The organism is Kitasatospora sp. NPDC051914 (genome assembly GCF_040680995.1).
Classification (GTDB): domain Bacteria; phylum Actinomycetota; class Actinomycetes; order Streptomycetales; family Streptomycetaceae; genus Kitasatospora.
Map to the genome: position 1 here is coordinate 1 of NZ_JBFAXX010000032.1, position 57,671 is coordinate 57,671.

At 73.1% G+C, this 57,671-nt stretch carries 39 protein-coding genes and 3 tRNA genes (1 of these 42 running past the window's edge); 36 read left to right on the forward strand and 6 right to left on the reverse strand.

Annotated elements, in window-relative coordinates:
• The first annotated feature begins 117 nt into the window (after positions 1-117).
• On the forward strand, positions 118-660 hold the full coding sequence (locus tag AB0M03_RS21400) for an aegerolysin family protein (protein WP_363493199.1): 543 nt from the start codon (positions 118-120) through the stop codon (positions 658-660).
• A gap of 92 nt (positions 661-752) precedes the next feature.
• Here AB0M03_RS21400 and AB0M03_RS21405 read toward each other — a convergent pair whose 3' ends face one another.
• On the reverse strand, positions 753-2,021 hold the full coding sequence (locus AB0M03_RS21405) for a hydrolase (RefSeq protein ID WP_363493201.1): 1,269 nt from the start codon (positions 2,019-2,021) through the stop codon (positions 753-755).
• Between the two features lie 246 nt (positions 2,022-2,267).
• Between AB0M03_RS21405 and AB0M03_RS21410 the strand changes: the two genes are divergently transcribed.
• The 17 genes from AB0M03_RS21410 (at position 2,268) to AB0M03_RS21490 (ending at position 29,134) form a co-directional block, all read left to right on the forward strand.
• Positions 2,268-2,340 (forward strand) — tRNA-Thr (locus tag AB0M03_RS21410).
• A 42-nt stretch (positions 2,341-2,382) separates the two neighbouring features.
• Positions 2,383-2,455 (forward strand) — tRNA-Met (locus AB0M03_RS21415).
• 84 nt (positions 2,456-2,539) lie between these two features.
• Positions 2,540-2,704, forward strand: a complete 165-nt coding sequence (gene rpmG, locus AB0M03_RS21420) for a 50S ribosomal protein L33 (protein ID WP_004571794.1) — start codon at positions 2,540-2,542, stop codon at positions 2,702-2,704.
• 92 nt (positions 2,705-2,796) lie between these two features.
• Positions 2,797-3,255, forward strand: a complete 459-nt coding sequence (locus tag AB0M03_RS21425; protein WP_363493203.1) for a MaoC family dehydratase N-terminal domain-containing protein — start codon at positions 2,797-2,799, stop codon at positions 3,253-3,255.
• Positions 3,256-3,260: 5 nt separating this feature from the next.
• Positions 3,261-3,683 (forward strand): MaoC family dehydratase, encoded by a 423-nt coding sequence (locus tag AB0M03_RS21430; protein WP_363493205.1) that lies wholly within the window; start codon positions 3,261-3,263, stop codon positions 3,681-3,683.
• Between the two features lie 718 nt (positions 3,684-4,401).
• Entirely contained in the window at positions 4,402-4,674 is a 273-nt protein-coding gene (locus AB0M03_RS21435; protein ID WP_363493206.1) for an acyl carrier protein, read from the forward strand.
• Positions 4,658-5,554, forward strand: a complete 897-nt coding sequence (locus AB0M03_RS21440; protein ID WP_363493208.1) for a thioesterase domain-containing protein — start codon at positions 4,658-4,660, stop codon at positions 5,552-5,554. Before AB0M03_RS21435 ends, AB0M03_RS21440 begins: the two co-directional genes overlap by 17 nt.
• 78 nt (positions 5,555-5,632) lie before the next feature.
• Positions 5,633-12,139, forward strand: coding sequence for an SDR family NAD(P)-dependent oxidoreductase (locus AB0M03_RS21445; RefSeq protein WP_363493210.1), 6,507 nt, complete (start codon positions 5,633-5,635; stop codon positions 12,137-12,139).
• 82 nt (positions 12,140-12,221) lie between these two features.
• The gene (locus AB0M03_RS21450) at positions 12,222-19,529 is read left to right on the forward strand and encodes a beta-ketoacyl synthase N-terminal-like domain-containing protein (protein ID WP_363493212.1); all 7,308 of its coding nucleotides are present in this window, start codon (positions 12,222-12,224) and stop codon (positions 19,527-19,529) included.
• A gap of 28 nt (positions 19,530-19,557) precedes the next feature.
• Entirely contained in the window at positions 19,558-21,186 is a 1,629-nt protein-coding gene (locus AB0M03_RS21455) for a PfaD family polyunsaturated fatty acid/polyketide biosynthesis protein (RefSeq protein WP_363493214.1), read from the forward strand.
• The gene (locus AB0M03_RS21460; protein WP_363493215.1) at positions 21,183-22,892 is read left to right on the forward strand and encodes an acyl-CoA dehydrogenase; all 1,710 of its coding nucleotides are present in this window, start codon (positions 21,183-21,185) and stop codon (positions 22,890-22,892) included. Before AB0M03_RS21455 ends, AB0M03_RS21460 begins: the two co-directional genes overlap by 4 nt.
• Before the next feature lie 34 nt (positions 22,893-22,926).
• Complete coding sequence (locus AB0M03_RS21465; protein WP_363493216.1) at positions 22,927-24,717, forward strand: acyl-CoA dehydrogenase; 1,791 nt, start codon at positions 22,927-22,929, stop codon at positions 24,715-24,717.
• Between the two features lie 41 nt (positions 24,718-24,758).
• Positions 24,759-24,977 (forward strand): hypothetical protein, encoded by a 219-nt coding sequence (locus AB0M03_RS21470; protein ID WP_363493218.1) that lies wholly within the window; start codon positions 24,759-24,761, stop codon positions 24,975-24,977.
• On the forward strand, positions 24,964-25,668 hold the full coding sequence (locus AB0M03_RS21475) for a 4'-phosphopantetheinyl transferase superfamily protein (RefSeq protein WP_363493220.1): 705 nt from the start codon (positions 24,964-24,966) through the stop codon (positions 25,666-25,668). The genes AB0M03_RS21470 and AB0M03_RS21475 overlap by 14 nt, the downstream gene beginning before the upstream one ends.
• 17 nt (positions 25,669-25,685) lie before the next feature.
• Positions 25,686-26,981 (forward strand): FAD-dependent oxidoreductase, encoded by a 1,296-nt coding sequence (locus AB0M03_RS21480; RefSeq protein ID WP_363493222.1) that lies wholly within the window; start codon positions 25,686-25,688, stop codon positions 26,979-26,981.
• A gap of 155 nt (positions 26,982-27,136) precedes the next feature.
• Entirely contained in the window at positions 27,137-27,565 is a 429-nt protein-coding gene (locus AB0M03_RS21485; RefSeq protein ID WP_363493223.1) for a DUF3291 domain-containing protein, read from the forward strand.
• Between the two features lie 93 nt (positions 27,566-27,658).
• Entirely contained in the window at positions 27,659-29,134 is a 1,476-nt protein-coding gene (locus AB0M03_RS21490) for an MFS transporter (RefSeq protein WP_363493225.1), read from the forward strand.
• A gap of 94 nt (positions 29,135-29,228) precedes the next feature.
• Here the strand turns inward: AB0M03_RS21490 and AB0M03_RS21495 are convergent, their stop codons facing one another.
• Positions 29,229-29,864 carry a MerR family transcriptional regulator gene (locus tag AB0M03_RS21495; protein WP_363493227.1) on the reverse strand — a complete coding sequence of 212 codons (636 nt, stop codon included), beginning with the start codon at positions 29,862-29,864 and terminating at the stop codon, positions 29,229-29,231.
• A gap of 143 nt (positions 29,865-30,007) precedes the next feature.
• Between AB0M03_RS21495 and AB0M03_RS21500 the strand changes: the two genes are divergently transcribed.
• Complete coding sequence (locus tag AB0M03_RS21500) at positions 30,008-31,048, forward strand: UDP-N-acetylmuramate dehydrogenase (protein WP_363493229.1); 1,041 nt, start codon at positions 30,008-30,010, stop codon at positions 31,046-31,048.
• Here AB0M03_RS21500 and AB0M03_RS21505 read toward each other — a convergent pair.
• The gene (locus AB0M03_RS21505; RefSeq protein WP_363493231.1) at positions 30,962-32,092 is read right to left on the reverse strand and encodes an adenosine deaminase; all 1,131 of its coding nucleotides are present in this window, start codon (positions 32,090-32,092) and stop codon (positions 30,962-30,964) included. The genes AB0M03_RS21500 and AB0M03_RS21505 overlap by 87 nt on opposite strands.
• A 111-nt stretch (positions 32,093-32,203) precedes the next feature.
• Positions 32,204-33,442: a pyridoxal phosphate-dependent aminotransferase gene (locus tag AB0M03_RS21510; protein WP_363493233.1), complete on the reverse strand. Its 1,239-nt coding sequence runs from the start codon at positions 33,440-33,442 to the stop codon at positions 32,204-32,206.
• Positions 33,443-33,708: 266 nt separating this feature from the next.
• Here AB0M03_RS21510 and AB0M03_RS21515 point away from each other — a divergent pair.
• From AB0M03_RS21515 to AB0M03_RS21585, 15 genes are all read left to right on the forward strand, one after another.
• A tRNA-Trp gene (locus AB0M03_RS21515) sits at positions 33,709-33,781 on the forward strand.
• A gap of 144 nt (positions 33,782-33,925) precedes the next feature.
• Positions 33,926-34,273 (forward strand): preprotein translocase subunit SecE, encoded by a 348-nt coding sequence (secE, locus tag AB0M03_RS21520; protein WP_363493234.1) that lies wholly within the window; start codon positions 33,926-33,928, stop codon positions 34,271-34,273.
• A gap of 232 nt (positions 34,274-34,505) precedes the next feature.
• The gene (gene nusG, locus AB0M03_RS21525) at positions 34,506-35,348 is read left to right on the forward strand and encodes a transcription termination/antitermination protein NusG (RefSeq protein WP_363493236.1); all 843 of its coding nucleotides are present in this window, start codon (positions 34,506-34,508) and stop codon (positions 35,346-35,348) included.
• A 163-nt stretch (positions 35,349-35,511) separates the two neighbouring features.
• Positions 35,512-35,946: a 50S ribosomal protein L11 gene (gene rplK / locus AB0M03_RS21530; protein WP_363493238.1), complete on the forward strand. Its 435-nt coding sequence runs from the start codon at positions 35,512-35,514 to the stop codon at positions 35,944-35,946.
• 107 nt (positions 35,947-36,053) lie between these two features.
• Entirely contained in the window at positions 36,054-36,776 is a 723-nt protein-coding gene (gene rplA / locus AB0M03_RS21535; RefSeq protein ID WP_363493240.1) for a 50S ribosomal protein L1, read from the forward strand.
• A 212-nt stretch (positions 36,777-36,988) separates the two neighbouring features.
• Positions 36,989-37,816: a hypothetical protein gene (locus AB0M03_RS21540; RefSeq protein ID WP_363493241.1), complete on the forward strand. Its 828-nt coding sequence runs from the start codon at positions 36,989-36,991 to the stop codon at positions 37,814-37,816.
• A 364-nt stretch (positions 37,817-38,180) separates the two neighbouring features.
• Positions 38,181-38,738 (forward strand): 50S ribosomal protein L10, encoded by a 558-nt coding sequence (rplJ, locus tag AB0M03_RS21545; protein WP_363493243.1) that lies wholly within the window; start codon positions 38,181-38,183, stop codon positions 38,736-38,738.
• An 84-nt stretch (positions 38,739-38,822) separates the two neighbouring features.
• Positions 38,823-39,206, forward strand: a complete 384-nt coding sequence (gene rplL, locus AB0M03_RS21550) for a 50S ribosomal protein L7/L12 (RefSeq protein ID WP_363493244.1) — start codon at positions 38,823-38,825, stop codon at positions 39,204-39,206.
• 766 nt (positions 39,207-39,972) lie between these two features.
• Positions 39,973-43,449, forward strand: coding sequence for a DNA-directed RNA polymerase subunit beta (gene rpoB, locus AB0M03_RS21555; RefSeq protein ID WP_363493246.1), 3,477 nt, complete (start codon positions 39,973-39,975; stop codon positions 43,447-43,449).
• Positions 43,450-43,552: 103 nt separating this feature from the next.
• Positions 43,553-47,458 (forward strand): DNA-directed RNA polymerase subunit beta', encoded by a 3,906-nt coding sequence (locus AB0M03_RS21560; RefSeq protein WP_363493248.1) that lies wholly within the window; start codon positions 43,553-43,555, stop codon positions 47,456-47,458.
• 310 nt (positions 47,459-47,768) lie between these two features.
• On the forward strand, positions 47,769-49,172 hold the full coding sequence (locus tag AB0M03_RS21565) for a hypothetical protein (RefSeq protein ID WP_363493250.1): 1,404 nt from the start codon (positions 47,769-47,771) through the stop codon (positions 49,170-49,172).
• Positions 49,169-49,675 carry a hypothetical protein gene (locus tag AB0M03_RS21570; protein ID WP_363493252.1) on the forward strand — a complete coding sequence of 169 codons (507 nt, stop codon included), beginning with the start codon at positions 49,169-49,171 and terminating at the stop codon, positions 49,673-49,675. Before AB0M03_RS21565 ends, AB0M03_RS21570 begins: the two co-directional genes overlap by 4 nt.
• A gap of 45 nt (positions 49,676-49,720) precedes the next feature.
• The gene (locus AB0M03_RS21575) at positions 49,721-50,377 is read left to right on the forward strand and encodes a VWA domain-containing protein (protein WP_363493254.1); all 657 of its coding nucleotides are present in this window, start codon (positions 49,721-49,723) and stop codon (positions 50,375-50,377) included.
• Between the two features lie 14 nt (positions 50,378-50,391).
• Positions 50,392-51,636, forward strand: coding sequence for a protein phosphatase 2C domain-containing protein (locus AB0M03_RS21580; protein ID WP_363493256.1), 1,245 nt, complete (start codon positions 50,392-50,394; stop codon positions 51,634-51,636).
• Entirely contained in the window at positions 51,633-52,607 is a 975-nt protein-coding gene (locus tag AB0M03_RS21585; protein ID WP_363493258.1) for a hypothetical protein, read from the forward strand. Before AB0M03_RS21580 ends, AB0M03_RS21585 begins: the two co-directional genes overlap by 4 nt.
• 192 nt (positions 52,608-52,799) lie before the next feature.
• Here the strand turns inward: AB0M03_RS21585 and AB0M03_RS21590 are convergent, their stop codons facing one another.
• Together AB0M03_RS21590 and AB0M03_RS21595 are read right to left on the reverse strand one after the other, a co-directional pair.
• The gene (locus AB0M03_RS21590) at positions 52,800-54,611 is read right to left on the reverse strand and encodes a hypothetical protein (RefSeq protein ID WP_363493260.1); all 1,812 of its coding nucleotides are present in this window, start codon (positions 54,609-54,611) and stop codon (positions 52,800-52,802) included.
• On the reverse strand, positions 54,608-55,672 hold the full coding sequence (locus tag AB0M03_RS21595; protein ID WP_363493261.1) for a MoxR family ATPase: 1,065 nt from the start codon (positions 55,670-55,672) through the stop codon (positions 54,608-54,610). The genes AB0M03_RS21590 and AB0M03_RS21595 overlap by 4 nt, the downstream gene beginning before the upstream one ends.
• A 109-nt stretch (positions 55,673-55,781) precedes the next feature.
• Between AB0M03_RS21595 and AB0M03_RS21600 the strand changes: the two genes are divergently transcribed.
• Together AB0M03_RS21600 and AB0M03_RS21605 are read left to right on the forward strand one after the other, a co-directional pair.
• A complete protein-coding gene (locus tag AB0M03_RS21600; RefSeq protein ID WP_363493263.1) occupies positions 55,782-56,525 on the forward strand; it encodes an NAD-dependent deacylase in 744 nt (247 codons plus the stop codon).
• Between the two features lie 84 nt (positions 56,526-56,609).
• On the forward strand, positions 56,610-57,671 hold the 5' portion of the coding sequence (locus AB0M03_RS21605; protein WP_363493264.1) for a cytochrome P450. Its footprint extends 150 nt past the window's final position; the window shows 1,062 of its 1,212 coding nt (coding positions 1-1,062); its start codon is at positions 56,610-56,612; its stop codon lies off the right edge, out of view.

The following is a 57,671-nucleotide window of genomic DNA, read 5'->3' on the forward strand; positions in this document are numbered from 1 at the left end:
TTTTTTGTTTTTGTTTTCGGGTTGTGTGGGGGTCGACCCCCCTCCCGCCCGCGGCCGCCCCGCTGGGGGGGCGCCGCCGCGCCCCCCCCCCCCCCCCACAACCAGGGGGAATGAACGATGGGTGCCGCACGCAGAATCGGGACGGCTGCGATCGCTCTGGCCGTGGCCGGGGCGCTGTCGGTGGGCGTTGCCGGAACGGCCTCCGCCGTCGAGCCGACGAAGGCCGCCGAGCCGGCGAAGGCCGCGGAGGGGGCGAAGGGCGGGCAGCCTGCGGCCGCACCCGCGCTGACCTCGGCCGCCCGCAGCGTGTCCGTGAAGTTCAACAACTGGACGGGCTGCACCCTCACCCGTGAGGAGTGGGGCCTCAACCACGGCATCTGGGCCCAGGAGCCGCCGGTCCGGATCTACGACCAGGGCCAGGGCTCCTGGGCGTCGGAGTCGAACGGCTTCGCCACCGGCACCGAGGGCTGGGCCCGGTTCTTCTCGGAGAACTGCGCCGACCCGGTGCTCAACGGCCGCCTGCTGCGGGTGCACTGGAACAACCCGTACGTCGGTTCCAACTCCTACGACTCCACCGGGACGGACCTGAAGTTCTACGTCTCGAAGAGCGGCGGGTCCGGCAACAACGCCTCGGTGCAGTTCTCGGCCTGGGGCCGCTGACCTTCGGCCGTCCGCCGTACGGGGGTCGGCGGACGGCCGAGGGCCGAGGAGCCCGAGAGGGCCGGTCGGGGGCAGGCCGCAGCGGGCCCGGCTCAGCTGTCGGGGGCGGCCTGCCGGGGCAGCGCCAGCACCACGGTGTCGGCGAACTCCCGTACCGCGCTGGTGCGGGAGACCACCCGACCGCCGTGCACCACCAGCCGGCTGTGGCCGCCGGCCAGGGCGCCGGGCAGGCTGTCGCCGCGCACCGCCAACAACTCCGCCGGGAAGCCGGCGTCCACCCGGACGGCGGGCAGGCCGAGCCCGATCCGCGCCTGGTTGGACACGGCGTCGTACGCCTCCTCCGGGGTGAGCACGCCGGAGGAGGCCAGCAGGTAGGCGGCCTCCATCAGGTCGGCCCGCGCGACCGGGGCGCAGAGATCGCGCAGACCGCCGCTGCCCGCCGCCAGCGGCACCCGTGCGTGGGTCAACTCCCGCACGACGGAAGGATGCAGGCCGCCGGTCGGGCGCTCGGCACCGGCGCAGCCGCCGTGCTGCGGCAGGCAGACCACCCGGACACCGGCACTGGCCAGCACGGTGGAGCCGCCGGGCGCCAGTGCATCGCACGGGCCGATCGTCACCCTAGGCCGCAGCGGCGCCAACGCGCCCATCATCCGCGCGAGTTGGGCAGGGTCGGCGGCCGAGCAGTGCAGGTCGACCGGGCAGTCGGCCTCGCGGGCCGCCTCCAGCAGCACCTGGACGTAGCCGAGCGGGTCGGGGTCGAGCTCCGGGCAGCCGCCGGCCGCTGCGGCTCCGAGGTCCAGGGCGTCGCGCAGCTGCGCCCGGCCGTCCGCGCCGGACCGGCCGGTGAGCAGCCGGGGCATGGCCACCGCCTGGAGCTCGGCCAGGCCGCGCAGCGCCTGCCCGGCGGTGAGGACCGCCTCCAGGCGGCCCAGCCCGTGCACGTCGCCGATCCTGACGTGGGTGCGCTGGGCGGTGGCGCCGTAGGCGAGCGAGGTGAGGGCGGCCTCGGTGACCCGGCGGACGAGTTCGGCCGTGCCGCTCGGCGGCGGCCCGGGCAGGGAGGCGGAGAAGGCGGTGTCGTGGTGGGCGTGCGCCTCGGCCGGGGCGGGCAGCAGCAGGTAGCCGGTGAGGTCGATGCGGGCCCCGGTGGTGACGGTGGGCGTGCCCGGCATGGCCTGCAGCGGGCCGAGGCTGCCCGGGGTGCCGACGGCCTGGATGCGGTCGCCGCTGATCCGGACGTCGACGACCCGCCCGTCGGCGAGCCGTGCGCCGGCGAGCAGCAGGACGGGGCCGTGGGCGAGCGGGTCGTCGCCGGACGGGCCGGAGTCCGGTCCGTCGGAGGGTGCGCTGTCCCCGGTCATCGGCCGCTCCTCCACGTCGCGCTGCCCCGCGGGCCCGGCAAGATCCGTGAGGCACACCCTAGGCCGAGGTCGGGCGGGGAGCGCGCAGGCGGGGGAAAGTCGTATCGGCGGGGGCCGCAGGGGCGCGGACGCCCTCGAACGGCCGTACCGGGGCCGAGCACCTGCGCGGCCCGCCCGACCTGCGATCTTCCGGGTCGGATACGGATTTCACCTCTGGCCCGGAACCGTGTAATCTCTTCCTCGTTCGCCCCTATAGCTCAGTCGGTAGAGCGTCTCCATGGTAAGGAGAAGGTCTGCGGTTCGATTCCGCATGGGGGCTCTGGTGAAAGACCCTCCGCCTCGGCGGGGAGTCGGTCATCAAAGCGGTGTAGCTCAGTTGGTAGAGCAAGCGGCTCATAATCGCTGTGTCACCGGTTCAAGTCCGGTCACCGCTACCCCGCGTAGTCGATCGGGGGGTCAAACTCCCGATCGGCTACACTTGTCTGTGTTCTTATTCGTTGTCCCAGGAAGGCACTCCCGTGGCTGCCACCGACGTCCGCCCGAAGATCACGCTGGCCTGCGTGGAGTGCAAGGAGCGGAACTACATCACCAAGAAGAACCGGCGCAACGACCCGGACCGTCTTGAGATGAAGAAGCACTGCCCGCGCTGCAACGCCCACACGGCGCACCGCGAGACCCGCTGACTTTGCCTCGACTCCAGGCCGCTCCCCCGTGCGGGGCGCGGCCTGGAGTCGTTTTCGCATGCCTTCATGACGGTCGACCAGAGGAGTTGCCCATGCCGCTCGACCCCTCCTTCATCGGGCGGACCTATCCGCCCACCGCGCCGTACGAGGTCGGCCGGGAGAAGATCCGCGAGTTCGCCGTGGCGATCGGTGACGCCAATCCCGCGTACACCGACCCGGAGGCCGCCAAGGCGTTCGGCCATTCGGATGTCATCGCGCCGCCGACCTTCCCGTTCGTGATCACGTACGCGGCTGCCGCGCAGGTCGTGACCGACCCCGAACTGGGTCTGGACTACAGCCGGGTGGTGCACGGCGACCAGAAGTTCGCGTACACCCGCCCGGTGCGGGCCGGCGACCGGCTGACCGTCACCGTGACCATCGACTCGATCAAGTCGCTGGCCGGCAACGACGTGCTGTCGGTGCGCGGCGAGGTGAACGACGAGTCCGGCGAGCACGTGGTGACGTCGGTCATGACCCTGGTCGCGCGCGCGGCCGACGAGGCGGGGGAGTGAACCCGATGGCGATCAGCTTCGACGAGGTCGAGGTCGGCACCGAGCTGCCGGCGCAGTCCTTTCCCGTGACGCGCGCCACTCTGGTGCAGTACGCAGGCGCCTCCGGCGACTTCAACCCGATCCACTGGAACGAGAAGTTCGCCCTGGAGGTCGGCCTGCCGGACGTCATCGCGCACGGCATGTTCACCATGGCCGAGGCGGTCCGCGTGGTGACCGACTGGGTCGGCGACCCGGCCGCAGTGGTCGAGTACGGCGTCCGCTTCACCAAGCCGGTGCCGGTGCCGAACGACGGCGTCGGCGCGGTGATCGAGGTGTCCGGGAAGGTCGCGGCGCTGCTGGACGACCGCCGGGTGCGGGTCGACCTGCTGGCGACCAGCGGCGGCCAGAAGGTGCTGGGCATGTCCCGGGCCGTGGTGCAGCTGGGCTGAGCATTCGAGGTGAGGGGCGGGTCCGCCGGCGGCGGGCCCGCCCCTTCGTCTTCCGTGGTGCCGGTCCCCGGACATGCGTCCTGGCTCCCCCTCGTTGCGGGCAGGCGGTCGGCGAGCGGTCCACGGGTCGGCCGCGGCGCTCTGACGTGACCATAACCAGCTCGCCGAGCGGGCGGCAAGGCGTCGTTGAACGCTTGACGACGCGTCCGCCGGCGTCCGGGGGCCGCCGCAGCTGCCGCATGCTCAGTCGCGGCAAGGCGCGTGCGTATTCGAAGCACGGTCGGACGGTCCGTCATTTTTTATTTATTCGGCCGGAGTTCAAGAACAATGTTCCTTCCGGTCAGTACATTTCCTGTGCGTTGCAGGGGCGTTGATTTACGCGGAATTGGTTGCACGCTCGAACGGCGCTCGCGTACGGTCCTGACCCGGGACGAGGCGGAGTGTTCGCCACCGCTCCCGCCGTCACCGTTCACCCATCGACCGAGACGCCGCAGTGCCGGATTTCTCGCAGGTCAGGCCTGCTTGTGCCCGGATGCGGCCCCGTCGCGCCATCGTGTGAGAAGCCCTGAATCCGCGTCTGCTGCGCATCGCGAGCGTGTGATTCCCGGCTGCCCTCCCGCTGCTTCGGCTTTGCCGCCGATTTACCTGCGGGAGTTCCCGGAAATGTTCCGCCCGGACGAAATCACCGTACCCTGGGGAAGGACCGACCGTGCCTGTCGTGACCGCCGTTGAGGCCCAGCAGTGGCTGATCGAGAAGATCGCCCACCGGCTCGGAGTGCCGTCGGAGGACGTCCCGCCGGAGCAGTACTTCGACGAGCTCGACCTCGACTCCACCGAGGCGCTCATCCTCGCCGGGGAGATGGAGAACTGGCTCGGCTTCGAGCTCGGGACGACCACCCTCTGGTACCACCCGAGCATCAAGGACCTGGCCGAGTACATCGCGGAGGAGTCCGCCGCACGAGCCGGGGAGAACCATGCGGCCTCGGCGTGACGCCGGCCCCGCCGTCGTCCACCGGCTCGCCGAACCGGCGGACGGCGGGGGCACGGTGTACCTCGTCCACCCCGGGGCCCTCGCCGCGACCGTCCACCGGACCCTCGCCGCGGCGCTGCCCCCGGGCACCGGCCTGACCGTCCTCGACCTGTCCGCCCTGCCGGCCTACTGGGAGGCCGCCCTCACCGGCGGCCGGGCCGACACCAGCATCGAGGAACTCGCCGACCGCATCGGCGAGGAGCTGGCCGCACTGCACGACGGCGGCCCGTACGCCCTGGCCGGCTGGTCCTTCGGCGGCGTCGTCGCCCAGGCGCTGGTCGGGCGGATGCCCGCCGGCCGGCGCCCCGAGCGGCTCGTCCTGCTGGACAGCATCGCGCCCACCCCGGAGTACCAGCAGCCCGACGACGCCCTCGAACCACCGCTGCTGCTCGGCTGGTTCGCGATGTACCTGGGCGCCAAGCGCGGCCGCCCGGTGACCGTCGACGAGGGCCGGCTCGCCGGCTGCAGCACCGAGGACGGCCTGCGGCTCGTGCTCGCGGCCGCCGCCGGGAGCGGCGCGCTGCCCGCGGACACCCCGCCGGCCGGCCTGCGCAAGCTCTACGACACCTACGTGGACGGCCTGTTGCGCAACAACCGGCTCACCGCGCCGTACACCGCGCGCGCCTGCGGCGTGCCGCTCGTCCTGGTGACCGCCGAACGCAGCCTCCTGCCGGGCGACCGCACGCTCGGCTGGGAAGCGCTCGCCCCGCACGGGCTGGACGTCCACCACTGCCCCGGCGACCACTACACCATGCTCGACCGACCGGACGCCGCCGCCGTGATCGCGCGCCTGCTCCGCCCCGCCGCCCCCGCGCGGCGCACACCCGTACCGAAGGTCTGACGCAGGCCGTTCCGTACGGGCCCCGGCCGACCGAACCCCGGCCGGTGCCCGGCCCTCCGAGACCGAGAGAGCCTTGCCGTGAACACCTCGAAGCCCACCAACCCCCTGCCCGACGCGGAGCTCGGCCGCCGGCTCGCGGACGAGCCGGTCGCCATCGTCGGCCTCTCCGCGCTCTTCCCCAAGTCCCGCGACCTGCGCGAGTTCTGGGGCAACGTGATGTCCGCCGCCGACTGCATCGAGGACGTGCCGAGCACCCACTGGGACGTCGCCGAGCACTACGACCCCGACCCGGCCGCACCCGACAAGACCTACGCCAGACGCGGCGGCTTCATGCCCACCGTCCCGTTCAACCCGATGGAGTTCGGCCTGCCGCCGACCACCCTGGAGGTCACCGACGTCCTCCAGCTGCTCAGCCTGGTCGTCGCCCGCGACGTGCTGCGCGACGCCGGCGCCGACCGGCCCTGGTACCGGCCCGAGCGCACCGGCGTCGTCCTCGGCGTCACCGGCGCCAACCAGCTCACCCAGCCGCTCTCCGCCCGGCTGCAGACCCCCGTGCTCAAGGAGGTCGTCCGCAGCTGCGGCCTCAGCGAGCGCGACGCCGAGGAGATCGCCGAGAAGTTCAGACTCGCCTTCGCCCCCTGGGAGGAGAACTCCTTCCCCGGCATGCTCGGCAACGTCGTCGCCGGCCGGATCGCCAACCGGCTCGACCTCGGCGGCACCAACATGACGATCGACGCCGCCTGCGCCAGCTCGCTCGCCGCCACCAAGGCGGCCGTCAGCGAACTGCTGGAGCACCGCGCCGACACCATGATCGCCGGCGGCTGCGACGCCGAGAACACGATCTTCATGTACCTCTGCTTCAGCAAGACCCCCGCCTTCTCCAAGGCAGGCCGCATCCGCCCCTTCGACAAGGACGCCGACGGCACCCTGATCGGCGAGGGCATCGGCATGTTCGCCCTGCGCCGCCTCGCCGACGCCGAACGCGACGGCAACGAGATCTACGCCGTCGTCCGCGGCATCGGCTCCTCCAGCGACGGCCGCTTCAAGTCCATCTACGCCCCCCGCAAGGAGGGCCAGATGGTCGCCCTGCGCCGCGCGTACGAGGACGCCCGCTGCACCCCCGACAGCGTCGAACTCTTCGAGGCGCACGGCACCGGCACCGCCGTCGGCGATGCCACCGAACTCTCCGCCCTCGCCGCCGTCGTCGCCGACACCACCGCGGAGCGGCAGTACGCCGCCGTCGGCAGCGTGAAGTCCCAGATCGGCCACACCAAGGCCGCCGCCGGCGCGGCCGGCGTGATCAAGCTGGCGCTCGCCCTGCACCACAAGGTGCTGCCGCCCACCATCAACGTCGACGAACCCAACCCCGCCATCGACTTCACCGGCGGCCCGTTCTACGTCAACACCGAGAGCCGCCCCTGGATCAAGGACCCGCAGCGCGCCGAACGCCGCGCCGCCATATCCTCGTTCGGCTTCGGTGGCACCAACTTCCACTTCGTCCTGGAGGAGCACGGCGACGGCGGCGACCTGCAGGTGATGTTCCCCGTCGCCAAGGCCCACCTCTGGCACGCGCCCGACCCCGCCGCTCTCGCCGCCCTCCTCGCCGACGGCGCCCCCGCCGCCACCGGACCGGCCCCCGCCGACCACGCCCGGATCGCCCTCGCCGCCCGCGACGCCGCCGAACTCGCCGAACTCCGCACCCTCGCCGCCGAGGAACTGCGCGTCGCACCGGACGCCGTCGACTGGGCCCACCCCCGCGGCATCTGGTACCGCCGCCGGGCCGCCGACCCCGGCAAGGTCGGCGCCCTCTTCGCCGGCCAGGGCAGCCAGTACACCAACCCCGGCCACCGCGCCGTCCTCGCCCTGCCCCCGCTGCGCGCCGCCTTCGACCGCGCCAACCGCGAGTTCGCCGGCACCGAACTGCTCTCCCGGGTCGCCTTCCCGCCGCCCGCCTTCTCCGCCGCGGCCCGCAAGGCCCAGGAGGAGTCGCTGCGCCGCACCGAGTACGCCCAGCCCGCGATCGGTGCGCTCTCCGCCGGCCAGTACCGCTACCTCGGCGAACTCGGCTTCACCGCCGACGGCCACCTCGGCCACAGCTTCGGCGAGCTCACCGCCCTCTGGGCCGCCGGATCGCTCACCGACGACGCGTACTTCGCGCTCGCCCGGGCCCGCGGTGCCGCCATGGCCCCGCCCGCCGACCCGGACTTCGATGCCGGCGCGATGGCCGCCGTGAGCGCCGGCGACGCCGAGGTCGCCGAACTGCTCGCCGACCACCCCGACCTGGTGGTGTGCAACCGCAACGCCGCCGACCAGATCGTGGTCGGCGGGCCGACCGCCGCCGTGGAGCGGCTGGTCGCCTCGGCCGGCGCGGCCGGGGTACGGATCTCCAGACTGCCGGTCTCCGCCGCCTTCCACACGCCGTTCGTCGGCCACGCCGTCGAGGCCTTCCGCTCCGCCGTCGACCGGGTGGAGGTCCGCCCGCCGGGGCAGCCCGTGTACGCCAACACCCCCGGCGGCCGGTACGGCGAGGACACCGCCGCCAACGCGCAGCTGCTCGCCGAACAGCTCCTCAACCCCGTGCACTTCGCCGACCGGGTCGAGGAGATGTACGCGGCCGGGTTCCGCACCTTCGTCGAGTTCGGCCCCAAGGGCGTCCTCACCCAGCTGGTCGACCGCATCCTCGGCGACCGCCCGCACCACACCGTCCGGCTGGACGGCGGCCCCGGCGCCGACGCCGACCTCGCACTCAAGCGGGCCGTCGCCCAACTGGCCGTCCTGGGACTGCCGCTGGAGCTCGCCGACCGCTATGTCGCAGCCGCCCCGGAGGCGGTGCCGGCCAAGGGCATGACGGTGCCGCTGAACGGCATCAACCACGTCTCCGACAGCCGCCGGGCGGCCTACCGCGACGCGCTGGAGAACGGCTACCGGATCACCCCGCAGGCCGCGCCGTCGGCGGTCGTCGAGAAGGCCGCCGCTGTCCCGGTGGACGCCCCTGCCCCTGCACCTGTGCCCGCACCTGCACCCGTCCCTGTTCCTGTTCCCGCCCCCGTGGCGCCCGTCGTCCAGGAGAACGAGCCCGTGGACCACGACCACGCCGCTGCGGCGTCGTCCGACCGACTGCCCGAACTGATCGCCGACCACCTGGCGCTGCACGACGACTACCTCAACGGCCAGCTCCAGAGCGCCCAGCGGCTCGCCGGGCTGCTGGAGAACGCGGCCGGACAGGGCAGGGTCGACGAGGTCCTGGCGGGCGTCACCGCCGTCAAGGAGCACGGCCTCGCCATCGGCCGCACCCACCTGCGGGCCAACGAGATCCTGCGCGACCTCGCCGCCCTGGAACTCGGCGCACCCGGCACCGCCCCGGTGGCGCCTCCGGCCCCCGCCACGGTCCCGGTCCCGGCGGCGGTCCCCGCGCCCGCCCCGGCGACCGCGCCCGCTCTGCCTGCGGCTGCTCCGGTGGCGGAGTACGTGCCGGTGGCCCCGGAACCACTGCCCGCTCCGGCGGAGCTCCCCGCGGCGCCGGTCGCCTCGGTCGCCGTTCCGGTGGCGTCTGTGAGTGGGGACGAGGTGGCTGCTGCGCTGTTGGAGGTGGTGGCGCAGAAGACGGGTTATCCGGCGGAGATGCTCGAGTTGGGCATGGATGTCGAGGCTGACCTGGGGATCGATTCGATCAAGCGGGTCGAGATCCTGGGTGTGCTGTCGGAGCGGTTCCCGAGTGAGGTGCCGGTCGGTCCGGAGCAGTTGGGTGAGCTGCGGACGCTCGGGCAGATCGTGGAGTTCATGGTGGGGGTGGCGGGTGCTGCCCCGGCTGCGGTCCCCGCGTTCGGTGCCTCCGAGGTGGCTGCTGCGCTGTTGGAGGTGGTGGCGCAGAAGACGGGTTATCCGGCGGAGATGCTCGAGTTGGGCATGGATGTCGAGGCTGACCTGGGGATCGATTCGATCAAGCGGGTCGAGATCCTGGGTATGCTGTCGGAGCGGTTCCCGAGCGAGGTGCCGGTCGGTCCGGAGCAGCTCGGCGAGCTGCGGACGCTCGGACAGATCGTCGACTTCATGACCGGCACGCTCGGCGGCACTGCCGCTCAGGCCGCCGCTGCGCCGGCCCCTGTCCAGTCGGCCCCCGTCCAGTCGGTGCCCGCTCCGGCGGTCCGTACGGAGCCGTCCGGGCCGGCCGGTGCGATCGGCCGGGCGCAGGCCGCCCTGCTCGAACTGCCCGCCCCGGACGTCCTGGTGGGTGCCTACCCGGAGGGGGCGGCAGTCCTGCTGGTCGACGACGGCGGGGAGTTGGTGCCGCCGGTCGCTGAGCGACTGCTCGCGCAGGGCCGGCAGGTCCGGGTATTGCGGCTGCCGTCGGTGGACCGCCGGATCGACGGCGCCGAGGACCACCCGCTGACCGGCTGGGGAGTCACCGAACTGGCCGAGCGCACCGAGAAGTTGCTGGACCGGCCGGTTGCGCTGGCGGTCGTCTTCGCCACCCGTCGGGACACCGACTGGGCGGACGGCGTCCGGCGGCTCTCGCACGGGCTGCTGGTCGCCAAGCACCTGGTGGAGCCGCTGACCCGGGCCGCGTCCGCCGGGCGGGCCGGGTTCGTCACGGTGACCCGGCTGGACGGTGCCTTCGGCCTGACCGGTGTCGCTGAGGAGCTCGTTCCCGCCGGCGGCTACGGCGGCCTGGTCAAGACGCTGGCGGTGGAGGCGCCCGAGCTGTTCTGCCGGGCCGTCGACCTGGCGCCCGGGCTCGCCGACCGCACCGCCGCCGACCTGGTGCTCGCGGAGATCAACGACGCCTCCGCCGAGCACGTGCAGGTGGGTCTGGACGGCCGCCGCCGGGTCGCCCTGACGCTGGCGGAGCGGCCCACCGGCCTTGCTGCGGCGCCCGGTTCGTCCACCGCGGCCGCGGTGGGCCCGGAGGACCTGCTGGTGGTCACCGGCGGCGGGCGCGGCATCACCGCCCGCTGCGTGGCCGACCTGGCCCGGGCGCACCGTCCCGGCCTGCTGCTGCTCGGCCGTACCGCGCTCGGCGAGGAGCCGGCCTGGGCGGCCGGGGTGACCGGCACCGCGGAGCTCAAGGCGGCGGCCGTGGCCCGGCTGAAGGCCGAGGGCGAGAAGCCCACCCCGAAGCGGGTGGAGCAGCTGTACCGCGCGGTGGTCGGCGAGCGGGAGGTCCGGGAGACGCTGGCGGAGCTGAAGGCCGCCGGGTCGCAGGCCGAGTACCTGGCGGTGGACATCACCGATGCCGCGGCGACCGCCGCCGCGCTGGCGCCGTACGCGGGCCGGGTGACCGGTCTGGTGCACGGGGCGGGGGTGCTGGCCGACCAGCTGATAGCCAACAAGCGGGCCTCGGAGGTCGAGCGGGTCTTCGCGCCGAAGCTCGGCGGGCTGCGCGCGGTGGTGGAGGCGCTGCCGGCCGAACGGCTGCGGCACGTGCTGCTGTTCTCCTCGGTGGCGGGCTTCTTCGGCAACCAGGGCCAGTCCGACTACGCGATGGCCAACGAGGTGCTGAACGCCTGGGCGAGTTCGTTCCGGCGCCGGCACCCCGGGGCCCGGGTCACCGCGCTGAACTGGGGCGCGTGGGACAGCGGCATGGTGTCGCCGCAGATCAAGGCGGTGTTCCAGGAACGCGGCATCACACTGATCCCGGTGGGGACCGGAACGTCCCTGTTCACCGGCCAGTTCGCGGCGGAGCGCGCCGACGACACGGTCACCGTGCTCGGCCCGACCACCCCGCTGTCGGTGCGCGGAGACGCCGCGCCGACCACTGCCGCGGTGCTGGAGCGCCCGGCGGCGGCGCTGGCCGCCGAACCGATCGTCGCCGACCACGTGATCGGCGGGGTACCGGTGCTGCCGGCCGCGCTGGCGCTCGGCTGGGCGGTCGGCGCGGTGGAGCGGCTCGGCGGCGGGACGGTACGCCAGGTGCGCGACTTCGCGGTGCACAAGGGTGTGGTGTTCGACGGGTCCCTGCCGGAGCGGCTGCAGCTGGCCGCGACCCCGGCGGGCGACCGGGCCAGCACCGAGGTGGTGATCCGCTCGGTCGGTGCCGACGGGGCGGTCCGTCCGCACTACGCGGCGACCGTGGTGCTGGGCAACGACCCCGCCGACGAGCTCAACCACCCGACGCTGGCCGGGCTGCCGGCCGCGGGCGGCGGACGCGACGCGGCCGGCCTCTACGCGGACGGCACGCTCTTCCACGGTGCCGCGCTGCAGGGCATCCGCCGGGTGCTGGCCGAGGACGAGTCCCGGCTGGTGCTGGAGTGCGCGCTGCCCGAACCGCCCGCCGCCCAGGGGGCGTTCGCCGGGAAGCTGTACCGGCCGGGCGCGACCGACCTGCTGCTGCAGGCGGGCCTGGTCTGGATGCGGCTGTTCCGCGCCACGGCGAGCCTGCCGCTCTCGGTGGCCCGCGCCGAACTGCACCGGGCCCCGGAGGACGGCGAGACCTTCCTCGCCGTCGTCGAGCCGGCCTCGGTGAACGGCACCTCGGCGAGCCTGACGGTCACCGCGGTCGGCCGCGGCGGGCGGGTCCTCGCCCGGCTGAGCGGCGTCAGCCTCGTGTCGACCCCGCAGCTGGCCGCGAAGTTCGCCCGCAGCTGACGCACCCGACCGGGCAGGTCCGGCCGGCCGCCACCGTACGGCCGGCCGGACCGCCTCACAGACCGGAGGGACCACAGCTCCCATGAGCACGTACGCCATCGTCGGCCTGTCCTGCCTGTTCCCGGGTGCCGAGACCCCCGCGCGGTTCTGGCAGAACCTCGTCGGCGGCACCGACAGCCGCAGCGAGGGCGGCCCGGAGGTCTTCGGACCGTCCGCCGACCCGCGCGACCTCGACCCGCAGCACCGCATCACCTGCACCCGCGGCGGCTTCGTCCGCGACTTCGCCTTCGACCCGGCCGGCTACCGGATCTCCGCCGAGCGCCTCGCCGGCCTCGACCGGGTCTTCCACTGGTCGCTGCACACCGCCCGCGAGGCGCTGCGCGACGGCGGCCACCTGGACCGGCCCGACCTGCTCGCCCGCACCGGCCTGGTGCTCGGCAACTACTCCTTCCCGACGCCCGGTTCGGCCGAGATCAGCCTGCCGCTGGTCGAGCAGGCCGTCCGCACCGGGCTGCGCCGGGCCGGCGTCGACCTGCCGCCGCCCGCCGCCGCCCCGCGCCGCGACCCGGCCGACGCCCGGGTCAGCGGGGCGCCCGCCCGGATCGTCGGCGCCGCCCTCGGCCTCGGCGGCCCCCGGTACGCCCTGGACGCCGCCTGCTCCTCCGCGCTGTACGCGCTGAAGCTGGCCTGCGACCACCTCGCCACCGGCCAGGCCGACCTGGTGCTCGCCGGCGGCGTCTGCGCCCCCGACCCGACCCTGATCCACCTGTGCTTCTCCGACCTGCACGCCTACCCCGAGAACGGCTTCAGCCAGCCCTTCGACGCCCGCTCGGCCGGCATCCTCACCGGCCAGGGCGCCGGCATGGTCGCCGTCCGGCGGCTGGCGGACGCGCTGCGCGACGGCGACCGCATCCACACCGTCATCGACGGCATCGGCCTGTCCAACGACGGCGGCGGGCGCCACCTCCTGGTGCCCGGCGAGGCCGGGCAGCACCGCGCGTACGAACTGGCCTACCGGGCGGCCGGGGTGTCGCCTGCGGACGTCGACTACCTGGAGTGCCACGCCACCGGCACCCCGATCGGCGACACCACCGAGGCCGCCTCGGTCGCCGCCTTCTTCGGTGCGCACGGCGAACTGCCGCTGCTGGGCTCGGTGAAGGGCAACATCGGGCACCTGCTCACGGTGGCCGGCCTCAGCAGCCTGCTCAAGGTGGTGCTGGCCATGGAGCACGGCCACCTGCCGCCGACCGTCGGCGTCACCGAGCCCGTCCCCGGGCCGGGCGGTGCGGCCGCGGCCGCGCTGGTGCGCACCGGACGGGAGTGGCCCGCCACCGCGGGCGCCCGCCGGGCCGCCGTCTCCGCCTTCGGCTTCGGCGGCACCAACGCCCATGTGGTGCTCTCCGACGCCGTCCCCGCGCAGGCCGCCGACCGGCCGCCGACCGCCCTGCCCGCCCCCGACATCGTCGGACTCGGTGCCCACTTCGGAGCCTTCGACTCGGCCGCCGCCTTCGAGCGCGCCGTCCACGACGGACTGGACTCCTTCCGCCCGCTGCCCGAACGCCGCTGGCGCGGACTGGAGGAGAGCGCCGGCGGCGCCCTCGCCGAGGCCGGGATCACCGCCGGCACGCCACCGGTCGGCGCCTTCGTCGACTCCGTCGGCCTCGACCCCGTCGACCACCGCATCCCGCCCGCCGACCTGCGCAACTACAACCTGCAGCACGCCCTGATGTCCGAGGTCGCCGACGAGGCGCTCACCGACGCCGGCTACAGCCGCACCCCCGCCCCCGGCGCGTCCGCGCCCGAGGCCCGCCGGATCGCCGTGGTCGTCGCCATGGAGATGGAGCCCTCCGCCCACCTCCACCTGGCCCGCCACCGGATCGGCGACCGGCTGCGCGGACTCCTCGCCGACACCGGCCTGACGGACGAACAGCGCGAGCGGCTCACCGCGATCGCCCGCGACGGCGTGCACGAGCCGATCGTCGCCAACGAGGTGCTCAGCTACATCGGCAACATCATGGCCAGCCGGATCTCCTCGCTGTGGAACCTCACCGGCCCGTCCTTCACCGTCTCCGCCGAGGGCGCCGGCACCGCACAGGCCCTGGAGACCGCCCGGCTGCTGCTCCTCGACGAGACCGTGGAAGCCGTGCTGGTCGGCGCCGTCGACCTGGCCGGCTCGCCGGAGAACCTGCTGCAGCGCACCGCCGCCCACGGCGCACCCGCCACCGGCCCCGGCCTCGCCTTCGGCGAGGGCACCGGCGGCTGGCGGATCGGCGAGGGCGCCGGCGCGGTCGTCCTCACCCGGCCCGGCGAGGGCCGCCGCCCCGCCTACGCCCGGCTGGACGCCGTCGCCGTCCGGCACGCCGAACCCGTCGGCGGCGAACTGCCGGAAGCCGACGGCAGGGCACTGGCCGAGGCCGCCGCGCAGGCGTACGCCGACGCCGGGATCACCGCCGCCGACATCGGCTACCTGGAGGCGCACGCGGCCGGCACCCCCGCCCAGGACGAGGCCGAACTCGCCGCGCTCGCCGCCGTCCACCCCGCCGGTGCGCCCGGCCCCGCGCTCGGCAGCGCCCGCGCCCAGATCGGCGACGCCCAGGGCGCCGCCGCGATGGCCGGCCTGCTGCGGGCCGTCCTCGCCGTCCACCACGGCTACCTGCCGGGCGTCCCCGGCTGGCAGCGGCCCGCCGCCGAGGTCGCCGGCCGGCTCGCCGCCACCGGCTGCCACCTCGCCGACACCTCCCGCCCCTGGCTGCGCACCGAGCGCACCGGCCGCCGCCGCGCCGCCGTCTCCTTCATCGCGGACGGCGGAGCCCACGGCCATCTGGTCGTCTCCGCGGACGCCACCAGCGGCGCCCGGCAGGAACGGGCCTGGCAGCGGGCCTCAGGACCCGCCCTGCTCGCCCTCGGCGCGGCCGAACCGGCCGCACTGCTCACCGCCGTCGAGCACCACCGGCGGCTGCTGGCCGACGGCGCGGACCCGTACGCACTCGCCCGGGCCGCCGCCGACGCACTGCCCGCCGGCACCCCGCGCGTGGTGCTGGTCGGCCGGGACGCCGACGAACTCGGCCGGCAACTCGCCCTCGCCGCACGGGACCTCCCCGGCGCCTGGGAACGCGGCGAGGAATGGGCCACCCCGGCCGGCAGCTGCTTCACCCCGCACCCGATCGGCCCGGACGGCAAGGTGGCACTGGTCTACCCGGGCGCCGTCAACTCCTACCCGGGGCTGGGCCGGGACCTCTTCCGGGCCTTCCCCGGCCTGCTGGAGCGCTTCGAGGCCGAGGTGGAGCGACCGGACGAAACCTTCCGCGCCGCCCGGCTGCACCCGCGCACCCAGACCGCCCCCGGCCGCCGCGAACTCATGGCACTCGAAGCCGAATTGGGCGACGACCTGCCGTTCATGCTGGCCACCGGCACCACCTTCGCGATCCTGTACACCGACCTGGTGCGGGACCTGCTGGGCGTCCGCGCGCACGGCGCGTTCGGCTACAGCCTCGGCGAGTCCAGCATGCTGTTCGCCACCGGCGGCTGGCAGCGCGCCGCCCGCCGGGACGACCGGATCAGTGCCACACCGATCTTCCGGCACCGGCTGAACGGGCGCCGCACCGCCGTCCGCGAACAGTGGGGCCTGGCCGACTCCGTACCCGACTCCGCGGTCTGGGCCGGCCACGTACTGCTCACCGACGCCGAGAGCGCCCGGGCGGCCATCGCCCGGTACGACCGGGTGTTCCTCACCCACGTCAACACCCCCGGCGAGCTGGTGATCGCCGGCGATCCGGCCCAGTGCCGGGCGCTGATCGAGGAGTTGGGCTGCCCCGCGGCACGCTCCCCGGTCAACGGCGTGATGCACTGCCCGGTCGTCGACCCCGAACTCGACGGCCTGGCCGGACTCAACGACCACCCGATGGGCGCCGCCGGCGGCCTGGAGCTGCTCAGCGCCTACGACTACGGGCCCGTCCCCGCCCTCGACAGCGCCGAGACGGCCCGGCGGATCGCCCACACGCTGCGCTCCACCATCGACTTCCCGCGGCTGGTCCGCGCCGCGTACGACCGGGGCTTCCGCTACTTCGTCGAGGTCGGGCCGGGCGCCACCTGCACCCGCTGGGTGCGCGAGACGCTCGGCGGGGCCGCCCACGTCGCGGTGTCGGTGGACCGCCGCGGCATGCCCACCGCCCGCACCGTCGCCCAGCTGGCCGCCCGGCTGGTGGCGCACGGCGTCCCGCTCGACCTCGCCGGGCTGCTCGGGCCCGCCCCGGCCGTCCCGGCGCGGCGGCGGGTGCTCTTCCCGGTGGGCGGCGGGGCGTCCATCCCCGGCCGGATCGCCGCGGCGGCCGCCGAGGTGCTCGCCGAGCCCGCCACCGCCGAGCCCGCCCCGACCCGGGCCGTCCACGCGCCGGAGCCCGTCCTGGCCGCAGTGGCCGCCGACACCGCACTTGCCGTGGACCCCGCCCCTGCCGTGCACTCCGCCCCCGCTGCGTACTCCGCCCTGCCCACGGGCGGCGACCACCACCGCCCGCTGCCGGCAGCGCCGTCTGGCCCGCCCGGACCGTCCCCCCTCTCGCCGGAGGAGCAGATGCCCGCCGATCCGACCCTCGCCGACCCCGAGGTCATCGCCTTCGACGGCGAGCCGATCTCCTTCCTGCCCTGGAGCGAGCCGGCCGCCGAGACCCCGCCCGCCCCGCCGGCCCCGACAGCACCGGCCCCGACACCGTCGGCACCTGCCCCGGCCGCGCAGAACGGCCACTACGGCGCCCAGGACCTCGTCCGCGAGCTGCGTGAGCAGATCATGGCCACCCACTCGGTGGTGATGGAGACCCAGCGCGTCCTGCAGGACAGCACCCTGGCCCGGACGGAGGCCCTGCTCGACGCCCCGCCCGCGGGCGCCGCACCGCTGCCCGCGCCCGAACCGCAGGCCATCGAGGTCGCCCCGCGGCTCGGACTCCCGCCCGCGCCCGCTCCCGCCCTGGAGCCGACCGCGGTCGTCCCGGCCGAGCAGCCCGGCGTGATCTGGGACGAGAAGGACCTGCTGGCCTTCGCCACCGGACGCCTCGCGGACGTCTTCGGCCCCGCCTTCGCCGGGATCGACGGCTACGCCAAGCGCGTCCGGCTGCCCGCACCGCCGTACCACTTCGTCACCCGGGTCACCGACCTGCGGGCCGAGACCGGCGTCTACCGGCCGTCGTTCATCCGCACCGAGTACGACGTGCCGAAGGACGCCTGGTACGCCGTGGACGGCGGTGTCCCGCCGGCGGTCGCGATCGAGGCCGGCCAGTGCGACCTGCTGCTGATCAGCTACCTGGGCATCGACTTCCGCAACAAGGGCGAGCGGGTCTACCGCCTGCTCGACTCCACCCTGGTCTTCCACGGCGACCTGCCGCGGACCGGGCAGACCCTGCGCTACGACATCTCCATCAACCGCTTCGTCACCCAGGGCGACACCACGCTCTTCTTCTTCAGCTACCTCTGCTACGCCGACGGCGAGCTCATCCTCGAACTCAAGGACGCCTCAGCCGGGTTCTTCAGCCAGGCCGAGCTCGACACCCCGCTCGGCGTGGTCGTCACCGCCAAGGAGAGGGCCGCCCGCGAGGCCCTCACCAAGACCTGGTTCAAGCCGCTCGCCCGTACGGAGAAGAACCACCTCACCGCGGCCGACCTCGAACTGCTCGCCCGGGGCCGGCCCGGCGAGGTCTTCGGCCCCGAACACGCCCAGGACGAGGGCCTCAACCCCGCGCTGCGCCTCCCCGACGCCCGGCTGCGGATGATCGACGAGCTGCGGATCGACCGCACCGGCGGCCCGCGCGGCCTCGGCGCCCTCACCGCCACCAAGCAACTGCAGCCCGACGCCTGGTACTTCGAGTGCCACTTCCCGGACGACCCGGTGCTGGCCGGCTCGATGGTCGCCGAGGGCGCCGTCCAGGCCCTGCAGACCTACCTGCTGCACCAGGGCATGCACCTGGTCCTGCCGGACGCCCGCTTCCAGACCGTCGTCGGCCTGCAGACCGAGGTGCAGGTCCGCGGCCAGATCACCCCGCAGCACCGGGAGATCCGCTACGAGATCGAGGTCATGGAGCTGACCCTGCTCCCGCGTCCCTCGGTGATCGCCGACGTCCTGGTGTACCTGGGCGACAAGCCGGTCATCCGGATGCGCAACTTCGGCATCCAGATCCGCGAGAAGGAGGGCACCCCGTACCGGCCGGAGACCGGCGGCGTGCCGGCCTTCCTCGGCCGGCGCAACCGCTCCGGCGAACCCGCGATGATCAACGAGCTGCACCTGGCGCACGCCGCCAAGGGCGACCTCGGCACCGCCATGGGCCCCGAGTTCGACGTCTACCGGGACAGCCGGGCGCCGTACATCCCCAACGGGGACTTCCAGTTCGTCGACCGGATCATGTCCCTCAAGGGCACCCGCGGAGACCTCGGCCCGGGCTCCGAGATGGTCACCGAGTACGACTCCCCGGCCGACGCCTGGTACTACACGCAGAACGCGCACCCGCACATGCCGAACTGCGTCCACATGGAGACCTCGCTGCAGGCCGCCATCCTGCTCGGCTACTACCTCGGCGCCACGCTCAAGCAGCCGGAGACCGAGTACGCCATCCGCAACCTGGACGGGCACGCCACCCTGGTCAAGGACCTCGACCTGCGCGGGAGGACCGTCCGGCACCACTCGAAGCTGCTGATGACCAGCGCCGTCCAGGGCGCCGTGCTGCAGAAGTTCAGCTACGAACTCTCCGCCGACGGCGAGGTGTTCTACACCGGGGAGTCCCTCTTCGGTTACTTCAGCGACGCCGCCCTCGCCAACCAGGCCGGCCTGGACGCCGGGCAGTACGCCGCCCCCTGGATCGAGCAGGAGAAGCCCGCCGCCGAGCGCGTCCAGCGGATCGAACTCGACCACGGGGCAGCCGCGTTCACCGACCCGGCGGGCGGCCGGCTGCACCTGCCCGGCGGCCACTTCCACCTCGTCGACCGGGTCGACCTGGTCCGCGACGGCGGCAGGCACGGCAGGGGCTACCTGCACGGCCACCGCGCGGTGCGCCCCGACGAGTGGTACTTCGACTGCCACTTCCACCGCGACCCGGTGATGCCCGGCTCGCTCGGCGTCGAGGCCGTCCTGCAGGCCCTGCGGCTGTACGTGCTGGAGGAGGGCCTCGCCGAGGGCGTCGACCGGCCGCACTTCGCGCTCGCCACCGGCGTGGAACTCGGCTGGAAGTACCGCGGCCAGATCCTCCGCCACGACGAGGAGCTCCGCTTCGACGTGCACGTCCGCGAGGTCCGCCGCGAGGACGGCCGGGTCCTCGTCGTCGCCGACGCCGACCTGTGGAAGCCCGGCCTGCGGATCTACGAGCTGACCGGCGTGGCCGTCGAGGTCCGGTCCGAACCGGCCACCGCCTGACCGCCCGCCCGAGGAGACGGAACCCACCATGAACCACCCCCAGACACCGCTGCTCTGGCAGGGCGAGCAGTACCCGGGCACCGACCCCGCCGGGATCTACCAGGCCCTCGCCGACCTGGAACGCCCCTGCTTCGTCGTCCGCACCCCGCAGGGCATCGGCGCGGTCGCCGGTGGCCGCGCGGTCCCCTCCGGCGGGCGGGCGGCGGGCCTGCCGCTGCTCGCCGCGGCCGCACCGCTGCCCCCGCAGCGCCTCGGCTCCGCCGCCTTCCTCGCCGCCCACGGCGTGCGGCAGCCGTACCTGGCCGGGGCGATGGCCGGCGGCATCGCCTCCGCCGACCTGGTGATCGCCCTCGCCCGGCAGGGCTACCTCGGCTCCTTCGGTGCCGCAGGGCTGTTGCCGGAGAGCATCGAGAAGGCGCTCGGCCGGTTCGCCGCCGAGATCCCCGGCCTGCCGTACGCGGTGAACCTGATCCACAGCCCCAGCGAGGAACGCCTGGAGCGCGAGGCCGTCGAACTGTTCCTGCGGCACGGCGTCCGCTGCGTCGAGGCCTCCGCGTTCATGGCGCTCAGCCCGCACATCGTCCGCTACCGGCTGGCCGGGCTGCGCCCGGGACCGGACGGCCGGCCGGTCGCCGAGCACCGGGTGATCGCCAAGATCTCCCGTACCGAGACCGCCGAGCGGTTCATGCGCCCGGCCCCCGCCGCCGCCGTCAGCGCCCTGCTGGAGCAGGGCCTGATCACCCCGCTCCAGGCCGACCTCGCCAAGTACGTGCCGATGGCCGACGACATCACCGTGGAGGCCGACTCCGGCGGCCACACCGACCGGCGGCCGCTGCCCGCCCTGCTGCCGAGCATCCTGCGGCTGCGGGACGCCGTGCAGCGCGAGCACCGCTACCCGGTGCCCGTCCGGGTCGGTGCGGGCGGCGGGCTCGGCACCCCGTCCGCGGTCGCCGCCGCCTTCGCCATGGGCGCCGCCTACGTGGTCACCGGCTCGGTCAACCAGGCGTGCGTCGAGTCCGGTGCGTCCAAGGCGGCCAGGGCGCTGCTCGCCGAGGCCGGCATCGCCGACTGCGAGATGGCCCCGGCCGCCGACATGTTCGAACTCGGCGTCGAACTCCAGGTGCTGAAGAAGGGCACGCTCTTCCCGATGCGCGCCAAGAAGCTCTACGAGCTCTACCAGGCGTACGACGGCCTGGAGGCGCTGCCGGAGGCGGAGCGCGCCCGGCTGGAGGCCCAGGTCTTCCGCCGCCCGCTCGCCGAGGTCTGGCAGGAGTGCGTCGGCTACTTCGAGCGCCGCGACCCCGAGCAGCTCGCCCGGGCCGCCGACAACCCCAGGCGGCGGATGGCGCTGGTCTTCCGCTGGTACCTCGGGATGTCCTCCCGCTGGGCCGTCACCGGCGACCCCGACCGCACCCTCGACTACCAGATCTGGTGCGGCCCGGCGATGGGCAGCTTCAACGACTGGGTGACCGCCAGCTACCTCAAGGCCCCCGGCAACCGCCGGGTCGCCGAGGTCGCCCACCACCTGATGCACGGCGCCGCCTTCCACACCAGGCTCGCCCAGCTCCGTACCGCCGGGGTGCACGTCCCGGCCGCCGCGGCCGACTACCGGCCGGTGCCGCTGGAGACCGGCGCCACCCTGGAGGGCGCGAGATGACCGGCCCCCTCGACGAACTCGGAGCCGCCGCGGCCCGGCTGGAGCAGCTGCTCGGCCCCGCCGAGGACCCGGCCAACCCGTACGGCTTCGCCGCCGCCGCCCGCCGCGACGACACCGGGCAGTACCCCGAGGAACTGGCCGCGGCCCTGCGCGCCGCCGGCTTCCACCTCGACTACCTGCCCGCCGACCGGGGCGGCACCTTCCGCTCCTTCGACCGCAGCCTGCTGCTCGTCCGCGCGGCCGCCCGGCGCGACCTCAACGCCATGCCGGCCACCATGTTCTCCATCACCGCCGCGACCTGCGTCCGGCTGCACGGCTCGCCCGCGCAGCAGCAGGAGGTCGCCGAACTCCTGCGTGGTGGCGGCGCGGTGGCCTTCGCCCTGTCCGAGGCCGAGCACGGCAGCGACCTGCTCGCCAACACCACCCGCCTCGAACCCGACCCTTCCGGCAGCGGCTTCCGGCTCACCGGCCGGAAGTGGACGGTCGGCCTCGGGCAGCGCTGCGAGGCCGCCTACGTGGTGGCCCGCACCGGGGAGCGCGGGCCCGGCTCCTTCACCGCCGTCCTGATCGACCTCACCGCCGCCGGGCCGGAGCTGGACCGCGGCCCGGCCGTCCTCACCGGCGGCATGCGCGGCATCGACTTCGCCCACCTCCGCTTCGACAGCCTGCCCGTCGCCGAGGACCGCATCGTCGGCCGGCCCGGCGAGGCCTTGGAGGCCGCCGTCAAGGCCCAGCAGGTCGTCCGGCTGATGTCCACCGCCGGCAGCCTCGGCTGCGCCGACACCGCCCTGCGCCTCACCCTCGGCTTCGCCGCCGAACGCCGCACCGGGCGCACCCTGCTGCTCGACACCCCCTACCAGCGGCGGGAGTCGGCGATCGCCGCCGCCGCACTGCTCGCCGCCGACGCGGTCGCGCTGACCGCCGCCCGCGGCATCCACACCGCCCCCGAGCAGTTCAGCGTCTGGGGCTGCGCGGCCAAGCACGTGGTCGCCGAAGCGGTGGAGGACGTGATCGCCCGCTGCGGCGCCACCCTCGCCACCCGCTCGGTGCTGCGCGGCGAGGGCCCCGGCGGCGGCATCTTCCAGAAACTCCAGCGGGACGCCGCCCTCGTCCGGGTGGTCGACACCAGCACCCTCGCCAACCTCCGATCCTTCACCGGCCAACTCCCCGCCCTCGCCGAGGCACAGCCCGGCCCGGCCGAGGACGCCGCCACCGTCTTCGCCCCGGACGCGCCGCTGCCGCCGTACGACCCGGCTCGGCTCGACCTCAACGCCCGCGGCCGCGACCTGCCCACCGGCACCCTCGCCGCGATCGCCGGCCCCGCCGCGGCCGCCCTCGCCGAGGCCGGCGCCCCCGAGGCGGCCGCCCTCGCCGAACGCCTCCGGGACACCCTGCAGAACCTCCCCCAGGAGGTCGAGCAGGCGGGCACCGGCCTCGCCCTGGTCGACCTCGCCGAACGCTTCGCCCGGCTGCACGCCGCCGCCTGCTGCCTCCAGCTGTGGTGGGCCGGCCGCCACCTGCCGCTGTACGGGCAGCCGCCCGGCTCCGCCGGGTGGCTCGGCGCCTGCCTCGGCTACCTGCTGGCCCGTGCCGACGGCACCGACCCGCGCCGCGACGCCGACCTGCTGGCGCCCGCCCTCGACACCGTGCTCGCCCTGCACCGGGAGCACCGGATGTTCTCGGCCGTCCCCGTCCCGCTGGCCTGACCGACCCCTGCACCCACGCAACCGGAGGAGACCGGTGCCGAAGCCAGAACTCGACAAGCTCGCGGCCGAGCTGGAGACCCACCTGGGCGACCCGCACGACCCGGCGAGCCGGATGCCGTTCGAGCGCATCCTCGACCACGACGAACGCGAGGAGTACCCCTACCCCTTCGTCAACCTGCTGCAGCGCTGGGGCCTCCACGAGTACAACATCCCCGCCGCCCAGGGCGGCCGGGCCGGCGACGTGGAGACCGGCTTCAACCTGCTGCGCCTCGTCGCCCGCCGCGACCCCACCACCGCCACCGCCCTGATCATCACCAGCCTGGCCTTCCTGCCCGCCTGGATCGCCGGCACCGACGGGCAGAAGCAGCACCTGGTCGACGCCGTGAAGCAGGGCGGCCGCTACGCCTGGGGCCTGTCCGAGCGCAACCACGGCAGCGACGTGCTCGGCAACGAGATGCGCGCCGAGAAGGTCGACGGCGGCTACCTGCTCACCGGCGAGAAGTGGCTGATCGGCAACGCCCGGGTCGCCGACGGCCTCACCGTCTTCGCCCGCACCAAGGAGTCCGGCGGCCCCGCCGGGTACTCCGTCCTGCTGCTGGAGAAGCGCCGCACCCCGGCCGGCTCGGTCGAGGAGCTGCCCAACGAGCGGCTGCACGGCCTGCGCGCCCTCGACATGAGCGGCATCCGGGTGGACGGGGTGTTCGTCCCCGAGTCCGCCCGGCTCGGCCGCGAGGGCGCCGGCCTGGAGATCGCCCTGCAGACCTCGCAGGTCGCCCGCACCCTGATCGGCTCCATCGCGCTCTCCGCCGTGGACACCGCCCTGCGGGTCACCCTCGACTTCACCGAGCACCGGGTCATCTTCGGCCGCACGGTCAGCGACATCCCGTACTCCCGGCGGCAGCTGGCCGAGTGCTTCGCCGACCTGATGGTCGCCGACGCGGTCAGCCTCGGCGCCGTCCGCAGCCTGCAACTCGTTCCGGAGCAGGCCAGCGTGTGGTCCTCGGTCGCCAAGTACCTGGTGCCCACCATGCTGGAGCGCACCATGTCCCAGCTGAACGTGGTGCTCGGCGCCCGCTTCTACCTCCGCGGCGAACCGCACTTCGGCATCCACCAGAAGATGCTCCGCGACCTGCTGGTGGCGAACTTCGCCGACGGCAACACCGTCGTCAACCTCAAGAACCTCGCCCTCCAGCTGGACGGACTGCTCGCCGCCGCCCACGAACCCCCCGCCGGCGCCGCAGCCGGGGCCGAGGGACGGGTCCCCACCCTCTACGGCATGGACCGGCCGCTCCCGCTCTACCGCCCCTGGGACCAGGAACTGTTCAGCCGCGGCCGGGACGACGCCCTGCTCGCCGCCCCCGCCTCGCTCGCCGCCCTCCGCCGGCTCGCCGCCGACGCCGAGGGCGAGGAGCGCGACCGGCTGGCACGCGCCGCCGACACCGCCGCCGAACTCCTCGGCCGCGCCGCCGCCCTGCGCGCCGCAGGACTCGACCTGAAGGCCCGGCTCGGCCGCGACCACGGCCAGTCCGCCGAACTCTTCGACCTCGCCAAGGAGTACTGCCTGCTGCACGCCGTCGCCGCCTGCGTGCACACCTATCTCCACTCCGCCGACGCCATGGAGGACCCGCTGCCCAGCGGCGCCCTGCTGCTGCTCCAACTGGAGCGGCTGCGCCGGCACTGGCATCCGCACGAGGCCGTCACCGACGCCGCCGACGTGGACGAGGTGATGGCCGTGCTGCGCCGGATGCACGGCGGCAACCGGCTCTTCTCGCACTGGCAGTTCCGGCTCGCCGACCGCACCGGGCCCCGCCCCGGCACGCCGTGAGGCAGGCCCGCCGACCGTCACCCCACCGGAAGGAGCCGCGCATGCCACCGCACCCGGGCGCCCGCGCCCTCTGCCCGTCCTGCCGGCGGAGCGGCCCCCCGGGCCGCCTCGACCCCGATCTCAAGGTCTGCCCGCCCTGCCGGGAACGGCTGCGCTGGGAGATGTCCGAGTGGCTCAAGCAGCTCGTCGGCATGGGCGTCCTCGGCACCGTCCCGGAGCCCGCCCCGCACCGTGCCCGGAGCCGCGATGCCCGAACGTGACGGCCACCTCTGGCTGCTCCCCGAGCCGGCCGCCGAGGCCTTCGCTGCCCGGCACGGCGGGGAGCTCCTGCTCGGCCCCGAGGAACGCGCGCACCTGGCCCGGCTGCGCGGCGAGGGCGGCCGGCGGCGCTTCCTCGCCGGCCGGGTGCTCGCCCGGTACGCGCTGAGCGCCCGCTCCGGGCGCCCGCTCGCCCACTGGCGGGTGCGCGCCGGGGAGGGCGGCCGCCCCGAGCCCGAACCGCCCGCGGACGGCCTGCGGTTCAACCTCTCGCACACCGACGGGATGGTCGCCTGCCTGGTGGCCTCCGGCCGCAGCTGCGGGGTGGACGTGGAGCGGGCCGCGGCCGGCGCGGACGCCGTCCGGTACCTGCCGCGCTGGTTCGCGCCCGCCGAGCGGGCCGCCGTGGCCGCCGCCCCGGCGGCCGAGCGGCCGGCCCGGGTCGCCGCGTACTGGGTGCTCAAGGAGGCCTACCTGAAGGCGGTCGGCACCGGGCTGCGGCGGGAGCTGGCCGGCTTCTCCTTCGGCCCGCCGGCCGACCGGCCGATCCGCCTCGCCGACCCGGCCCGCCCGGCCGCCGAGAACGCCGACTGGCTCTTCGAACTGCTCCACCCCGCACCGGGGTTCGTCCTCGCCGCCGCCGTGCAGGGCGGCCGCGGCGGACGCATCCACCAGACCCTGATCTCCCCCTAGCCAGCGAAGGACCCCTCATGTCTGCAACCCCCAAGCCCCGGGTCGCGGTCGTCGGCGCCGGCGTGGCCGGCCTGTCCGCCGCGTACCGGCTCCGCGAGCACGCCGAGATCACCCTCTTCGACGCCGAGCCGCGCCCCGGCGGCCACGCCAACACCATCGAGGTCGAGGACGCCGGACGGGTGCTCGGCATCGACACCGCCTTCGTGGTCTTCAACAGGCCCAGCTACCCCAACCTCAGCCGGTTCTTCGACGAGCTGGGCGTGGCCACCCGCCGGCACGAGGGCGGCTTCAACTTCTTCGACCTGGACACCGGACTCCAGTACGGCACCGCCGAGATGGCGCTGCCGGAGGAGGAGGTGCTGGCCCGCTACCCCGCGGAGTTCCGGACCATCCGGCGCGAGGCCCGCCGCTTCCACCGGGAGGGCCGCAAGGACTTCCTGCGCAAGCGCACCGACCTGCCGCTGGGGGAGTACCTCGACCGTGGCGGCTACAGCGCCGAGTTCCGGTACGGCTACGTCATCCTGCTGTGCACCGCGGTCTGGTCGGTGCCGGCCGAACTGATCTGGGAGATGCCCGCCACCACGGTGATCGCCTTCTTCATGGCGCACGACGAGGGCGGCCTCGGCGGGCAGCGGGTCGACTGGCAGACGGTGGAGGGCGGTTCGGTCCACTACGTGCGCAAGGCGATCGCGGCGATCGACCCCAAGCTGCGGCTCGGCGAGCGGGTGCTCTCGGTCACCGAGCAGCCGGAGGGGGTCACCGTGGCGACCGCGTCCGGCGCGGAGCGCTTCGACCACGCGGTGGTGGCCGTGCACGGCGACCAGGCGCGCGGACTCCTCACCGAGCCCGACGCCCTGCAGCGCGAGACGCTCTCCCGCATCCGCTACAACTCCTCCGTCGCGGTGCTGCACACCGACCCGTCGGTGATGCCGGCCGACCGCTCCCGCTGGGACAACTGGAACTACGGCAGGGCCACGGTCGGCGGCGAGGTCCGCCCGTACGTCGCCTACTACATGAACCGGCTGCACGGATTCACCTCCGAGCAGGACTACTTCGTCACCCTGGACTGCCCGCTGACGGTGCGCGAGGAGTCGGTGATCCGCGAACTGCACTACGAGCACCCGGTGATCGACCTGGACCTGCGGACCCTGCAGAAGACGATCTACCGGGTCAACGAGGGCACCCGGATCAAGCTGTGCGGCTCGTACTTCCATTCCAAGCAGCTGCACTACGACCAGATCGGCTCGCACGAGGCGGCGTTCTCCTCGGGGCTGGAGGCGGCGGAGCAGTTGCTGCGCGGGCTCGGGCGCTGAGGCCGGAGGCGTTCCGGGGGCACCGTCCGTCCGAAGAAAAAGCTGGCATTGGAAAGCTCCACTCTCTATAGTGGATAGCGCAAGGTTCCACTATCGGTTTCGGCGGGCCGCCGAACAGTGGTTCGCCGAGCAGGCGACCGAGGAAGGCTGTCTCCATGCCCACGCTTCCCTGGACCACCCCGAACCCTCCTCGGCCGCAGACCCGTGCCCTGGTCATGGCCTCCCGCTTCGAGGTCCGCTCGCTCGCCGACGTGCCGCGCTTCTTCCTGAAGTCGCTGGCCGCCTGGCGGCAGGTCCGCACCGCGCCCGGTGCGCTCGGCGCCTCGCTCATCGCCCAGCCGCTCAAGCGCACCTTCTGGACCCTCTCCGCCTGGGAGACCCGGGAGGCGCTCTACACCTACGCCAAGGCCGAACCGCACTACTCGATCATGACCTCGCTGCGCTCGACCATGGACAACTCCACCTTCACCTTCTGGGAGGTGCCGGTGGAGGAGCTCCCGATCGCCTGGCCCGACGCGCAGCGCCGGCTCGCCGAGCAGCGGCAGTCCGACGCCGCCGCGGCCGAGGGTGCTGCCGAGGCCTGACCGCCGCTCCGTTTCCAGGGTGGGCCGCATTCCGGCCCGCCCGGGCCCAGCCGCACCACGACCACTGCGCCACGACCGAAGGAGAAAGCTGTCATGTCCTCGACAGGATTGCGGTCCGCCCCGGCCGGGGACCGCCCGGCCGACGGCGGCCGCACCGTCCCGCTCTGGCTGTCGATCGTCGCCTGCAGCGTGCCGATGTTCATGGTCGCGCTGGACAACCTGGTGGTGTCCACCGCCCTGCACACCCTGGCCGTCGACCTGAAGGCCGACACCCGGGACCTCCAGTGGTTCGTCAACGCCTACGTCCTCAGCTTCTCCTGCCTGCTGCTGATCGGCGCCGCACTCGGCGACCGCTTCGGCCGCCGGAGGGTCTTCGTCCTCGGCATCACGATCTTCACCCTCTCCTCGATCGCCTGCGGCCTCGCCGACACCAGCGCCCAGCTGATCGCCGCCCGCACCGTCCAGGGCTTCGGCGCCGCCGCGGTCATGCCGCTCTCGCTGACCCTGCTCTCGCACGCCGTCCCCGAGCGGCTGCGCAGCCTCGCGCTCGGCCTGTGGGGCGCGGTCAGCGGCCTCGCCATCGCACTCGGCCCGGTGGTCGGCGGCGCCGTGGTCGACGGCCTCGCCTGGGAGTGGATCTTCTGGATCAACGTGCCGGTCGGCGTGCTCGCCGTCCCGCTCGTCCTCAAGGTGCTGCAGGAGAGCCGCGGCGAGCGGGCCGGCCTCGACCTGGTCGGCATGCTCCTCGCCTCGGCCGGTCTGCTGGCCCTGGTCTGGGGCATCGTCAACGGCAGCGAGGACGGCTGGACCTCGGGCCGGATCGTCACCGCCTTCGCCGCCGGCGCCGTCCTGCTGACCGCCTTCGTGCTGTGGGAGCGCCGGGTCGAGCACCCGCTGCTGCCGCTCGGCTTCTACCGCATCCGCGCCTTCACGCTGACCAACGTGGTCTCCGCCTCGATGTACTTCGGCGTCTTCGGCTCGATCTTCTTCCTCTCCCAGTACCTGCAGATCGCCCCGTACCGGACCCCGCTGCACGCCGGTGTGCTCACCCTGGCCTGGACGCTGATGCCCATGTTCATCGCGCCGGTCGCCGGAGCGCTCACCGACCGGGTCGGCGGCGGGCGGCTGATGGCCCTCGGCCTCTTCCTGCAGGCGGTCGGCCTCGCCTGGATCAACCTGGCGGCCACCGACGACACCCCTTACTCCCGCCTGGTCGGCGCCATGCTGGTCGCCGGCGCCGGCATGGGTTTCGCGATCGCCCCCACCGCGGCCGTGGTGCTCGGCGCGGTCGGCCCGGAGCACCGCGGCAAGGCCTCCGGCGCCAACACCACCGTCCGGGAGATCGGCGGAGCGCTCGGCATCGCGGTGCTGAGCAGCGTCTTCCTGGAGTACGGCAGCCCGGCGAACGCCCAGGACTTCGTCGAGGGCCTGCACCCGGCGGTCTGGGTCGGTGTCGCGGTGGTGGTCTTCGGCGGCATCTGCGCCCTGTTCATCCCGCGCCCGCCGCGCCCGGCCGCCGAGCCCCCGGCGGACGTGCCCGCGGACGAGCCCGCCCCGGCCAACGCCTGACCGGGTGTCCCACGAGGGGCGCGGGTGCCCCTGAACGCAACTCCTGGAATGCCGAAGGCCCCCGGGCTCCCGGGGGCCTTCGGCGTGTGCGGGGTCAGCCGCGGGTGTCCTCGAAGGCGCGGTGCGAGGCGTCGGCCTGGGCCAGCCGGCGCATCGCGCCGATCAGGGCGTCGCCGAGGACGGTGCCCAGCACCGCCCCCTCCACCTTGCTGTCCAGCCCCTCGCGCCGGCCGATCAGCGCCAGCTCGGCGGTGGAGAGCCGGGCGGCGGCGACCGCGTAGTCGTCGAAGACGTCGAGCAGGTCGTCCTGTCCGAGGTCGCGGAGGGTCACCACCAGCTGGGCGAGCGCCTGCCGGGCCGGGTTGCCGGGCTTGACCTGCCAGCCGTGCCGCTCGACCAGCCCGTCGACCAGCTTCTCCGCACTCTCCCAGGCGTCGGGGTCGGTGGCGGCCACGGCGGGCGTGACGGCGGCCTGGGCGATGCCGAGCACCTGGTGCAGGCTGTTGCCGGGTTCGTCGATGGCCTGCAGGACGTCCCGGGTGGCGGCCACCGAGAGCTTGCCGACCTCGACCATCGCGCGGACGAGCTTCAGCCGGTGCACATGGGCCTCGCCGTACTGCGCCTGGTTGGGGCTGGTCAGCTCGCCGCCGGGCAGCAGGCCCTCCCGCAGGTAGTACTTGATGGTCGGGACCGGCACCCCGGTCCGACGGCTCAGCTCTCCGATGCGCATGGCGTCCCGTCTGTTGGAGGTCGGGGAGGTCCGCCGGGCGGATGCGGACCAATATGGATAGCATACGTCTCCACTATCGATGGCGGGCCGCGGCGGCGGGCACCGGCGCCGGACCGCCCGCCGGCCCGTATACCGTGGTGGGCGTGCAGGTACTCCAGAACGCCCCGCTCGCCCCGCTGACCACCCTCCGGCTCGGCGGCCCCGCCCGCCGGCTCGTCACCGCCACCACCGACGAGGAGGTCGTGGCGGCCGTCCGCGAGGCCGATGCGGCCGGCGAGCCGCTGCTGGTCCTGGGCGGCGGCTCCAACCTGGTGATCGGCGACGCCGGCTTCGACGGCACCGTCCTGCGGATCGCCACCCGCGGCTTCGCGCTGGACGGCACCCGCCTGGAGCTGGCCGCCGGCGAGGTCTGGGCCGACGCGGTCGCCCGCACCGTCGAGGAGGGCCTGGCCGGCATCGAGTTCCTGGCCGGCATCCCCGGCTCGGCCGGCGCCACCCCGGTGCAGAACGTCGGCGCGTACGGCCAGGAGGTCGCCGAGACCGTCACCGAGGTCGTCGCCTACGACCGGCGGGCGGGGGAGACGGTCACCCTGGCCAACGCCGAGTGCGACTTCTCCTACCGGCACAGCCGCTTCAAGGCCGACCCGCACCGCTACGTCGTGCTGCGGGTGCGCTTCGCGCTGGAGGACGCCGCCGGACAGTCCTCGCCGGTCAAGTACGCCGAGGTCGCCCGGACGCTGGGCGTGGAGGCGGGGGAGCGGGTCGACCTCGCCACTGCCGCCGACACCGTGCTGAAGCTGCGGGCAGGCAAGGGCATGGTGCTGGACCCGGAGGACCACGACACCTGGTCGGCCGGCTCCTTCTTCACCAACCCGGTGCTCACCGCCGAGCAGTACGCGGCCTTCGCCGCCCGGCTCGACGGCCTGACCGCCCCCGCCTTCCCCGCCCCGGAGGGCTGCACCAAGACCTCCGCGGCCTGGCTGATCGACAAGGCCGGCTTCACCAAGGGCTACGGCACCGGCCCGGCCACCCTCTCCACCAAGCACACCCTGGCGCTGACCAACCGGGGCTCGGCCACCACCGAGGACCTGCTGGCGCTAGCGCGCGAGGTCCGCGACGGCGTGCGCGCCGCCTTCGGCGTGGAGCTGGTGAACGAGCCGGTGATGGTCGGCGTCGCCCTCTAGCCCGGCCGGGCCCGCCGGGCCGTCCAGCCAGGCGTCGATCTCGGCCAGCAGCTCCTTGCGCACCGACTCGGGTGCGAGCGAGCCGCGCACCGACTGCCGTGCCAGCTCGGCGAGTTCGGCGTCGGTGAAGCCGTGCACCGTCCGGACGAGGCCGTACTGGGCGGCCAGCCGGGAGCCGAAGAGCAGCGGGTCGTCCGCGCCCAGGGCCATCGGCACCCCGGCGTCGAAGAGGGTCCGCAGCGGCACGTCCTCGGCGCGCTCGTAGACGCCGAGCGAGACGTTGGAGGAGGGGCACACCTCGCAGGTGACGCCCTTCGCGGCGAGGCGCTCCAGCAGCCGCGCGTCCTCGGCGGAGCGCACACCGTGCCCGATCCGGCCGGCGCCCAGGTCGTCCAGGCAGTCCCGGACGGACTCCGGGCCGGACAGCTCGCCGCCGTGCGGGGCCGCCAGCAGCCCGCCCTTGCGGGCGATCTCGAAGGCGCGGTCGAAGTCGCGGGCGAGGCCGCGCCGCTCGTCGTTGGAGAGGCCGAAGCCCACCACGCCCCGGTCGGTGTAGCGCACGGCGAGCCGGGCCAGGGTGCGCGCGTCCATCGGGGACTTCATCCGGTTGGCGGCGACCACCACCCGCATCCCCACCCCGGTGGCTTCGGAGGCCTCCCGCACCGCGTCGAGGATCAGCTCCAGCGCGGGGATCAGCCCGCCCAGCCGGGGCGCGTACGAGGTGGGGTCGACCTGGATCTCCAGCCAGCGGGAGCCGTCCTGCTTCTCGTCCTCGGCGGTCTCGCGGACCAGGCGCCGGATGTCGGACTCGTCGCGCAGCACCGACCGGGCGGTGTCGTAGAGGCGCTGGAAGCGGAACCAGCCGCGCTCGTCGGTCGCCCGCAGCCTGGGGGGCTCGCCCGAGCTCAGTGCCTCCGGCAGCCGTACGCCGTGCTTGTCCGCCAGCTCCAGCAGTGTGGCCGGACGCATCGACCCGGTGAAGTGCAGGTGGAGGTGGGCCTTGGGCAGGGCGGCGACGTCGCGCGGGACGGAAAGGCGATCCATCCACCGATCCTGCCGTATTCCGGAAGCAAACGGGAACCGCCCCCTGAACATCCCTCGAAAGAATGAGTTTCAACGAGGTGTCAGGGGGCGGCCCGCGGGGCGGGGGGAGCGTCAGTCGCGCGCCTCGGCCAGCAGCTGCTGGATGCGGGTCACGCCCTCGACCAGGTCCTTGTCGCCGAGCGCGTACGACAGCCGCAGGTAGCCGGGGGTGCCGAAGGCCTCACCGGGGACGACCGCGACCTCGGCCTCGTCCAGGATCAGCGCGGCGAGCTCGGAGGAGCTGGCCGGGCGCTTCCCGCGGATCTCCTTGCCGAGCAGGGCCTTGACCGAGGGGTACACGTAGAACGCGCCCTCGGGCTCCGGGCAGAGCACGCCGTCGATCTCGTTGAGCATCTTCACGATGGTGCGGCGGCGGCGGTCGAAGGCGGTCTTCATCTCGTCGACGGCCGACAGGTCGCCGGCGACGGCGGCCAGCGCGGCCACCTGCGCCACGTTGGAGACGTTGGAGGTGGCGTGCGACTGCAGGTTGGTGGCGGCCTTCACGACGTCCTGCGGGCCGATCAGCCAGCCCACCCGCCAGCCGGTCATCGCGTAGGTCTTGGCGACGCCGTTGACCACGATGCACTTGTCGCGCAGCTCGGGCAGCAGCGCCGGCAGCGAGGTGAACTCGGCGCCGCCGTAGACCAGGTGCTCGTAGATCTCGTCGGTGAGCACCCACAGGCCGTGCTCCAGCGCCCAGCGGCCGATCGCCTCGGCCTCCTCGCGCGTGTACACCGCGCCGGTCGGGTTGGACGGCGAGACGAACAGCACCACCTTGGTGTTCTCGGTGCGGGCGGCCTCCAGCTGCTCGACCGAGGCCTTGTAGCCGGTGGTCTCGTCGGTGACGACCTCGACCGGCACGCCGCCCGCGAGCTGGATCGACTCCGGGTAGGTGGTCCAGTACGGGGCCGGGACGATGACCTCGTCGCCCGGGTCGAGGATCGCGGCGAAGGCCTCGTAGATGGCCTGCTTGCCGCCGTTGGTCACGAGCACCTGGGAGGCGTCCACCCGGTACCCGGAGTCGCGCAGCGTCTTGGCGGCGATCGCGGCCTTGAGCTCGGGCAGGCCGCCGGCCGGCGTGTAGCGGTGGTTCTTCGGGTCCTGGCAGGCGGCGACGGCGGCGTCGACGATGTAGCCCGGGGTCGGGAAGTCGGGCTCGCCCGCGCCGAAGCCGATGACGGGGCGGCCGGCCGCCTTGAGGGCCTTGGCCTTGGCGTCCACGGCGAGGGTGGCGGACTCCGCGATGGCGCCGATCCGGGCGGACACCCGGCGGTCGGCGGGACGGATGCTGGCGGGGGTGGAAGCGCTCATGCCTGCATCGTCGCAGAGTGGGCACCGGCCGGGCAGTGCGGTTCCAGCATGCGTACCGGCCGTCCCACGATGTGTCCGGGCAGGTCGCCGGGCGCGTCGTGGCAGGCCCCCGACGGGGCCGTCGCCGAAAGAGGTTCGACCAAACGCTCAAGAACCCGTACACTCGACCACCGATGGCCCCCGCGGTACCGCCCGGAGATGCGTACACCACGCAGAGTTCCGGATGCGGTAGGTTGGGGGTCAACTCCGGGGCCGCGAGGCACCGTAGGGCACTAGCTCAATTGGTAGAGCACCGGTCTCCAAAACCGGCGGTTGGGGGTTCGAGTCCCTCGTGCCCTGCTGCTTGATTCGTACCGAGCCCGTTCGCTCCACAGAGCGAGCGGGCTTGATGCGGAGAGGGCCCCGCCAGCAATGCACTTCGCCGGACCGGCGCGCCCCGTGCGGGCACGCCCCTCGGCAGGACCCGGATTCAGGTGAGGACGAGTGACGGAGACCACGGGCTCCACCGCGACGCCTGAGAGCGGCAACCCCGAGGGTGCCGACGGCGCTGCCGCCACGCCTGACGAGGCGCTCTCCCGCCGCGACCGCAAGCGCGCCCGCAAGGCGCAGGGCGGCGGAAAGTCGGGCAAGCGGGCCAAGAAGGGCCTGTTCGCCCGCATGGCCGTTTTCTACCGGCAGATCATCGCCGAGCTCCGCAAGGTCGTCTGGCCGAGCCGCGGCGAGCTGATCCAGTACACCACCGTCGTCGTCGTTTTCGTCGTCGCGATCATGCTCGTGGTCTACGGCCTGGACACCGCGTTCGCCAAGCTCAGCCTGTGGATCTTCGGCTGATCCTGCGCGGCTGACCGGCGGGATTCCTCCTCCGCAGTCGCCCCTGGGCGCACGCCCGGGCGAACTGCCCGGACACCCTCCGACCCGACCGCCTTCGCCCGGCACCGGCGCCCCGCTTCCCTCAGGGACGGGAGACCGGGCCGGGCTTTCGGCGCCGACGGGGCGGGCCAGCTACCGTTGACTCGGTACTGTTGAGGTATCCGTTACACATCCCAGGAAAGAAGCAGCGCCCGTGTCTGAGTCCCCCCTGTACGACGCCGACGAGACCGTCCGCGACGCGGATGTCGCGGCCGAGGCCGCCGACGCCGAGGCTGCGGAGCAGATCCTCGACGCCGCGGACGCCGACGAGGACGAGGTCGAGGCTGCGGACGAGGCGGAGGCGGGCGTGCCGGCCGAGGCCGCCGCGCTGCACGAGGTCTCCGAGACCGAGGCCGCCGCCGAGGAGGCGTTCACCGCCGAGGCGGAGGAGAGCGACCCGGTCGCCGAGTTCCGCGAGAAGCTCCGCATCGCGCCGGGCGAGTGGTACGTCATCCACACCTACGCCGGGTACGAGAACCGCGTGAAGCAGAACCTGGAGCAGCGCTCCGTTTCGCTGAACGTCGAGGACCGCATCTTCGAGTCGGCCGTGCCGCAGGAAGAGGTCGTCCAGATCAAGAACGGCGACCGCAAGACCATCCGTCAGAACAAGCTCCCCGGCTACGTCCTGGTCCGCATGGAGCTGGACGCCGAGTCCTGGGGCGTCGTCCGCAACACCCCCGGCGTCACCGGCTTCGTCGGCAACGCCTACGACCCGTACCCGCTGACGCTGGACGAGGTCGTCAAGATGCTCGCGCCGGACGTCGAGCGCGCCGCGGCCAAGGAGGCCGGCAAGGCCTCGCCGGTCCGCCCGGTCGAGGTCCAGGTGCTCGACTTCGAGGTCGGCGACTCGGTCACCGTCACCGACGGTCCGTTCGCCACCCTGCAGGCGACCATCAACGAGATCAACCCCGACTCGAAGAAGGTCAAGGGCCTGGTCGAAATCTTCGGCCGCGAGACCCCGGTCGAGCTGTCGTTCGACCAGATCCAGAAGAACTGACGCAGAACTTCGGATTCGGGGCGGGGCGCAGGCCCCGCCCCGAATCCGTTTTGGTCCAGGACCGCATCAGCGGTTAGCCTGGTCCGATGTGTGTGCTGGCGGCCGGGTGTCGCCCCGACTGAGGCCCACACCGAAATCACCTCTCGGAAGGACCCGGAGAGACATGCCTCCCAAGAAGAAGAAGGTCACGGGGCTTATCAAGCTCCAGATCAACGCCGGTGCGGCCAACCCGGCCCCGCCGGTCGGCCCCGCGCTGGGTCAGCACGGCGTCAACATCATGGAGTTCTGCAAGGCCTACAACGCTGCGACCGAGTCGCAGCGCGGCATGATCGTGCCGGTGGAGATCACGGTCTACGAGGACCGCACCTTCACCTTCATCACGAAGACGCCGCCGGCCGCGCGCCTCATCCTGAAGGCCGCCGGCATCGACAAGGGCTCCAGCGAGCCGCACAAGACCAAGGTCGCCAAGCTCACCGGCGCCCAGGTCCGCGAGATCGCCACCGTGAAGCTCCCCGACCTGAACGCCAACGACCTGGACGCCGCGGCGAAGATCATCGCCGGCACCGCCCGGTCGATGGGCATCACCGTCGAGGGCTGATCAGCCCAGTCGTCCCCGTGGTAGGGCCGAGCGCGGCCCGCTCCCACCACGAACTCCTCCCTCCCTGCCCGCCACGTGCAGGAGGGGCCCGTCTTTCAGGAGAAGCAGTGAAGCGCAGCAAGGCCCTCAAGGCCGCGGACGCCAAGGTCGACCGCAGCCGCATCTACGCCCCGCTCGAGGCCCTCCGCCTCGCCCGGGAGACCTCCACCACCAAGTTCGACGCGACCGTCGAGGTTGCCATGCGCCTGGGTGTCGACCCGCGCAAGGCCGACCAGATGGTCCGCAGCACCGTCATCCTCCCGCACGGCACGGGTAAGACCGCTCGGGTCCTGGTCTTCGCGACCGGTGACCGTGCCGAGGCCGCGCGTGCTGCCGGCGCCGACATCGTCGGCTCCGACGAGCTGATCGACGAGGTCGCCAAGGGTCGCCTGGACTTCGACGCCGTCGTCGCCACCCCGGACCTCATGGGCAAGGTCGGCCGCCTCGGCCGCGTGCTCGGTCCCCGTGGTCTGATGCCGAACCCGAAGACCGGCACCGTCACCCCGGACGTCGCCAAGGCCGTCAACGACATCAAGGGCGGCAAGATCGAGTTCCGCGTCGACAAGCACTCGAACCTGCACCTGATCATCGGTAAGGCCTCCTTCACCGACGAGCAGCTGGTCGAGAACTACGGCGCCGCGCTCGAGGAGGTCCTCCGGGCCAAGCCGGCCGCCGCCAAGGGCCGCTACATCAAGAAGATCGCGTTCTCGACCACCATGGGCCCGGGCGTCCAGGTGGACCCGAACCGCACCCGCAACCTCCTCGTCGAGGAGGACCCGGCCGCCGTCTGAGCCACCGTGCTCCGACCGTAGCCGCGTCCTGGGCGCACCGCGCAGTCCGCAACCGACGGGCCCGCGCCCCCTTCACCGGGGGTGCGGGCCCGTCGGCCGTTCGGCCCCGTCCGGGGCCCCGCGCGGCCGCCCGGCCGGGGGGGGCCCGCCACGGCCGGGGCCCGGGCATGACAGGGTGAGGGGTCAGCGGGAGACGGCAGCGGGAGGCGGGCATGGCGGCAGGAACGGTGCGCCGGGCGGCGGCGGCCGCGGCGCTGGCCGTGCTGCTGACCGCCTGCGGGAGCGGTGCCGGGAGCCCGCCCGCGGCCTCGCCGAGCGCCTCCGCGGACCCGACCGCGCTCGCCACCCCGACCGACCGCTCCCCGCACGGCGTGCTGCTCGCCGCGCAGCTGGCGATGCACTCGGCCCGCCGGGCCCACTTCAGCGGCAACCTCGGCCAGGACACCGTCGCCGGGTTGCTGTTCTGGGCGCCCAAGACGGTGCTGCAGCTCAAGCGCCCGGGCACCACCGAGCAGCTGATCGTGCTGGACACCACCGCCTACCGGGGCGGCGACGCCGCCACCGCGAACCGGCTCGGCGGCCGGCACTGGGAGAAGTTCGCCGGCGTGCCGGGCGCGGACGGCCAGCGCCCGGTGCCGTACGCCGACACCGTCGACCGGCTCAACCCGGTGGTGGCGCTGACCGCGGCGGTCGCCGCCTCCTCGCCGGAGCAGGTCGGCGAGGAGGAGATCGACGGCACCGCGGTCGAGCACTACCGGGTGACCACCACGGTCGCCGACTACGCCGACGCCCAGGCCCAGCTCGCCCCGGCCCGGCGGCAGGCCCTGCGCGCCGCGCTCGGCGACGGCGGCGTGATCACCCTCGACCTCTGGCTGAACGACCGCGACCAGCTCGTCCAGCTGCACCGGGCCGGCTCGGGTGCGGCCAGCCGGGTGGACGACACCCTGCGGTTCGACGAGTTCGGCGGCCCGCTCTCGGTGCAGGCCCCGGCCGAGGCGGACACCGCGGACGCCGGCGGCCGGAGCCTGCCGCCGCTGTAGCGGCCGCCGCCCGCCTGCCGTTCCAAGGGTTCCTGCCCGGATTTGGCCGAAGTGCCGGGCGTCGAGTACGGTGGTGCCTGCCGAAGACCGCTGGTTGTTGTCCTGCGTCCGCAAGGAGGCCGGGCAGCCGAAGGATCTGCGATTCGTCGCAGACGGCCCGCGCAGGAGTGTTTGGAGCTTTGACTTCCGCCCGTCGTGATTCGTTGCGCCGGTCGTCGAGGTCGTTCGAGCCCCGTGCGCCTGCGCACTGGGGCTCTCATCGTTTCTGCGTGGGGCTTCCTTCCAGCCGGTGTGTCGAGGCGTTGAATGGTCGACTGCTCCAAGGTCGGCCCGACTTCGACATCACGGAAGGAGGCGTAAGCCTATGGCAAGGCCCGACAAGGCTGCTGCCGTCGCCGAGATCACGGACAAGTTCCGTGGCTCCTCCGCGGCGCTGCTGACCGAGTACCGCGGTCTCACGGTGAAGCAGGTCAAGACCCTGCGTCGCTCGCTGGGTGAGAACGCCGAGTACGCCGTGGTGAAGAACACGCTGACCAAGATTGCGGCCAACGAGGCCGGGATCTCCGAGCTGGACGACCTGTTCTCTGGTCCGACGGCTGTCGCCTTCGTCACCGGTGACCCGGTGGAGTCGGCGAAGGCTCTGCGTGACTTCGCCAAGGAGAACCCCGCTCTCATCATCAAGGGCGGTGTCCTTGACGGCAAGGCGCTGTCCGCCGATGAGATCAAGAAGCTCGCGGACCTCGAGTCCCGCGAGGTGCTGCTCGCCAAGCTGGCGGGTGCCCTGAAGGCCAAGCCCTCCCAGGCTGCCGCGGTCTTCCAGGCCCTGCCGTCGAAGCTCGTCCGCACCGTGGACGCGCTGCGCGACAAGGTCGAGCAGGGCGGTGCCGGTACGCCGGCTCCCGCCGAGGACGCGGCGGAGTAATTCCCCGCACCCTCTAGCGGGCCCGTACGCCCGCCAACCCGTACATCCGGCACCACCTGCCGATTTAGTGGAAGGACGCCAATCATGGCGAAGCTCACCCAGGACGAGCTGCTCGCGCAGTTCGAGGAGATGACCCTCATCGAGCTCTCCGAGTTCGTGAAGGCCTTCGAGGAGAAGTTCGACGTCACCGCTGCCGCCCCGGTCGCCGTCGCGGGCGTTGCCGCCACGGGCGCCCCGACCGAGGTCGTCGAGGAGCAGGACGAGTTCGACGTCATCCTCGACGGTGCCGGCGACAAGAAGATCCAGGTCATCAAGGAGGTGCGCGCCCTGACCTCCCTCGGCCTGAAGGAGGCCAAGGACCTCGTCGACACCGCCGGTGCCAAGGTTCTCGAGAAGGTCAACAAGGAGACCGCCGAGAAGGCCAAGGCCCAGCTCGAGGGCGCGGGCGCCAAGGTCACCGTCAAGTGACTTCCCGCCCCCCTCGAGGGGGCAGGAGGCCGGGCCGGCCACCCTTCACGGGTGGCCGGCCCGGCCTTTTCCGTACCCGGACGCCGTCCCGTACCCGGACGCCCGGCCCGCAGGGGCCGCGCCGGGCCCGCCGGGCTGTGCACTCGGCCACTGTCGGCGGTGGCCGGTAAGGTGATCGATGTCGTCACGGGCGGCTCCCACCACGGGTTCTGTAACGTTCCCGGGGGCGCTCGCGATGGGACGTACGAGGTCCGCACTCCGGTGGGGGCCTTGACGAACGGCAGCAGGCGCGCGATTCTCAAGGCGCGCGCCGCGCTCGGCCCGTCCGCCCCGGTTGGAGCGGCCCCGGATGCATATTCGGTGGTCCCAGCGGGAAGTGACTCCGAGTAGAGGTGCGGTGGCCCGGGGTTCCCGGGCCGTCGGTTGTACGAGGGCAGGGCACCCCCTGCGGCACGGCTCCCCGGCGGGGGCCGGGCGCGCACGGGATGCGACCGGAGGGAGCGTCCGATTCGGTCTCCGAATCAGGGCTTGTCAGCAGTGTCGCCTTTGGCTACACTGTCCCTTTGCGCTGCCTGTTAGCTGCTCCGTGACTCGTCGCCCGGAGTCTGCGCTGCCCTGAAGGGGGCTGGCACCGCCTTCGTAAACCGGCTCTGACCTGGGGATTCATCCTCCGGGTGGTGAAGGTTCCCGGGGGTGGGACTGGCCTCCGTCATGGCCCGGCCGGTACGCGCGTAGTGAGCTCCGAGCCCTCGGAAGGACCCCCCTCTTGGCCGCGCCGCGCAACGCCTCGAACAATTCCGCCGCATCCACCGCCCCGCTCCGCGTCTCCTTCGCGAAGATCAAGGAGCCCCTCGAGGTCCCGAACCTCCTGGCCCTGCAGACCGAGAGCTTCGACTGGCTGCTCGGCAACGCGGCCTGGAAGGCCCGGGTCGAGGCGGCCTTGGAGAGTGGTCAGGACGTCCCCACCAAGTCCGGTCTGGAGGAGATCTTCGAGGAGATCTCGCCGATCGAGGACTTCTCCGGGTCGATGTCGCTGACCTTCCGCGACCACCGTTTCGAGCCGCCGAAGAACTCCATTGACGAGTGCAAGGACCGCGACTTCACCTACGCGGCCCCGCTCTTCGTCACGGCCGAATTCACCAACAACGAGACCGGTGAGATCAAGTCCCAGACGGTCTTCATGGGCGACTTCCCGCTCATGACCCACAAGGGCACGTTCGTGATCAACGGCACCGAGCGTGTCGTCGTGTCGCAGCTGGTCCGTTCCCCCGGCGTCTACTTCGACTCCTCCCTGGACAAGGTGTCCGACAAGGACATCTACTCCGCCAAGGTCATCCCCTCCCGCGGTGCCTGGCTGGAGATGGAGATCGACAAGCGCGACATGGTCGGTGTCCGCATCGACCGCAAGCGCAAGCAGTCGGTCACCGTGCTGCTGAAGGCCCTCGGCTGGACCAACGAGATGATCCTCGAGGAGTTCGGCGAGTACGAGTCGATGCGCGCCACCCTGGAGAAGGACCACACCCAGGGCCAGGACGACGCACTCCTCGACATCTACCGCAAGCTGCGCCCGGGCGAGCCGCCGACGCGTGAGGCCGCCCAGACGCTGCTGGAGAACCTCTACTTCAACCCGAAGCGCTACGACCTCGCGAAGGTCGGCCGCTACAAGGTGAACCGCAAGCTGGGCAACGGCGAGTCCCTGGACTCCGGCGTGCTCACCGAGCCGGACATCATCAACACCATCAAGTACCTGGTGAAGCTGCACGCCGGCGAGACCGAGTGGCGCGACGACGAGGGCCGCGACATCGTCATCGAGGTCGACGACATCGACCACTTCGGCAACCGGCGCCTGCGCAACGTCGGCGAGCTCATCCAGAACCAGGTCCGTACGGGTCTCGCCCGCATGGAGCGCGTCGTGCGCGAGCGCATGACCACCCAGGACGTCGAGGCGATCACGCCGCAGACCCTGATCAACATCCGGCCGGTCGTCGCCTCCATCAAGGAGTTCTTCGGCACCAGCCAGCTGTCGCAGTTCATGGACCAGACGAACCCGCTGTCGGGCCTGACCCACAAGCGCCGTCTGTCCGCGCTCGGCCCCGGTGGTCTGTCCCGTGAGCGGGCCGGCTTCGAGGTCCGTGACGTGCACCCCTCGCACTACGGCCGCATGTGTCCGATCGAGACGCCGGAAGGCCCGAACATCGGTCTGATCGGCTCGCTCGCGTCGTACGGCCGGGTCAACGCGTTCGGCTTCATCGAGACGCCGTACCGCAAGGTCGTCGACGGTGTGGTCACCGAGCAGGTGGACTACCTCACCGCCGACGAGGAGGACCGTTACGTCATCGCGCAGGCCAACGCCCCGCTGACGAACGACCTGCACTTCGCGGAGCCCCGCGTCCTGGTCCGCCGCCGCGGCGGCGAGATCGACTACATCCCGGGCACCGAGATCGACTACATGGACGTCTCGCCGCGCCAGATGGTGTCGGTCGCGACCGCCATGATCCCCTTCCTCGAGCACGACGACGCCAACCGCGCGCTCATGGGCTCGAACATGATGCGCCAGGCGGTGCCGCTGCTGAAGAGCGAGGCCCCGCTGGTCGGCACCGGCATGGAGTACCGCTGCGCGGTCGACGCCGCCGACGTCATCACCGCCGAGAAGGCCGGTGTGGTGCAGGAGGTCTCGGCCGACTACGTCACCGTGGCCAACGACGACGGCACGTACACCACGTACCGCGCCGCCAAGTTCACCCGCTCGAACCAGGGCACCTCCTTCAACCAGAAGGTGCTCGTGGACGAGGGCGCCCGCGTCGAGGCCGGCCAGGTGCTGGCCGACGGCCCGTGCACCGACCAGGGCGAGATGGCGCTCGGCAAGAACCTCCTCGTGGCGTTCATGTCGTGGGAGGGCCACAACTACGAGGACGCGATCATCCTGTCGCAGCGCCTCGTGCAGGACGACGTCCTCTCCTCGATCCACATCGAGGAGCACGAGGTCGACGCCCGTGACACCAAGCTCGGCCCCGAGGAGATCACCCGGGACATCCCGAACGTCTCCGAGGAGGTCCTCGCCGACCTCGACGAGCGCGGCATCATCCGCATCGGCGCCGACGTCGTCACCGGCGACATCCTGGTCGGCAAGGTCACCCCGAAGGGCGAGACCGAGCTGACCCCGGAGGAGCGCCTGCTCCGCGCGATCTTCGGTGAGAAGGCGCGCGAGGTCCGCGACACCTCGCTGAAGGTGCCGCACGGCGAGTCCGGCAAGGTCATCGGCGTCCGCGTCTTCGACCGCGAGGAGGGCGACGAGCTTCCTCCGGGCGTGAACCAGCTGGTCCGCGTCTACGTGGCCCAGAAGCGCAAGATCACCAACGGTGACAAGCTCGCCGGCCGCCACGGCAACAAGGGTGTCATCTCCAAGATCCTCCCGGTCGAGGACATGCCGTTCCTCGAGGACGGCACCCCGGTCGACATCATCCTCAACCCGCTGGGTGTCCCGTCCCGAATGAACCCGGGACAGGTCCTGGAGATCCACCTCGGCTGGCTCGCCCAGCAGGGCTGGGACGTCTCCGGCCTCGCCGACGAGTGGGCCCAGCGCCTGCAGGAGATCGGCGCCGACCAGGTCGTCGGTGGCACCAACCTCGCCACCCCGGTCTTCGACGGCGCCCGCGAGGACGAGATCACCGGCCTGCTGGACAACACCACGCTCACCCGCGACGGCGAGCGCCTGGTGAACTCCACCGGCAAGGCCCGGCTGTTCGACGGCCGCTCCGGCGAGCCGTTCCCGATGCCGATCTCGGTCGGCTACATGTACATCCTGAAGCTGCACCACCTGGTCGACGACAAGCTGCACGCCCGCTCGACCGGTCCGTACTCGATGATCACCCAGCAGCCGCTCGGTGGTAAGGCGCAGTTCGGTGGCCAGCGCTTCGGTGAGATGGAGGTGTGGGCCCTGGAGGCGTACGGAGCCGCGTACGCCCTGCAGGAGCTGCTCACCATCAAGTCCGACGACGTCCTCGGCCGCGTGAAGGTCTACGAGGCCATCGTCAAGGGCGAGAACATCCCCGAGCCCGGCATCCCCGAGTCCTTCAAGGTCCTCATCAAGGAGATGCAGTCCCTCTGCCTCAACGTGGAGGTGCTGTCCTCGGACGGCCAGTCCATCGAGATGCGGGACTCCGACGAGGACGTCTTCCGTGCCGCCGAGGAGCTCGGCATTGACCTGTCCCGGCGCGAGCCGAGCAGCGTCGAAGAGGTCTGACGGAGGCCGGGCCGGCTGCCCCGCGTGAGCAGCCGGCCCCGCCCCCAGGCCCCCCTCAGACCACAGACAAACTCTCGATTCACGAAAGAGGGCTTGACGACCAGTGCTTGACGTCAACTTCTTCGACGAGCTCCGCATCGGCCTGGCCACCGCCGACGACATCCGCCAGTGGTCGCACGGCGAGGTCAAGAAGCCGGAGACCATCAACTACCGCACGCTGAAGCCCGAAAAGGACGGCCTCTTCTGCGAGAAGATCTTCGGCCCCACCCGGGACTGGGAGTGCTACTGCGGTAAGTACAAGCGCGTCCGCTTCAAGGGCATCATCTGCGAGCGCTGCGGCGTCGAGGTGACCCGCGCCAAGGTGCGCCGCGAGCGGATGGGCCACATCGAGCTGGCCGCCCCGGTCACCCACATCTGGTACTTCAAGGGCGTCCCGTCCCGCCTGGGCTACCTGCTCGACCTGGCGCCGAAGGACCTCGAGAAGGTCATCTACTTCGCCGCCTACATGATCACCTGGGTCGACGACGAGCGCCGCCAGCGCGACCTGCCGTCCCTGGAGGCGCACGTCTCGGTCGAGCGCCAGCAGATCGAGAACCGCCGCGACGCCGACCTCGAGGCCCGCGCCAAGAAGGCCGAGACCGACCTGGCCGAGCTCGAGGCCGAGGGCGCCAAGGCCGACGTCCGCCGCAAGGTGCGCGAGGGCGCCGAGCGCGAGATGAAGCAGCTGCGCGACCGCGCCCAGCGCGAGCTGGACCGCCTCGACGAGGTGTGGACCCGCTTCAAGAACCTCAAGGTCCAGGACCTCGAGGGCGACGAGCTGCTCTACCGCGAGCTGCGCGACCGCTTCGGCACGTACTTCTCCGGCTCGATGGGTGCCGCGGCCCTCAAGGACCGCCTGGAGACCTTCGACCTGGCGGAGGAGTCCGAGCGCCTGCGCGAGATCATCCGCACCGGCAAGGGCCAGAAGAAGACCCGTGCGCTCAAGCGCCTCAAGGTCGTCTCCGCGTTCCTGCAGACCACCAACAAGCCGCAGGGCATGGTGCTGGACTGCGTGCCGGTCATCCCGCCGGACCTGCGTCCGATGGTGCAGCTGGACGGTGGCCGCTTCGCGACCTCCGACCTGAACGACCTGTACCGCCGCGTCATCAACCGCAACAACCGCCTGAAGCGCCTCCTCGACCTCGGTGCCCCCGAGATCATCGTGAACAACGAGAAGCGCATGCTCCAGGAGGCCGTCGACGCGCTCTTCGACAACGGCCGCCGCGGCCGCCCGGTCACGGGCCCCGGCAACCGTCCGCTGAAGTCGCTGTCCGACATGCTCAAGGGCAAGCAGGGTCGTTTCCGCCAGAACCTGCTCGGCAAGCGCGTCGACTACTCGGCCCGTTCGGTCATCGTCGTCGGCCCGCAGCTCAAGCTGCACCAGTGCGGTCTGCCCAAGGCCATGGCGCTGGAGCTCTTCAAGCCGTTCGTGATGAAGCGCCTGGTCGACCTGAACCACGCGCAGAACATCAAGTCGGCCAAGCGCATGGTCGAGCGCGCCCGCCCGGTCGTGTGGGACGTCCTCGAAGAGGTCATCGCCGAGCACCCGGTCCTGCTGAACCGTGCACCCACCCTGCACCGCCTCGGCATCCAGGCCTTCGAGCCGCAGCTGGTCGAGGGCAAGGCCATCCAGATCCACCCGCTCGTCTGCACCGCGTTCAACGCGGACTTCGACGGTGACCAGATGGCCGTCCACCTGCCGCTCTCCGCGGAGGCGCAGGCCGAGGCCCGCATCCTGATGCTGTCCTCGAACAACATCCTCAAGCCGGCCGACGGCCGGCCGGTGACCATGCCGACCCAGGACATGGTGCTGGGTCTGTTCTTCCTCACCTCGGACCGCGACAACGTGAAGGGCGCCGGCCGCTCCTTCTCGTCGACCGCCGAGGCGATCATGGCCTTCGACGCCCGCGAGCTGGACGTCCAGGCCCAGATCGACCTGCGCCTGCCCGCCGGCACGGTTCCGCCGCGCGGCTGGACGCCCCAGGTGGACCCGGAGTGGATGGACGGCCAGCCGGCCGCCTGGACCGAGGGCGAGCCCTTCCGGATCACCACCACCCTGGGCCGTGCGCTCTTCAACGAGCTGCTGCCCGAGGACTACCCGTTCGTCGACTACGAGGTCGGCAAGAAGCAGCTGTCGGCCATCGTCAACGACCTGGCCGAGCGCTACCCGAAGGTCGTCGTCGCCGCGACGCTCGACAACCTGAAGGCGGCCGGCTTCCACTGGTCGACCCGTTCCGGTGTCACCGTCTCGATCTCGGACGTCATCGTCCCGCCGAGCAAGCCCCAGATCCTCGAGGGCTACGAGGCGCAGGCGGAGAAGGTCCAGAAGCAGTACGAGCGCGGTCTGATCACCAACGACGAGCGCAAGAGCGAGCTGGTCGGCATCTGGACCCGCGCGACCAACGAGGTCGCCGAGGCCATGGCCGCGAACTTCCCGAAGACCAACCCCATCTTCATGATGGTCGACTCGGGTGCTCGTGGAAACATGATGCAGATGCGTCAGATCGCCGGTATGCGCGGTCTGGTGTCGAACGCCAAGAACGAGACGATCCCGCGTCCCATCAAGGCGTCCTTCCGCGAGGGCCTGTCCGTGCTGGAGTACTTCATCTCCACCCACGGTGCCCGTAAGGGTCTCGCCGACACCGCCCTGCGCACCGCCGACTCCGGTTACCTCACCCGTCGTCTGGTCGACGTCTCCCAGGACGTCATCATTCGCGAGGAGGACTGCGGCACCGAGCGCGGCCTCAAGCTGTCGATCGGCTCCGTGGGCGCCGACGGCGTGCTGCGCAAGGCCGACGACGTCGAGACCAGCGTCTACGCCCGCATGCTCGCCGAGGACATCACGGTGGACGGCAAGCTCCTTGCCACCGCCAACACCGACCTCGGTGACGTGCTGATCGACGAGCTGATCCGGCACGGCATCGGCGAGGTCAAGACCCGCTCGATCCTCACCTGTGAGTCGGCGGTCGGCACCTGCGCCATGTGCTACGGCCGTTCGCTGGCCACCGGCAAGCTGGTCGACATCGGTGAGGCGGTCGGCATCATCGCCGCCCAGTCCATCGGTGAGCCCGGTACCCAGCTGACCATGCGTACCTTCCACACCGGTGGTGTGGCCGGTGACGACATCACCCAGGGTCTGCCGCGTGTCGTCGAGCTCTTCGAGGCCCGTACCCCCAAGGGTGTGGCCCCGATCTCGGAGGCGCAGGGCCGCGTCCGCATCGAGGACACCGAGAAGACCCGCAAGATCGTCGTCACCCCGGACGACGGCAGCGACGAGATCGCCTACCCGGTCTCCAAGCGCGTCAAGCTCCTGGTGAGCGAGGGCGAGGCGGTCGAGGTCGGCCAGAAGCTGACCGTCGGTGCCACCAACCCGCACGACGTCCTGCGCATCATGGGCCAGCGTGCCGTCCAGGTCCACCTGGTCGCCGAGGTCCAGAAGGTCTACAACTCGCAGGGTGTGTCGATCCACGACAAGCACATCGAGATCATCATCCGGCAGATGCTCCGCCGCGTGACGATCATCGAGTCGGGCGACGCCGAGCTGCTCCCGGGCGAGCTCGTCGAGCGCGGCCGCTTCGAGCAGGAGAACCGCCGCGTCGTGTCCGAGGGCGGCCACCCCGCCTCCGGCCGTCCGCAGCTCATGGGTATCACCAAGGCCTCGCTGGCCACCGAGTCCTGGCTGTCGGCCGCCTCCTTCCAGGAGACGACCCGGGTGCTCACCGACGCGGCGATCCACGCCAAGTCGGACCCGCTGCTGGGCCTCAAGGAGAACGTCATCCTCGGTAAGCTCATCCCGGCCGGTACGGGTCTGCCCCGCTACCGCAACATCCGGGTCGAGCCGACCGAGGAGGCCAAGGCCGCCATGTACTCGGCCGTCGGCTACGACGACTACGACCTGTCGCCCTTCGGCGCCGGCTCCGGCCAGGCGGTCCCGCTGGACGACTACGACTACGGCCCGTACACCGGCTGAGTCCGCAGGTCCTGAACGCCGCAGGGCGGTCACCCTTCCGGGGTGGCCGCCCTGCGGCGTTTCCCGTGGGTTCCGGGGCCGGTGGTCCAGTGGTCGGACCGTTTCCGCCGGGTGTTCGAACTGCCTTGCAATTGAACGGAGTTGGGCATGGCGTGCGGTGGTCTGCGCTACGCTCGCCGCGCGAGGTGGGGGCGCCGAATCGACGAGCGGTCCAGTGCGTGTCTTCCCTGCCGCCATGACTCCTGCCGCAGCCGGCCCGGGTGTGCCCCGGGCTGCGCGCGCGTCGGCAGCAGCGAGAGGGAACGGTGCCATGGCCCGGGGCGGGCTCCTTGACCACGTCACGATCGCGTCCGGGCTGCGCGGGCTCGCCGGGAAGCCGGAACTCGCCGGACGGAGCGCGGAGCTGGAGGCGCTCGCGGCCGCCCTGGACGGCCCGGGCGACCCGGGGCCGTGGGCCGAGCTCGACCTGCTGCACTCCTTCGTCCGGCCGGAGAGCGTGACGCCGGACGGCCGCGGCGAGGCCCGGATGTGGTCCCTCGTCGAGGTCGGCATCGGCGCGCTGGTGTTCGTTCCGCTGCTGGTGACCTGGTTCGGCCTGATGCGTGCCACCAGCGCCTACCAGGCCCTGATCGGCAGCGACCCGCGGCAGGCGGGCCGCCCCTTCCTGCAGCTCTGGCAGACCGGCTTCGACGGGCGGCTCGGCTCCTGGGCCACCTTCGGCCACGTCGCGGCCGGCGCCAGCGCGGTGATCGGCCTGCTGCTGGTGCTGTCGGTGGTGCACGGCCTCAAGCAGAGCGGGGCCGAGCGCCGCGAGGCCGAGTCAGCCCGGACGGCGGAGGGCCTGCTCGCCGAGCTGGCCCCGCTGCTGACCCGTGCCCAGGCCGCCCTGCACGAGCACCGGCGGGCCTCGCCGCAGCGCTTCGCCGCCGAACTCACCGGCGCCGCCGAGACCCTGGAGCGGCTCGGCGAGCAGGCCGTGCAGGCCCAGCGCGAACTCGGCAGTGCGGCCGAGGCCGTCCGGGACACCGTGCTCGACGCCCGGGAGCAGCTCGCCGACGTCGCCGCCTCGGTGGCCCCGCTGCGGGCAGCCGTCGGCGACGTGGAGCGGGCCGCCGGCCGGGTCGAGCAGGCCGTGGCCGCCGGGGCCGAGAAGCTGGTGGGGACCGTCCGCGACGGTGCGGCCGCCACCGACGGGCTGGTCGACCGCAGCGGCCGGCGGCTGGCCGACGCGGCCGCCGCCGTCCGGGACTCCGCAGAGGCCGTCGGCGCCGAACTGGCCGACGCCGGCACCCGCGTGGAGGAGGCCGTCCGCGACCTGGCGGCGGCGCAGCGCGGCTTCACCACCGGCGCGGAGCTCGCCGCCGACGTCAGCGGGCGGGTGCTGGAACGCCTCGACGACCTCACCCGGCACCTCGCCGAGCTGGGCGAACAGGTCTCCGGCGCCTCCGCCGCCGCCCGTGCGGCCGCCCGGCACGCCGACGACACCGCCCGCCGGGCCGACCACGCCGCGCACCGGGCCGACACTGCGGCCCGGCACGCCGACGACGGGGCGCGGCGGGCCGCCGACCTGCTCCGCGAGCGGGGCCCGCAGCCCGCCCCCGGTGCCCGCGTCGAGCCCCACGCCCCCGGCACGGAGCACCCGGCCGCCCCCGCGGAGAGCGGCATCTCCCTGCTCGAGGCGGACCGGCTGTCGCTGCGCAAGGCGGCCGGATGATCCGCCGTCCGCGCCCCGGGCGGGCCCGCGCCGACGGCCTGGCCATGGCCGGCTGGCTCTTCGCGGACATGCTGCTGGTGCTGGCCCTGGTGGCGATGGGCGACCAGGGCGACCCGGTCGCCGCCGAACGCGGCGCCCGCCCGTCACCGTCGGCATCGGAGTCGGCGGGCCCGTCGCCGTCCGCGAGCCCGTCCCCGACCGGTACCGGCCCGCGCGGTGTCGAGCACGACCCGGTGACCATCCGGGTGTCCGGCGACGACACGGCGGTCACCGCACAGATCCGTGCAGCCACCGAGGCCCACCGCGGCCGGCAGGCCGCCGTCGTCCTCACCTTCGGCAGCAACCGCGACCCCGGACTCGGCCAGGCCTATGCGCACACGGTCAACGGCCTGCTGCCGCAGGCCCGTCCGGAGATGTTCGCGGGCGCCACCACCCGGGACTTCATCTCGCTGGAGGACAACCCCCGGCATGCGTCCCTGGAGATCTACTTCTACACCCGGTGAGCCCCTCCGGCTCCCGACCCGTCCCTCGAACCTGGAGACAGCGCAGTGCAGATCCTCCCCTTCTACATGGTGTGCGACGAGTCCGGCTCGATGTCCGGCGACATCGACGTGCTCAACGACGCGCTGGTCGCACTGCACAGTGAGATCAGCACCAACCCGACCATCGCCGACAAGACCCGCTTCGCGCTGATCGGCTTCTCCGACGACGCCAAGGAGCTCCAGCCGCTGGTCGACCTCGGCGAGGTGACCGCGCTGCCGCGGCTGCAGGCTGGCGGGTTCACCTCGTTCGGCAGCGCCTTCCGCGTCCTGCGGTCGGCGATCGAGCGGGACGTTCCCGCGTTGAAGGCCCAGGGGCACGACGTCTACCGGCCGGTGGTGTTCTTCCTCTCCGACGGCGTCCCCACCGACGGCGGCTGGGAGCTCGGCTACGACGAGCTGCTCGGATCGGCCTACCGGCCGCACATCATCGCCTTCGGCATCGGCACGGCGGACCAGTCCGTGATCGGCCACGTCGCCACCTTCAAGGCGTTCATGCAGCAGGACGACAACGTGAAGCCGGCCGAGGCGCTCAAGGAGTTCGCCGGCAGCCTCACCCGCTCGATCGTCCGCTCGGCGAGCGGCGCCCGGGCCGGCGAGGGCATGAGCCTGCAGGTCGACGACCACGTGCCCGGCTTCACCAGCGTCTCCCTCGACAAGCTGTGAACGGGAACGAGCCGATGAACGAGGAGCACGCCGGCCGGGACGGGTCGGCCCACCGGAACCCGCACGCCGCCGCCGCGGCGGCCGAATGGCGCTGGCCGCCCCTGCAGGCACCGCAGCGCACCGAGCAGGCCGACGGCCGCCCGGCCGTCCCGCCGTGGGAGCCCCCGCCCCCGCAGCACACCGGCTACCGGCCGCAGCAGCGGCCGGACATCGCCGTCCCGCCGTGGGAGCCTCCGCCCGCCGCCGCACCCGTGCCGCCGGACGACCGGTCCTACGCGCACCGGCAGGCCGAGCGGCCGCAACAGGCCGAGGTCGAGGAGACCGTGGCCATGGCCGTCCTGCGGCCCACCGCCGACCACGCCGGGCACGACCCGGGCCTCGGCCCCGCTGCGCACACCGGCGTCCGTCCGCCCGCCTATCCGGCCGAGCCCGGTGAACTGACCGAGACCGGCTCCGACCTGTTCGCCGCCATGGTCCCGGACACCGTGGTCGACGGCGGCACCGTCGGCTCCGCCACCGTCCGCGCCGCCTCGATCCGCGGCGACTCCCACCGCTACGCGAAGGAGTGCCGCCAGGACTCGGTGCTGCTCGCCCGGGTCGGCGGGATCGCCGTCCTCGCGGCGGCGGACGGCGTCGGGTCGGCCCGCTACTCCCACCGAGGCTCGGCCGGCGCCTGCCGACTGCTCGTCAGCTGCCTCCTGAACGACGCCGAACGACTCTCCGCCGCCCTCCACGCCGGGGACGGGAACGGCTTCGCCCGGCACGCCCACGTCGTCATGGGCCGGGTCGCCGAGCGCCTGCGGGCCGAGGCGGAGAAGGCCGGGCACGGCCCCGCCGAGTACGCCACCACCCTGCGGGCCCTGCTGGTGCCGACCGACCCGCAGTCCCGGGTCCGCGGCTTCCTCGCCGTCGGCGACGGCGGGCTGTTCCGGTTGCGCGGCGGCAGATGGGAGTCGCTGGAACGGATCGCCGGCGAGGGCGCCGTCTTCGACACCGGCACCGAGGCCCTCCCGGTCAACTTCGGCGCCCCCGTGGTGGACCTGGTCACCGACGGCCTGCCCGGCGACGTCCTGGTGATGTGCACCGACGGCCTCGCCAACCCGCTGACCAAGGAGCCCGGCGTGGCCGAGTTCTACGCGCAGCGGTGGGGCGGCGGCACGGTGCCCGGCCTCGCCGAGTACCTGTGGCAGGCGCAGATCAGGGCCCGCAGCTACGACGACGACCGCAGCGTCGTCTGCCTCTGGGAGGGCGAGCGGTGACCGGCGCGGTCGCCACCGCGGTCGCCGACGGCGGGGACCTCGACCTCGCGGACCTCGCGCTCGACGGCGTGGTCGGTGCGGGCGGCCAGGGCCGCATCCACCGGCTCGACGGCGACTTCGACCTGCTCTACAAGGAGTACCTCGACCCGGCCCGGGTGCAGGGCTCCGCCCTGTCCGAGCTGGTACGGCTGCGGCGCGGCCTCGACGAGGCGGAACGCGGCGCCCTCGACGCCCGCTCGGCCTGGCCGCTCTGCCGGGTGCTGGCCGCCGGCCGCTGCACCGGCTTCCTCATGCGCGCCGCACCCGACGCCATGCGGTGGCAGACCGCGGCCGGAAGCCGCAAGCTGACCGAACTCCAGTACCTGCTGCACCCGGAGCGGCCGGCGACCGCCGGGGTGGTGCGGCCCCTGCCGGAACAGCGGCTGGTGCTCGCCCGGACGATCGTGGACCTGGTCGCCGGGTTCCACCGGCACGGCCTGGTCGTCGGGGACCTCTCCCAGGCCAACATCCTGTGGACGGTGGTGCCGGAGCCGGCGGTGTTCCTGATCGACTGCGACGGAATCCGGCGGGCCGGCTCCCGGCCCGTCCTGGACCAGGCCGAGACCCCCGACTGGGGCGACCCGCTCTCGCCGAACGGCAGTGCCGCCACCGTGGACAGCGACCGCTACAAGGCGGCCCTGGTCGTGGGCCGGGTCCTCGCCCAGGCCGCCTACCTCGCCCCGGGGCAGCCGCTGGTGCCGCTGCCCGGCGTGCTCAATGACCGGCAGCACGAGGCCGTCCGCCGACTCTGGCAGGAGGCCGCCGGGCCCTTCGGCACCCGCCCCGACCTGCGGGCCTGGGCGGCCGCCCTGGACGAACGGGACGTCATCCCCGTCCCCCGCCTGCGGCCCCCGCCGCCCCGCCCCGTCGACACCTCCCTCTTCGGCAACCGCCGAGGCCCCCGCGGCACCATTCCCCTGCCACCCCCCTGACGCGAAAGGGCGCAGCGCCGAGGGGTCACCCCGGGGGTGCGGGGAACTGCGCGACTGCGGGAGCAACCCCACCGGTGGTCGCGGCAGTGCAGTGGTCCGTGGGCGGGTGCGGTTCCGGCGGGCGCCTTCCGCCGCGCGCGGTTCCCCGCACCCTTCGGGGGTTGCCCCGCAGCCGGGTCCGGGCGCCGGCCGTCACTGCATGCGGAAGACCGGGCCGCGGGGGGTGAAGGGGAGGGTGGCGTGGCGGGGCACGAGGTAGGCGTGCTCGCGCCGCACCCGCAGGACGTCGCACTCGGCATCGGTGATCACCAGCACCGGCGCCCCCGGCGGGAAGTCCTCGGCGCGCTGCAGCAGATCGATCCCGGGCTGCAGGACGGTGCCGCCGCGGCCGCGGATACGGACCCGCCCGGCGATCTCCTCGGGCGGGAGGTACCCGGCGTCGTGCGGTGCGGCGTCGCAGAAGACCACGCGGGCGGCGGCGACGTCCCGGGCGGCGGCGTAGGAGGCGATGGCGCCGAGGGCCTTGCCGAGCAGGGCCCGGCTCATCGATCCGGAGGTGTCGAGGACGACGCCGAAGGTGCAGCGGGCGGTCTCGGTCTCCGGGCGCCACCGCCCGGCCCGCGGGATGTCGGGGGTGGCGGACTGGCGGCGCGACGGCCGGGCGTAGCTGCGGACGGACTCGGGCGAGGGGACGAACTCGTCGAACCAGCGGGCGAGTCGGGCGTCCCAGGGCAGCGGCGGGTGGGAGAGGGCGCGGATCTCCTCGACCAGTCCGGCCGGGAGGGTGCCGCGGTCGCGTTCGTGCAGTTCGAAGCCCTGCTGCAGGCCGCGCCGGTAGAACCCGTCCAGGTCGACGTAGTCGCGGACGTCGCCGAGCGCCTCGCCGAGGATGTCGGGCCGACCCTTGCCGGCGAGGGTGGCGAGGCGCCGCAGCCGGCGTCGGTCGCGGGTGATCCGGTCGTAGACCTCTTCCGCGGAGAGGCCCTTGAGCTCCGGGTCGTACAGCGAGCCCTCCGGCACGGTGCCGACGTCCATCTCGACCAGCCAGCCGTTGACGACGTAGTCGCAGGCCACGTTGAAGAGGTACGGGTCCCGGGCGCCGGCCCGTTCGCCGTGCCGCAGGGCGGCGTGCAGCATCTCGTGCCCGAGGACGAACCGCCATTCCTCGCCGGTGAGGTGCAGCAGCGGGTTGACGTAGATCTCGCCGGCCGCGGCGTTGACGGCGGCCACCGAGATGCCGTGGGCGCGGGCGAGTTCGGCGTCGGCGACCAGGGTGATGCCGGCCGCGATGCCGCCGAGCAGCGGGTAGGAGGAGACGAACCAGTTCAGGGCCTGTGTCCACGGCCGGACGGGTTCGCGGGCGGCGGTGAGGCCGGAGCGGCGTCCGCCGGCGACGTCCATGGCGGCGGAGACGGTCCGGGTGAGGGCGGCGGCGAAGGCGGTCGTCCAGTCCGGCGGGTCGTCCCAGCGGGACCACGGCACCAGCAGCTGGTCGGACAGGCCGGGCCCGCAGGCGGTCGGGACGCCCGGCACACCGTCCCGCCGCCAGCGCCGGGCGAGTTCGTCCTCGTCCCCGGCGGGCAGGTTCTGCGGCAGGTCGAACGGGCTCCGGCCGACCTGGAAGGCGGCCTGGAAGCGGTGGACGACGGCGCAGCGGGCCGCCTGCAGGGCGTCGTCGGCGGGGGTCCGTCTCCCGTGGGCGGCAGGCACGTGGCCGAAGCCGAGGTGGAGCAGGCAGTGCGTCAGCACCCAGGCCCATTCGGCGGGTTCGGCGCGGCGCCGGGCATCGGCGTGGACGGTGCCGCCGGAGTCGACGACCGCCCAGCCGCCCGGGGGGACGGCCGTGCAGTCGGGGTCGGTGCAGATCCGGGCGTCGATCGCGCCGAGTGCGTGGTTGCGGTGCACGAGGGCGACCGCCTCGGCGAAGGCCTCGGCGGCCGGGTCGGCCGGGCGCTGCTCGCCGGTGCGGGCGGCGGCCCGCCGGCCGGCGGCGCCGCGGCTCACCGGCGGGCCTCGACCAGCCGCGGCATGTCGCGGGCGGCCTCGATCAGGAACCAGGAGGGCAGCACCGGGTTGCCGTCCGGCCCGTCGGCGATCACCGTCTGGGCGACCTCCACGGAGATCTCGGCGAGCTGCACGAGCAGCGACTTCGCGCGGTAGGCGGTGCGCCGCAGCCCCTCGGAGGCGTGTTCCTTGCGGGCCGGGAGCTCCTTGACCAGCCGGCCGCGGAAGGCGTCGGCGAGGTAGTACAGCAGGTCGCGGTCCTCGGGGCGGCCGGGCCAGCGGGCGTCGCCCTTGAGGATGGCGTCAAGACCGTAGGCGTGGCGGACGATCTTGGCGTAGCCGCAGAAGGCCACCGCGTGCTGCGGGGTGAGCAGGCCGTGCGCGAGCACCTGGAGGGTGGGTTCGGTGACGCCGGGGCCGAAGGAGTGCAGCGCGTCGGAGAGCATGTGCCAGGCGCGCGGGGTGGAGAACGGCTCCTCGGTCTTCGGCGGCGCCGACCACAGGTGGTCCGGCCGGTCGGTGAGGTGGTCGAGCACCCACGGGTGGATGCCCGCGCCGGCGGCCCAGGCCAGCCAGTCCGTCGAACTGGCCCGCAGGTGGACGTGGACCAGGCGGTTGACCAGGGCGGACGCCATCGGCCTGGCCAGTGCACCGTCGGTCGCCCGGTTGCCGGCGCCGATGACGATCGAGCCGGGCGGCAGTTCGTAGGAGCCGATCCGGCGGTCCAGGATCAGCGAGTAGAAGGCCTTCTGCACGTCGGGCGAGGCGGCGTTGAGCTCGTCCAGGAACAGGCAGTAGGGCTCGTCGCGGGCGACGGACTCCGGCGGGCAGAACCGGGAGCGGCCGTCCGGGGTGATCTGCGGGACGCCGACGAGGTCCTCCGGTGCCAGCTGGGTGCCGATCAGGCTCACGCACTCCAGGCCGAGCGAGGAGGCGAACTCCCGGACCAGGGAGGACTTTCCGATGCCGGGCGCACCCCACAGGAAGACCGGGCGGACGGTCGCCAGACCGAGCAGCAGCTCGGGCACCTCGGACGGCGAGACGGTAACGGCACCCTGCACAGGACTCCTTCGACGGTGGGGTTCGCCGCCAGTGTGCGCAGCCGCAGCACGACGCGCACCCGGTTTTTCCGGTGGCGTCCGCGGCGGGTTGCCGCGTACCGTCCGGACCATGAACGCCAAGCGGCCCCTGATCGCCGTCCTGACCGGCGCCGGCATCTCCACCGACTCCGGCATCCCCGACTACCGTGGCCCGAAGGGTCTGTGGCAGCGCGACCCGAAGGCGCAGGAGCTGGTCACCATCGGCCCGTACCTGGCCGATCCCGACATCCGCAGGCGCTCCTGGCGGATGCGGCAGGAGGTCGGCGCGGCCGCCGCCCGGCCGAACGCCGGGCACCTCGCCCTGGTCGAACTGGAGCGCTCCGGGCTGCCGTTGCGCGTCCTCACGCAGAACGTCGACGGCCTGCACCAGCGTTCGGGCCTGCCCGAGCGCAAGGTGCTCGAACTCCACGGCACCGCCCACCGGGTGCAGTGCGTCCGCTGCCGGGTGCGCAGCACCATGGACGAGGCACTCGCCCGGGTCGCCGCCGGCGAGGACGATCCGGCCTGCCTGGCCTGCGGCGGCGTACTGAAGCCGTGCACCGTGATGTTCGGCGAGATGCTGGACGAGCAGGTGCTCGCCCAGGCCGCGGCGATCGCCCAGAACTGCGACCTCTTCATCGCCGTCGGCACCCTGCTCCAGGTCCACCCGGCGGCCGGCCTCGCCCAGGTCGCCGTCGACCACGGCGCCCGCCTGATCGTCGTCAACGCCGAGCCCACCCCCTACGACGAGGCCGCCGAGGAGGTCGTCCGCGAGCCGATCTCGCAGGCCCTGCCGCAGCTGGTCCGCCGGATCATCGCCGACAGCCGGGGCTGACCGGCCGCCGTCACGACCGGGCCGCCCGCCCCGGCCCGTGACGCGCGTAGCATGGGCCGTCCCCGAGGAAGAGGGAGTCGGACGATGGCAACCGGTGGCTTCGACCCGTGGTCGGCGGCATTCGTCGCCCACCCGTACGACGCGTACGCCGAACTGCGGGAGAAGGCGCCGGTCAGCTGGTACGAACCCAGCGGACAGTGGCTGGTGGCCCGCCACGCCGACGTCTCCGCCCTGCTGCGGGACCGCCGCCTCGGCCGCACCTACACCCACCGGTTCACCCACGAGGAGTTCGGGCGGCCGCAGCCCGACCCCGCGCACGAGCCCTTCCACACCCTCAACGACAACGGGCTGCTCGACCTGGAGGCCCCCGATCACACCCGGATCCGGCGGCTGGTCGCCAAGGCCTTCACCCCGCGGCGGGTCGAGTCGCTGCGCCCCACCGTCGCCAGGATGGCCGACGACCTCGTCACCGGGCTGCTCGCCGACGGCGGCGGCGACCTGATCGCCCGGGTCGCCGAGCCGCTGCCGGTCGCCGTCATCGCCGAGATGCTCGGCGTGCCCGAGAGCGACCGGCACCTGCTGCGCCCCTGGTCGGCCGACATCACCGGCATGTTCGAGCTCAACCCGACCGAGGAGACCGCGCAGCGGGCGGTGCGCGCCAGCACCGAGTTCTCCGACTACCTGCGCGCCCTGATCCGCGAGCGCCGCGCCGACCCCGGCGACGACCTGATCAGCGCCCTCGCCCTGGTCGCCGACGAGGGCGACGTGCTCAGCGAGCAGGAGGTGGTCTCCACCTGTGTGCTGCTGCTCAACGCCGGCCACGAGGCCACCGTCAACACCACCGGCAACGGCTGGTGGGCGCTCTTCCGCAACCCCGGCGAACTCGACCGGCTGCGCGCCTCGGTGGACGAACTCCTGCCCACCGCCGTCGAGGAACTGATGCGCTACGACACCCCGTTGCAGATGTTCGAGCGCTGGGTGCTGGAGGACATCGAGGTCGGCGGCGCGGTGATCCCGCGCGGCTCCGAGGTCGCGCTGCTCTTCGGCTCCGCCAACCGCGACCCCGAGCGCTTCGCCGACCCGGACCGGCTCGACGTCGGCCGCACCGACAACCCGCACATCACCTTCGGCGCCGGAATCCATTTC

Excerpts from the sequence above, each read along its gene's own strand:
- AB0M03_RS21400 (WP_363493199.1), top strand. The coding sequence starts at position 118 with ATGGGTGCCGCACGCAGAATCGGGACGGCTGCGATCGCTCTGGCCGTG.
- AB0M03_RS21405 (WP_363493201.1), bottom strand. The coding sequence starts at position 2,021 with ATGACCGGGGACAGCGCACCCTCCGACGGACCGGACTCCGGCCCGTCC.
- AB0M03_RS21425 (WP_363493203.1), top strand. The coding sequence starts at position 2,797 with ATGCCGCTCGACCCCTCCTTCATCGGGCGGACCTATCCGCCCACCGCG.
- AB0M03_RS21430 (WP_363493205.1), top strand. The coding sequence starts at position 3,261 with ATGGCGATCAGCTTCGACGAGGTCGAGGTCGGCACCGAGCTGCCGGCG.
- AB0M03_RS21440 (WP_363493208.1), top strand. The coding sequence starts at position 4,658 with ATGCGGCCTCGGCGTGACGCCGGCCCCGCCGTCGTCCACCGGCTCGCC.
- AB0M03_RS21450 (WP_363493212.1), top strand. The coding sequence starts at position 12,222 with ATGAGCACGTACGCCATCGTCGGCCTGTCCTGCCTGTTCCCGGGTGCC.
- AB0M03_RS21455 (WP_363493214.1), top strand. The coding sequence starts at position 19,558 with ATGAACCACCCCCAGACACCGCTGCTCTGGCAGGGCGAGCAGTACCCG.
- AB0M03_RS21460 (WP_363493215.1), top strand. The coding sequence starts at position 21,183 with ATGACCGGCCCCCTCGACGAACTCGGAGCCGCCGCGGCCCGGCTGGAG.
- AB0M03_RS21470 (WP_363493218.1), top strand. The coding sequence starts at position 24,759 with ATGCCACCGCACCCGGGCGCCCGCGCCCTCTGCCCGTCCTGCCGGCGG.
- AB0M03_RS21475 (WP_363493220.1), top strand. The coding sequence starts at position 24,964 with ATGCCCGAACGTGACGGCCACCTCTGGCTGCTCCCCGAGCCGGCCGCC.
- AB0M03_RS21480 (WP_363493222.1), top strand. The coding sequence starts at position 25,686 with ATGTCTGCAACCCCCAAGCCCCGGGTCGCGGTCGTCGGCGCCGGCGTG.
- AB0M03_RS21485 (WP_363493223.1), top strand. The coding sequence starts at position 27,137 with ATGCCCACGCTTCCCTGGACCACCCCGAACCCTCCTCGGCCGCAGACC.
- AB0M03_RS21490 (WP_363493225.1), top strand. The coding sequence starts at position 27,659 with ATGTCCTCGACAGGATTGCGGTCCGCCCCGGCCGGGGACCGCCCGGCC.
- AB0M03_RS21495 (WP_363493227.1), bottom strand. The coding sequence starts at position 29,864 with ATGCGCATCGGAGAGCTGAGCCGTCGGACCGGGGTGCCGGTCCCGACC.
- AB0M03_RS21505 (WP_363493231.1), bottom strand. The coding sequence starts at position 32,092 with ATGGATCGCCTTTCCGTCCCGCGCGACGTCGCCGCCCTGCCCAAGGCC.
- AB0M03_RS21510 (WP_363493233.1), bottom strand. The coding sequence starts at position 33,442 with ATGAGCGCTTCCACCCCCGCCAGCATCCGTCCCGCCGACCGCCGGGTG.
- rplK (WP_363493238.1), top strand. The coding sequence starts at position 35,512 with ATGCCTCCCAAGAAGAAGAAGGTCACGGGGCTTATCAAGCTCCAGATC.
- AB0M03_RS21540 (WP_363493241.1), top strand. The coding sequence starts at position 36,989 with ATGGCGGCAGGAACGGTGCGCCGGGCGGCGGCGGCCGCGGCGCTGGCC.
- rplJ (WP_363493243.1), top strand. The coding sequence starts at position 38,181 with ATGGCAAGGCCCGACAAGGCTGCTGCCGTCGCCGAGATCACGGACAAG.
- rplL (WP_363493244.1), top strand. The coding sequence starts at position 38,823 with ATGGCGAAGCTCACCCAGGACGAGCTGCTCGCGCAGTTCGAGGAGATG.
- AB0M03_RS21565 (WP_363493250.1), top strand. The coding sequence starts at position 47,769 with ATGGCCCGGGGCGGGCTCCTTGACCACGTCACGATCGCGTCCGGGCTG.
- AB0M03_RS21570 (WP_363493252.1), top strand. The coding sequence starts at position 49,169 with ATGATCCGCCGTCCGCGCCCCGGGCGGGCCCGCGCCGACGGCCTGGCC.
- AB0M03_RS21580 (WP_363493256.1), top strand. The coding sequence starts at position 50,392 with ATGAACGAGGAGCACGCCGGCCGGGACGGGTCGGCCCACCGGAACCCG.
- AB0M03_RS21600 (WP_363493263.1), top strand. The coding sequence starts at position 55,782 with ATGAACGCCAAGCGGCCCCTGATCGCCGTCCTGACCGGCGCCGGCATC.